This is a genomic window from Ectopseudomonas oleovorans (assembly GCF_029845265.1).
Lineage (GTDB): Bacteria > Pseudomonadota > Gammaproteobacteria > Pseudomonadales > Pseudomonadaceae > Aquipseudomonas > Aquipseudomonas oleovorans.
This window is the reverse complement of record NZ_JAOCLK010000013.1, coordinates 1-55,655: the sequence shown is the minus strand read 5'-3', so window position 1 is coordinate 55,655 and position 55,655 is coordinate 1. Positions and strand designations below refer to the sequence as shown.

Here is a 55,655-nt window from a genome sequence, read left to right as displayed (position 1 = left end):
CAACCGCCGTCGACATCCTGGCCGGCCGAATTGCGCACCTTGGTCAGCACGCCACGGCTGTGCAGATAACGCACCATCTCGACGATGCGCTTGCCTTCGGGACGCTGGTAGTCGTCGGCTTCCAGGCTGTTGTAGGGGATCAGGTTGAGCACGGCGAACTTGCCCTTGAACAGGCGCAGGATGTTGTCCATCTCTTCCTGGCTGTCGTTGATGCCCTTGAGCAGGGTCCACTGGTACTGGATCGGGTAGTCGATGGTGCGCGCGTAGGCTTCGCCCAGTTCCACCAGCTCTTCAGGATCGATGCGCGGCGCCTTGGGCAGCAGGCGTTGGCGCAGCTCGGCGTCAGTGGTATGCAGCGACAGCGCCAGGGCAGGGCGCACGCGTTGCTTGGGCAGACGCTCGAACACCCGCGGGTCACCAACGGTGGAGAACACCAGATTGCGCTGCCCGATGCCGCCCTCGGTGCCAAGCAGATCGATGGCCTCAAGCACGTTGTCGAGATTGTGCGCCGGCTCGCCCATGCCCATGAATACCACTTTCTTCACCGGACGAAAGCGCCGCCCCAGGGCGACCTGGGCGACCATCTCGGCGCTGCTGAGCTGGCGCAGCAGGCCGCTCTTGCCGGTCATGCAGAACACACAGGCAACGGCGCAGCCCACCTGGCTGGAGATGCACAGGCCATCACGTGGCAACAGTACGCTTTCCACCATCTGTTTGTCCGCCAGCTCCACCAACAGGCGAGCCGAGCCATCTGCGCCGGGATGCTCGGAGCGCAGCCGGGCCAGTGCGTCTAGTTCGCTGGCGATGGTCGGCAGTGCTTCACGTACCGTCAGGGGCAGGAAGTTCTCGGTCTTCTGATGCTTGGTGCCGGTGTCCAACGGCTTGCCCTGCAGCCAGGCACGGGTAATGCGCCCGATATGCTGGGGTTTGGCGCCAAGGTCGGCGAGGCGTTGGTTGAGTTCGGTGAGCTGCATGGGGCGCGCATGCTATCACTTGGCCGTGGCAGCGACCACGTCGAAGCGCAGTACGCCGATCATCTGCCCGGCTTCGGTGACGACCCGCACCTGCCAGCGGCCTTCGGGGGAGGCCGGGAAGTTGAGTTTGTGCGTCCAGGCGCGATAGCCCTCCTTGCGCCCGCCGTTGATGTCCAGCGCAATGCGGTCGACTTCCCGGCCGTTGTGCTGCCAGACGTGGTAGATGCGTTCGTTGAGGCCGCGTGGGGCGTTGATCGAGGTGTAGGCGTAAAGCCCATCATCGCGCAGCTGTTCCGGGCTGATCTGTTGCAGGCTATCGCCTGGCATGCGTTGTTCGCCATCGAAGCGATCGCTGATCGCCACCTCGGTCAGCCATAGCGTTGCCGGCGGCACCCAGGCCCGCGCTAGCCAGCCGGCGCTGGCCATCGCCAGAGGCAAGGCGGCCAGCAGCACAATGCGTCGCCAGCCGGTGAAGCCGATCAGGCCGGGCAGGCTCGGCAGCGCCAGCAGCGTGGCGATCAGCAGGGCAATGCGGTAGGTCTGCGGGGTGCTGAGGTGAAAGATGATCGGCAGCGCGGTCAGCATCACCGCGAACAGCGCCAGGCTGTGAAAGATCAACAGCAACCAGCGCCTGGGCGCCAGCCAGCGGTAGTAGATCGGGTCGGTGATAGAGGCCAGGGCGGCGAGCGCCAGCAGGCCGCTGAACAGTAACTGCCCACTGTTCCAGGTGGTGGTGATGAAGAAGAACGGCAAGACGAAGAACAGACTTTCCTGGTGGATCATCTGTGTGCCGTAGCGCAGCAGCGGCAACGGCAATTCGAAGCCGAAGCGCCGGGCAATGCGCTCGCGCAGCAGGTTCTCCAGAATCAGCCAGACCCAACTGACCAGCAATACCACGCCCAACACCTTGGCCAGGTGCGCCTGGCGGTCGACCAGGAGAAAACTGGCCACGCCCGAGCAGAAGCCGAACAGGGCGACCAGACCTGGGTAACGGCGCAGCAGGGCGATCAGCGTGGGGATGCGGTCGAGTACGACTTTCATGGCAGCGACAAATGGCAGTGTTGGGCGCGCATCCTAGGTAGCGCGAGCCTTGGCTGCAAGCGAGTCGTCAGCTGCGCTGGCGGTGCCGGGCCGCTTGCGGCACTATTGCGCCCCCGTTTCACCACCGAGTCCGAAAACGATGAAATTCATCCATCAACGCGAGCATCTGGAAGAGGGCGATCTGGTGGTCATCCAGTGCTCGCAGCCCTGCAACATCCGCCTGATGAACGATGCCAACTTTCGCGCATTCAGGAACCGTGGCCGGCACAGTTACCACGGCGGCGCCTTCATCAAGTTCCCGGCGAAGATCCGCGTGCCCTCCAGTGGTTTCTGGAACATCACGCTGGATACCGTCAGTCGTCGTGCGGTGAGCGTGACGCGCAAGCCGCAGATGGAGTACAGCATCAAGATCGTCCGTCGCCCGGGCGCCTGATGCTTGCCGCTGCAGGTGAAGAAAAAAGCTAAACGCTGACAGCCAGGCCGAGGTCACAACTGGTGAGCCTCGAAAAAGGAGAGTCAGCATGCTGAAGTTTCTGGGCGGTACCGTCGGTATCATTTTCATCATCGGCCTGATCGTGGTGGTGGGATTGCTCTCACTGATCTTCTAGCCAATGAATGGCCCCGCTGCGTGCAGCGGGGCTGATCGCATTCAGAGCCTCTTGCGCTGGTTGCCCTGGTGCTGCTCGCAGGTCATGAAGCCCTTGCTGTCGACCCGGCCGTTGACGTCGAAGTCCACGTAATAGGGCTGTTCCAGGCCGTCGACATTCAGCACATAGTTGTTGCAGGTGCCGCCTGTGACGCTGTTGCGCACGTCCGAAGAGGGTGGCCCACCGAGGGTGCGTACCTGTTCCTGAGTCATGCCGTGGTCGACCTGCTTGACCAGTGGCTCATTGCGGAAAGTCAGGTAATCGGCCGGGTTCTCGAAGGTCGAGCAACCGCTCACCGCGGCCGCTACGGCCAGTACTGCAAGGCTGTGCTTGTACATGTCATCGCTCCGTCGATTGAGCCGAAATGGCTCGACATGTTTTGGAGCCGCGCCCGTGCATGAGAGTTCGAGTTTTTCGATGATCGGCGCTAGTCGCGCCTCGTTCGTCGCTGCATGAATGAAAAGAGCCCGCGATTGCGGGCTCTTTCGCATCAGTCGTCGTAGCCCAGGTTAGGCATCAGCCAGCGTTCGCTGACGGCGATGTCCTGACCCTTGCGCTTGCTGTACTGCTCGATCTGATCCTTGTCCACCTTGCCCACGGCGAAGTACTGCGCCTCGGGGTGGGCGAAGTACCAGCCGGACACTGCTGCCGCCGGGAACATGGCGTAGTGCTCGGTGAGGAACACGCCGCTCTTGCCGGCCTTGTGGTAGTCAGCTTCGGGGTCGAGCAGCTTGAACAGTGTGGCTTTCTCGGTGTGATCCGGGCAGGCCGGGTAGCCCGGGGCAGGGCGGATGCCCTTGTACTGCTCGCGGATCAGCGCTTCGTTGTCCAGTTGCTCATCCCTGGCGTAACCCCAGTAGTCCTTGCGCACACGTTCGTGCAGCCACTCGGCACAGGCCTCGGCCAGGCGGTCGGCCAGAGCCTTGACCATGATCGAGTTGTAGTCGTCGCCCTTGGCCTCGTAGGCCTTGGCCAGCTCCTCGGCACCGATGCCAGCGGTGGTGATGAAGCCGCCTATGTAGTCGGTTACGCCGCTTTCCTTCGGCGCGACAAAGTCGGCCAGCGACAGGTTCGGCTTGCCGTCGGGCTTGATGGTCTGCTGGCGCAGGTGGTGCAGGGTGGCCAGGGGCTTGCCGTCGCTACCATAGACTTCGATGTCGTCATGGGCGACCTGGTTGGCCGGCCAGAAGCCGAATACCGCGCGGGCCTTGATCAGTTTCTCGTCAATCAGCTTTTTCAGCATCGCCTGGGCATCGGCGAACAACGCGGTGGCGGCTTCGCCGACCACTTCGTCGGTGAGGATGCGTGGGTACTTGCCAGCCAAGTCCCAGGAGATGAAGAAGGGCGTCCAGTCGATGTACTCGGCCAGGGTCGCCAGGTCGATGTCGTCCAGCACCTGGGCACCGGTGAAGCTCGGCTTGGGCGCGACGTAGCCGTTCCAGTCGAAGGCCGGCTTGTTGGCGATGGCGTCGGCATAGCCCAGGCGCTCGGTGCGCGAGGCGCGGGCCGAGGTACGCTCGCGCACCACCACGTATTCCTCGCGGGTCTTGCGCACGAAGTCGGCCTTCAGCTCCTTGGACAGCAGCTGGGTGGCCACGCCCACGGCGCGCGAGGCGTCGGTCACGTAGACCACCGCGTCGTTGCTGTACTGCGGGTCGATCTTCACCGCGGTGTGAGCCTTGGAGGTGGTGGCGCCGCCGATCATCAGTGGCAGGTTAAAGCCCTGGCGCTGCATTTCCTTGGCGACATGCACCATCTCGTCCAGCGACGGAGTGATCAGGCCGGACAGGCCGATGATGTCGCACTTCTCGGCGATCGCGGTCTGCAGGATCTTCTCCGTCGGCACCATCACGCCGAGGTCGACGATGTCGTAGCCGTTACAGCCCAGCACCACGCCGACGATGTTCTTGCCGATATCGTGTACGTCGCCCTTGACCGTGGCCATGAGGATCTTGCCCTTGGCTTCCGGTTTGTCGCCTTTCTCCGCTTCGATGAAGGGAATCAGGTGGGCAACGGCCTGCTTCATAACGCGGGCAGACTTGACCACCTGGGGCAGGAACATCTTGCCCGAGCCGAACAGGTCGCCGACCACATTCATGCCGCTCATCAGCGGGCCTTCGATGACCTCGATGGGGCGCGCGCATTGCTGGCGGCATTCTTCGGTATCTTCGACGATGAAGGCGGTGATGCCCTTGACCAGGGCATGCTCCAGGCGCTTGCCGACCGGTAGCGAACGCCATTCTTCGTTTTCCACTTCCTTGACCGCGCCGTCGCCTTTGTACTTGTCGGCGATGGCCAGCAGGGCTTCGGTGGCGTTGGGGTTGCGGTTGAGCACCACGTCTTCGACGGCGTTGCGCAGCTCTTTCGGGATCTCGTCGTAGATTTCCAGTTGGCCGGCGTTGACGATGCCCATGGTCAGGCCGTTCTGGATCGCGTAGTAGAGAAATACCGAGTGGATCGCCTCACGTACCGGGTTGTTGCCGCGGAACGAGAAGGACACGTTGGAGACGCCGCCTGAGCTCAGCGCATAGGGCAGGTTGTCGCGAATGAAGGCGCAGGCTTCGATGAAGTCCACGGCGTAGTTGTTGTGCTCCTCGATACCGGTGGCGACGGCGAAGATGTTCGGGTCGAAGATGATGTCTTCCGGCGGGAAGCCCACTTCGTTGACCAGAATGTCGTAGCTGCGCTGGCAGATTTCCTTCTTGCGCGCGGCGGTGTCGGCCTGGCCGACCTCGTCGAAGGCCATCACCACCACCGCGGCGCCGTAGCGCTTGCACAGTTTGGCGTGGTGCTTGAACTGCTCGACGCCTTCCTTCATCGAGATCGAGTTGACGATGCCCTTGCCCTGGATGCACTTCAGGCCGGCTTCGATCACTTCCCATTTCGAAGAGTCGATCATGATCGGCACGCGCGAGATGTCCGGCTCGCCGGCGATCAGGTTGAGGAACCTGACCATGGCGGCCTTGGAGTCGAGCATGCCTTCGTCCATGTTGATGTCGATCACCTGAGCGCCGGCTTCCACCTGCTGCAGGGCGACTTCCAGTGCCTCGGTGTAGTTCTCCTCGCGGATCAAGCGGGCGAACTTGGCCGAGCCGGTGATGTTGGTACGCTCGCCGACGTTAACGAACAGCGAGTTGCGGTCGATGGTGAAGGGCTCGAGGCCCGACAGGCGGCAGGCCTTGGGAATGTCCGGAATGGCGCGGGGTTGGTACTTGGCGACCGCCTCGGCAATCGCCTGTATATGCCCCGGCGTGGTACCGCAGCAACCGCCGATGATGTTGAGAAAGCCGCTGGCTGCGAACTCTTCGACCACCGCAGCCATCTCGGCAGGCGATTCGTCGTACTCGCCGAAGGCGTTGGGCAGGCCGGCGTTGGGGTGCGCAGAGACGTGGGTGTCTGCCTTGTTCGACAGTTCTTCCAGGTAAGGGCGCAGGTCTTTGGCGCCAAGGGCACAGTTCAGACCGACGGAGATGGGGTTGGCGTGGCGCACCGAGTTCCAGAACGCCTCGGTGGTCTGTCCGGACAGGGTACGGCCGGAGGCGTCGGTGATGGTGCCGGAAATCATGATCGGCAACTCGACGCCGTCTTCATCGAACACTTGCTGCACGGCGAAGATCGCCGCCTTGGCGTTGAGGGTGTCGAAGATGGTCTCGATCAGGATCAGGTCGGCGCCACCGGCGATCAGGCCGCGAGTGGCCTCGGTGTAGTTGTCTACCAGTTCATCGAAGGTAACGTTGCGGTAGCCGGGATCGTTAACGTCAGGGGAAATCGAGCAGGTGCGGCTGGTCGGGCCAAGCACGCCGGCGACGAAACGCGGGCGATCCGGGGTTTCCAGGGTCTTGGCGTCGGCCACTTCACGGGCTACCCGGGCACCGGCGACGTTCAGCTCATAGGCCAGGCCTTCCATGCCATAGTCGGCCTGGGATATTTGGGTGGCATTGAAGGTATTGGTTTCCAGAATGTCGGCGCCGGCATCCAGGTAGGCTTTCTCGATGGCAGCGATGATCTGCGGCTGGGTCAGCAGCAGCAGGTCGTTGTTGCCTTTGACGTCGCTCGGCCAGTCGGCGAAGCGCTCGCCGCGGTAGTCGGCCTCTTCCAGCTTGTAGCTCTGGATCATGGTGCCCATGCCGCCATCGAGGATCAGGATGCGCTCCTTCAGGGCTTGCTGGAGGGCTTGGAGGCGGGCGCTGCGATCGGACATGAGAACTACCTGAGCAAAGCAGAAACAAAGGTGGGCGATGATAGCAAAGCTGCAGGGTTCTGGAGCACTAGCGGGCTTTTCATGAATTTCATTCATGTTGCTGGAGGCGCCGTCTCGTTAGAATTGCCAGCATCGCACTCAAGGACGTGGTCATGCTCAAGCCCGCTGCTCTGTTTCTTCTTTTTTTCGCAGCTGGCCTGGCCCGTGCGGAAGCGATTTCCTATGTCGATGACGTCCAACCGATCCTCACCCACAAGTGCGTGGCCTGCCATACCTGCTATGACGCGCCGTGCCAGCTCAATCTGGGCAGTGGCGAAGGCATTGCGCGCGGCGCCAGCAAGCAACTGGTGTACGACGGTACGCGCAGCAAGGCGCAAGCGACCACTCGGCTTTATCTGGATGCACAGGGCGAGACGGCCTGGCGCCAGCGCGACTTTCATTCGGTGCTCGATGGCGGCAACGGCCAGGCTGCGCTGATCAAGCGCATGCTGGAGCTGGGTCGCAGCCAACCGCTCGAGCCCAATGCCAAGCTCCCTGACAACCTCGACATAGCCATCACCCGCAGCAACAGCTGCCCATTGCCGGGTGAATTCGCCGCCTATGCGCAGAAGAATCCCCATGGCGGCATGCCGTTCGCCGTGACGGGGCTGAACGATGACGAGTACGCCACCCTGGAACAGTGGCTGGCCCAGGGTGCGCCGGTCGCCGAACAGGCGCTCAAGCCCAGTGCAGTCGAGTTGCGCCAGGTGGAGCAGTGGGAAAATTTCATGAACGCGCCCGGTGTGCGGCAGGATCTGGTGTCGCGCTGGCTCTACGAGCACCTGTTCCTCGCGCATTTGCACTTCGAGGGCGGTGAGCCTGGGCACTTCTTCCAGATGGTCCGTTCGCGTACCCCCAGCGGCAAACCCATCGATCCTATCGCCACGCGCCGCCCCAACGACGATCCGGGCACCGAGTTCTACTACCGGCTATGGCCGATCCAGGGCGTGATCGTGCACAAGACGCATATCACCTATCCGTTGGATGACGCCAAGCTGGCGCGGGTCAAGGAGCTGTTCTTCGGCGAAGACTGGGCGCTGGACGCTGTGCCGGGTTACGGCGCACAACGTCGCGCCAACCCCTTCGAAACCTTCGCCGCGATTCCGGCGCGGGCGCGCTATCAGTTCATGCTGGATAACGCCGAGTACTTCGTGCGCACCTTTATCCGTGGTCCGGTGTGCCGCGGGCAGATCGCCACTGACGTGATTCGCGACAACTTCTGGGCCGTGTTCCAGGCGCCGGAGCACGATCTCTACATCACCGATGCCAATTACCAGCGCGAGGCCACGCCGCTGTTGGCCATGCCCGGCCAGTTCGACGATATCGGCGATCTGCTGGGCTTGTGGCGCAACTATCGCGACAAGCGCAACGACTACGAGAACCTGCGCAAGGACGCTTACGCCGACGCACCTCCTGCGGACTGGGCACATATCTGGAGCGGTAATGACAACGCGCTGCTGTCGATCTTCCGCCAGCACGACAGTGCCTCAGTGCGCAAAGGCCTGCTCGGCGAGATCCCGCAGACCCTCTGGTGGATGGATTACCCGCTGCTGGAGCGCACCTACTACCAACTGGTGGTCAACTTCGACGTGTTCGGCAACGTTTCGCACCAGGCGCAGACGCGCCTGTACTTCGACCTGATCCGCAATGGCGCCGAAGTGAACTTCCTGCGCCTGCTGCCGGCGCGATCACGCGAGGCTTACCTGGATGACTGGTATCAGAACAGCGGCAAGTTGAAGATGCTGCTGGACTACACCTCAATCGATCATCGTTCACCGAGCGCCATTGGCCTGACCGGTGACGATCCGAAGAAGCAGTTCGCCGAACAGCTGCTGCAGCGCTATGCCAAGCTCAACGCGCGTCCTGACCCGATCAACCGCTGCACGGGCGCGCAGTGTTATCGCGACGGTTTGCCCAGGGAGCTGCAAGATGTCGAGCAGACGTTGGCGCGCCTGGCCAGTCGTCCGGCGGGCGGCTTGCGGGTGATCGATCAACTGCCAGAAGCGACGATATTGCGGGTAGAGCTGAGCGATGGCTCGCGCGAGATCTACAGCCTGCTGCGCAACCGTGCGCACAGCAACGTGGCGTTCATGCTGGGAGAGGAGCTGCGCTATCAACCGCGCCTGGACACCCTGACCATCTACCCGGAAGTGCTGAGCAGCTATCCGAATTTCCTGTTCACGGTCAAAGCGGGGGAGGTGGATGCCTTCGTCAAGCAGATGGAAGGTGTCAGCGACGCAAAATCCTTCGAGCAAATAGTCGAGCGCTGGGGTGTACGGCGTAGCCACCCTGAATTCTGGCGCTATTTTCACGATCTCGCCGAGCATGTTCGCGAAACCCAGCCGTTGGAGACAGGCGTGCTGGATATGAACCGCTATCAGAACCTCTAAACGCACCGGAGCGCACGTGAAGTGCGCTCCAGATTGCTTGTTGCATGGCGGCTATGGCTGCGATCAATTCCTACTAATTTAGTTGGGCTTTAACCGGGCGGCGCTCTGGCGTACACTGCGCCCATGTTCGCGAGGAGTTGCCATGAGCGCCATCATCATTACCCAAGCTGCCGAAGATTACCTGGCCGAGCTGCTGAGCAAGCAGGATACTCCGGGTATCGGCATCCGAGTTTTCATCACCCAGCCAGGTACGCCTTACGCGGAAACCTGCATTGCCTACTGCAAGCCGGGTGAGCAGAAGCCTGAAGACACCGCCGTTGGCCTGGCCAGTTTCACCGCCTGGATCGATGGCGTCAGTGAGCCTTTCCTGGAAGACGCAGTCGTCGACTACGCCACCGATCGCATGGGCGGCCAGCTGACCATCAAGGCGCCGAACGCCAAGGTGCCGATGGTCAACGAAGACAGTCCGCTCAACGAACGCATCAACTACTACCTGCAGACCGAGATCAATCCCGGCCTGGCCAGCCATGGCGGCCAGGTGACGCTGATCGACGTGGTCGAAGAGGGCATTGCCGTGCTGCAGTTCGGCGGTGGTTGCCAGGGCTGTGGCCAAGCCGATTACACCCTCAAGGAAGGCATCGAGAAAACCCTGCTCGAGCGCATTCCAGAGCTCAAGGGGGTGCGTGACGTGACCGACCACAGCAATCGCGAGAACGCCTACTACTGATAGGCGTCTTGCACATGAAAAAGGGGCGACTGGAGTCGCCCCTTTTTCATTTCAGGCCTTGAGTACACGTTTGCTGGAGGCGGGGAAGCGTTCGAGCTTTTCGGCCGGGCGAATCGGCCGTTTTACCAGTTCGCCACCGCAGTTCGGGCAGCGTAGCGCCAGGATGGATTCGGCGCAGGAGCGGCAGAAGGTGCACTCGAAGGAGCAGATCAAGGCGTCAACACTGGACGCAGGCAGATCGCAGTCGCAGTTCTCGCAGTTGGGGCGCAGTTCAAGCATGGCGCGAGGCTCGGCAAAGTGGGTGATCGCAGCAGTCTGCAATCGCTGGCGGCCAAGCGCAACGGGCAAATCTGGGGGCGCGCAAGGCGCCCCGACGGGGTTTATTCCGGCATGCTCCAAGGTGCCAGGTCAAAACCCTGGCTGCGCAGCTCATCACGGGAGCGCTGCAGCGCGTCTTCCAGCTGTTGCGGGTCGCTGTAGGTGGCGCTGGACAGCTGGGTGCGGCCGAGCAGGCGGGTGTTGGTGCGGTCGATGACGCTGATGCTGACGACGCCGGTGCCGTCCTGCGGAGCCCAGGCCACGCACTGGAACGGGCGGAAGGCACGATCGGCAATCAGCAGGGCTTCGTTAAAACGCAGCGGTGTGTTCATGGGGTCGGTTTCTCCGAGTTGTTCCCAACAATCAATGGCGGCCAACAGGTTATTGATGTTGGCCTTTCAATCTTGTTGATGAACTCAGCAGACCCCTAAGTCACACATGGCTGAAAAAGGTTTTATTACCGGCGTAGTGTGCCTTGATAAAAACTTTTGGCGTCTCGCCGGCTACAACTTTCTACTGCGAAAGTTCCACCTCTGTTTCTTGCGTAACTGGCCGCCCTGCATACTGTTGGCAAGATGCCATCGCGTTGATCATGAAAACTCTGCAATAACCAGTAGGAACAATGCATATAGAGAAATGATCCATGAAGCGTCAAAGTTCTTGCTAGCTTTACGCTTGCGAGCGCCAAATTGTTGTTTTTATTGGAATTACAAAATAATGGCGCCAAGGATGGAGTATGTTGGAGGCTGTTTCCGTCGCATCCCGGCAATTACTGATGCTCGATCCTTTCGATGCATGCGAAGCGCTGCTTCAACCATTGCAGGCCGCTGGCTGGTCAGTGCGGCACTGCACGCCAGAAACGCTCAATGGCCATGCAGGTGATGCACTCCTGCTTCACCTCGATCAGCGACCGAGTCATGCATTGCTCAAACAGCTGCAACTGACGGGACTGGGTTGCATCGTGCTGGCGGATGCCGAGCGATTGAGGCAGATCGGCAGCGAAGAGCTGATCGGCGAATGGTGTTTCTCCGCGCTGACATTGCCGGGGGCAATGTCCCGCTTACTGGAAACCTTGCAACAGGCGCAGGCAGCCACTCGCTTGCGCAGATTGAAAAGCGGACGACAACTGCCGCAGTACTTGGGCAATTGCGGTGCAGCGCGCAGTCTGCGTCGGCAGCTCGATCGCCTGAGTAGTATCGAAGGGCCGCTACTTGTCAGCGGGGAACGTGGTAGCGGCAAACATCTTCTGGCCCGCTTGCTCCATCAGCGCTCATCCTTTGCTGCCCAGGCCATGCGCGCTATCGACTGCGCCGAGCCTCTTGATGAGGCCGCTCTCGCCGCATCGAGCGTTACCAGTGTACTGCTCGAAAACGCTTCCCTGCTTTCTGCGGCTGACCAGCAAAGGTTGCTGGACTACCTGCAGCGCCATCCTCAAGCACATCTATTGACCCTGGACCGAGGCGAGTTGGTGCAGGCACTGCAGCAGGGACGTTTCAGGCGGGATCTGTTTCATCAATTGGCGGCGCAACAGCTACAAACGCCGAATCTGCGCGAATATCCAGGCGACCTGTCGCTGCTGGCCGAGCATTTCGCCAAACAGCACGGGGCGATAATCGGGCGGCATCATCGGCGTTTCAGTGAAGAGGCGATCACCGCCATGATCAGCCATCCCTGGCCAGGCAATGTGCGTGAGCTGCGCAATCGCGTGGTACGCGCCCTGGTGTTGGCTCAAGGTCGGCAGATTCTTGCAGCCGATCTTGGTTTGCGCCCGGCACAAGCGAACATCGATGCTCCGGTCACGCTGGAGGACTACATACGGCGGGCCGAACGCCAGGCGCTCAACGACGTGCTGGGCCGCTACGCCAACAACATGAGCCAGGCCGCGCGCACGCTCGGGATTTCGCGGCCAACCTTCTATCGCTTGCTGCACAAGCATCGTCTGCGCTGAGACGCATGCTGTAACGCTCGAGAAACACTGCTAAGGTGCCCGTCGAACCTATCGACAAGGAGATTTTCATGCACCCGTTCGACGCCGCGAAGCCACCGAAACTGGCCGTGTTGCTGGGTTATGCCGGGCTGGTGCCATTCGTTGGTGGTGCATTGGGAATCTGGGTGATTCCCCTGGGCTGGCGACCTTTCGTATTGGACGCGCTGCTGGATTTTGCTGCGGTGATTCTGGCCTTTATGGGCGCCATTCACTGGGGTTTGGCGATGCGTGCGGAGGAAACCGATGAAAAGGCCAAGCTGCAACTGGGGCTGTCGGTGATTCCGCCCTTGCTGGGCTGGGCCGCATTGGCTGGTGGACTGCCGATTGGCTTGTCCCTGCCGATTTTCCTTTTTGCCTTTATCGGCCTGTACCTGGCAGACATGCACGCAGTACGCGTAGGGCTGGCGCCGCAATGGTATCCGGCCCTGCGTACGCCGTTGACCCTGGTGGTCTGCCTGAGCCTGTTAGTGGCCTGGGTCAGCGTGTTGATTCGCTAAGCCGAGCAGCGTCGCGACTTGCGCCAGCGCAGCCTGGCGCCGCTCATCCCAGCCACCTGACAGTTCGCAGAAACGCTGCCCGTTACCCTGCAGCCAATCCCGGCAGGCCTGATGAAAGGCCTGGCGCTCGACCAACTGAGGCTGGCAACGCTGGCCGTCTTCGACCCAGGGTACGCCTGCGGGGTCGAGTAACAGATGCTGGTCGTAGTGGCGCGCCAGCAACTCGGCCTCCAACCCGTGCGGACAATCGCCGAACAGGCATTGGCTCCAGAGCATGTTGCTCAGCAGGTGCGTGTCGAGAATCAGCAACTGCGGCCTGGTTGCTCGCGCGGCATCCTCCCAGGCCAATTGGCCGCGAGCGATCTCGGCGATGTCGGCGTAGCAGGTATCGCGCTGTTGTTCGTCGATGAAGTGGCGCACGTACTCGCCCACCACCACGCCACCGAAGCGCGCTTGTATTTGCGCTGCCAGCCAGCTCTTGCCGCTGGACTCGGGGCCGGTCAGCACCAGGACTTTCATGACGCGTGCTGCAACGCCGGGTCGCGGCGCCAGGTGAGCCAGCCACTGATGGCCAGGGCGGTGAAGGCCGCGTAGAGACCTGCAGTCAGGTACAGCTCGCTATACAGGAAGAAGGCCACGTAGCAGATATCGACCATTACCCAGAGCGCCCAGCATTGCAGGCGTTTCTGCGCCATCCACAGCTGCGCCACCAGGCTGAAGGCGGTCAGCGCCGAATCCAGCCAGGGCGAGCTGGCATCGGTGTAAGTGGCCATAAGGTAGCCGAGCAACCCGGCACCGAGCGCGCCGCTCAGCAATCCAGTCAGAACGGCGACCACACCCAGGCGGCTGACCTTACGTCCATCGTGGCGGTCGCCGCCACGGGTCCACAGCCACCAACCGTAGAGTTGCAGCGCAGCGAACAACAGTTGCAAGAGCAAGTTGGAATACAGCCGCCAGTCATAGAACAGCCAGGCGTAGAGCAGCACCATGATCAGGCCGATGGGCCAGCACCAGGGGTTCTGTCTGACCGTCAGCCAGACTGCGACGATGCCGAGCCCGGCAGCAACGAGTTCAAGCCAGGACATCTGGCGCCCTCAAATCAGGAAAGGGTGGCGATTGTACTGATGCAGGCGGCTCAGCACACCAGGCTGTCGGCTTGTCGATGGAGCATCAGCAGCTTGCGGGTAATGGTTTGCTGGATGTCGTCACGCTCGAAGCTCGACAGTCGCTCCAGGCGTGCCAGCTGCAGGCGATGCAGGTGGATATAGGGCATCTGCTGGTCGAACTCGCGCAGGTCGCCCTTCATCAGCACCGGCAGGAACAGATCACCGATTTTCTTCTGGTTGCTGATGATCTGCGCCAGGGCTGGTTTGAAGGGCATGGTCTTGGGCGCCGGCCCGCCATCCTTGATCTGGGTGCTGAGCAGGAGCCCAGGTTTGCCCAGAACCTTGCCCGGCAACACGCACAGGCCCGTCTTGCGGATGGCCTGGCTATCGATACCGTGCAGGGTGTCGTGGAATGCGTAGGGATTAGGCAGCACCACCATCTTGCGCCCGAGGTCGGTGGGGAAGTGCAGGCTGTAGTTGGTGTACAGCTGCCCCACCGACTCGGAATAGACGCACAAGCGGTTCTCGAACAGCTTGATGAAACGTTCGGCCAGCTCGCGGCGGGCCATGCTGTCCAGGTCCCAGATCAGGTCCTGATTCTGTGGTCGACTAAAATCGACCTCCTGATGCTGCATGCTGCTCATGGTCGATTCATACGCGGAATTGCCCAAGCAGACGACTGAGCTGGTCGGCCAGCTGTTTCAGGTGCTGGCTGGCCGCGCTCGACTGCTCGGCAGCCTCGGCGGTGTTGTGGGCCAGCGCTGCCGTCTGCGTGACGTTCTGATTGATGTCCTCCACCACGTGGGATTGCTGCAGGGTGGCGCTGGCGATCGAGGCATTGAGCCCGGTCAGGTTGCGGAGCGACTGGGCGATCTGGGCGAGGCTTTCGCCGGCCTGGCTGGCTTGTTCCACAGTCAGTTGGGAGGCGCGACTGCTTTCGTTGATCACCTTGACTGCGGCCTCGGAGTTGCCCTGAAGACGCTCGATCATGCCCTGAATTTCTGCGGTGGAGGTCTGCGTACGTTGCGCCAGCAACCTCACTTCGTCGGCAACCACAGCGAAACCGCGACCCTGCTCACCAGCGCGGGCAGCCTCGATGGCAGCGTTGAGGGCGAGCAGGTTGGTTTGCTCGGCGATGGAGCGGATCACCTCCAGCACGCTGCCGATCTGCGTGCTCTCGCTGGCCAGTGATTGGATCACCTCGACGGCCTTGTCGATGGTGCCCGACAACTGATCGATCTGGCGCAGGCTCGCTTCGATGTTCTGCTGGCCTTGTCTGGCCTGGTCCTCGGCGGTGTGCATCTCGCTGGAGGCGTGCTCGGCGTTCTTCGCCACGTCCTGCACACCGTAGGTCACCTCGTTGACGGCGGTCGCGACCAGCTCCATCTGCTGGGCCTGCTGCTGGCTATGGCGCTGAGCTTCGCTGGAAATATCGCCGAGATTGCCCGCGGCCTGATCCAGCGAGCCGGCCGACTCGAGCATCTGACGGATAACGTGCCGCAGCTTGTCGGTGAAGGCATTGAAGTGGGCGGCCAGTGCGGTGAGTTCATCGCGGCCATGAGTATCGAGATTACGGGTCAGGTCCCCTTCGCCGCTGGCGATGTTGGCCATGGCGTCGACCGCTGCCTGCAGCGGTTGCACGATACTGCGGGTAATGACGACCACCAGCCCCGTCAGCAGCACGGCGATCAGAAAGCCGATGGTGATGGCTTTCAGTGCCTGAGCCTTGAACTCTGCCTGTACATCATCGACATAGACACCGGAGCCAATGATCCAGCCCCAGGGCTGGAACAGCTCGACATAGGAAATCTTCGGTACCGGGTCACTGGCGCCTGGCTTCGGCCAGCGGTAATCGACCTGGCCGGCACCCTGGCTGCGGGTGATGGCGACCATCTCGTTGAACAGCGCCTTGCCGTCCGGGTCCTTGAAGCTGGACAGGCTCTGACCTTCGAGCTTGGGATTGGTCGGGTGCATGACCATCACCGGCGTCTGGTCATTGATCCAGAAATACTCCTGGCCGGCATAACGCAGCCCGCGTATGACCTCCATCGCCTGTTTCTGGGCCTGTTCACGGTCAAGGCTGCCGGCGCTTTCCAGATCATGGAAATACTTGAGGATGCCCGCCACGCTCTGCACCACATGCTCGGTTTTTTCCGATTTGGCGAGGTAAAGATCGCTGTGTATCTGGCGCAACATATAAGCGCCCTGGAGGATCAGCGTCAGGAGGGCAAGCGCCAGAATCAACCACAGGCGACGGCTGATGGGGAGACTGCGTAAATGGTTCATGGGCGAATACCGGATTGTTGTAATTGTCAGCGTCAGGGCAACCCCGAGCAGTACTGGCGATACTGTCGCATCGGAGCATTATTCACGCCAGTTGTCTGATAGCATTTCGGCCGCCAGGCGCAAAACCTGAGTGATTGGCGAGCCAGGCGCTGTTTCTGCCGGGACGCACGCGCAGGAACCTGCGTAGCGTGTTTATGTCCCACGGCGGGCTGTATTGCATATTCGAGTTTACGCGCGGCGAAGTCGTCGTGCTTTGGGGGAGTTGATGGATATCTGGATGGCCTTTCAGGCTCTGATTCTGGGCATTGTGGAAGGGCTGACCGAGTTCTTGCCGATTTCCAGCACCGGGCACCTGATCGTGGTCGGAGACTTGCTAGGTTTCAATGGCCAAACGGCAACCGCGTTTAAGATCATTATCCAGCTTGGCGCCATTCTGGCGGTGATCTGGGAGTTCCGGGCCAAGGTGCTCGGTGTGGTGGTCGGGCTGCCCAATGAGCCCAAGGCCCAGCGTTTCACCTTCAATCTGCTGTTGGCGTTCATTCCGGCCGTGATCTTCGGCCTGGCCTTCGCCGATCTCATCGAGCACTGGCTGTTCAACCCCATTACCGTGGCCATGGCGCTGATCATCGGCGGCATCATCATGCTCTGGGCAGAGAAACGCGATCATACCATCCAGGCCGAAACGGTCGACGACATGGACTGGAAGCTGGCCCTGAAGGTCGGTTTCGCCCAGTGCCTGGCGCTGATTCCAGGTACGTCGCGTTCGGGCGCTACCATCATCGGCGGCCTGGTCTTCGGGTTGTCGCGCAAGGCCGCGACCGAGTTTTCCTTCTTCCTTGCCATGCCGACTATGGTGGCGGCCACGGTCTATTCGCTGTTCAAGTACCGCGACATTCTGCAGATGAGCGACTTGCCAATCTTCGCCATTGGCTTCGTCAGCACCTTCATCGTGGCGATGATCACCGTGCGTGCCTTGCTCAAGTTCATCACCAACCACAGCTATGCGGTATTCGCTTGGTATCGCATTGCCTTCGGCCTGGTGATTCTGGCGACCTGGCAGTTGCACCTGATCGACTGGAGCACCGCTCAGCCGTGATGGACAACGAGCGCAAGGGACGCCTGAAAAGCTGGGATGATGCCAAGGGCTTTGGCTTCATCCAGCCGGCAAACGGCGGTGCTGACGTTTTCGCGCACATTTCCGTCATGCGCGGTGATCGCCGCCCGCAGCCAGGGGACGATGTGCTGTTCATCGAAGGGCGCGACGAGCGTGGTCGGCCACGTGCCGCGCACCTGCGTCTGGCCGGCGAACTGAGCCTCGACCGCCAGGCCATCCGGCGCAAGCCGAAAACGCCGGACAATGCTGCGTCGGCGCGGCCAAAACCCGCTGCCAAACCTGCACGCAGAGCGGCGACACAGTCGGGAGGCATCCACAGTCCAGGCAGCAAGATCGTCCTGTTTGCCTTGCTCTGCGTATTGCCAGTGCTCGCTGCCCTGCAGCTGTTCGGCAAGGGGCTCTGGTGGCTGGCGCCGCTGTACCTGTCGGCCAGCCTGCTGAGCTTCGTGCAGTACTGGCTGGACAAACGCAACGCCCAGATCGGTGCTCAGCGTACGCCGGAGAACACCCTGCATCTGGTCGAAATGCTTGGTGGCTGGCCAGGCGCGCTAATCGCTCAACAAGTCTTCCGTCACAAGACGCGCAAGGCCTCCTATCAGACGGTTTTCTGGCTGATCGTCGGCTTGCACCAGCTACTCTGGATCGACCTGCTGCTGTTCGATGGCGCCTACGTACTACACCACCTGCCCTCATTGGTGCGCTAGGGACAGCTTGCTGCGGAACTGGCATTGCAGTGTGCCAAGCAGCTATGTTGGCGTTCCAAGCCTGCCAGAGAGGGACCCCGCCTGCCTGGCGAGCACAACGTGGCCATGACAACAAGATTGAAAAGAACCGGCAAACCCGCTGCTACACCGCATCTGAGGCCCCGTATTCGGGTAGCGGGTCTGTGGCTGCTGTGTTGCCTGCTTGGGCCCGTGTACGCCTCTACCGAGGTACAGCTGACGCTGGGCGGGACGCCTGAGTCAGTTGCCTATATCCGACAAGTGCTCGAGCAGACCCTGGCTCTCGGAGGCCATGACGTCACGGTACGCGAGCGTGGCAACCCTCCCATGACGCGCCTGGAGGTCATGCTGCAGCGTGGGGATATCAGCGCCCTGATCCTTGGCCCGACACAGGTGCGTGAGCGCAGGTTCCTGCCGGTGCGGGTGGGCATGACCGACAACCTGGTCAACCAGCGCATTTTGTTCATCCCCAAGGGCAGCCAGGCCTTGTATGACAACGTGCACAGCCTGGAGGACTTTCGCCGCCTGCAGCAGGTGGCTGGCATGGGAGCGGCCTGGGCGGATAGGGCCATCTGGGAGGCCAATGATCTGCCGGTGGTGACCATCGAGGGCGACTGGAAACGGCTGTACCGGATGGTGGCCTCGACGACGCGCCTGATCGATTACCTGCCCCGCGGCGCCCATGAAATGGCGCATGAGTGGACGCAGCATGCCGATCTGGAGGTGGAGCGCCACCTGCTGTTCAGTTACCCACAGGATCATGTCCTCTACGTCTCGCCGGCATACCCTGAGCTGCACAGCCTGCTGCAGACGCTGCTGCCACAGGCGCAGCGCAGTGGGCTGATACGCCGCCTGGCCAGAGAACACTATCGCCAGATTTTCGAGCCACCGATCAGCCTGCAGCAGCGCCGCGTGATCCATCTGCAAATGGCTGCGCCCTTATAGCAGCAACCCCGGCTGCAGACGTTTTGGCAGTTTGCGAACCACCAGTTGGTGCGAGCGCGTCAGCAGTTGGCGCAGCTCGTCGTCGCCGAGCGGCAATTGCCGCGCATTCATGCTGATCCAGCGAGCGCGAGCCAGGTAAGGGGCAGGGCGGATGCCGGGGCGGTCGATATAGCCGAGAAACAGGTCGGCATCGACCTTGAAGGCCAGCCCCTCACCGAGTGAATCGATAATGGCGAACATCTTGTTGCCGGCCACGGAAAACACCCGATTGCCGCCCCATTTGAAATCTTCGCGGGCGCCAGGCAGGGCCAGGCAGAAAGTGATGATGTGTTGCGGCGTCATGGGGCGCTCCTTCACTCGTTCGCGCATATAAAGATCGTAAGCGGGCGCGTGACAGTGCACGATGGTGGCACATGGTCATCGCCTCGGTTTCGTCCGAGGTTTTCAGCCCTGAGCTCAGGCCCATTGATCCTCACAGAATGCCCTCAATGAAGCGTGTTTACATTCTTCGGCTCATCATCTGGATAGTGCTGTCGGTTGTCTGCCTGCCGGATACATGGGCGCTGGAGCGCAGGCTCGATATTGCCCAGCTCGTGCACGACCATCGCTGACGATCCTGGTCGGCAAGTTCGAGGATACGAGCCAAAGCCTGACGCTGGAGGCGCTGCGCTCGCCTGAGATGGCCGAGCGGTTTCAGTATGACGTCGTCGACAGTGCCTCCTTCGCCCTGTGCGCGCTGATGCTGTTCATGCGCCAGATGCTGCAGACCCGGCACACGCAGCCCTGGGCGGATCGTCTGTTGCTGGCGATGATTGCTCTTTACCTGATCACACCCGTGATCTATGCCCTGGTACTGCCGCAGGTCGCGCGCATGGCCATTATGTTCAACCTGCTCACGGCGTTGGCGATATTCGCCATCGCACTCGTCTGTACGCTGAAACGTCAGCGCAGCGCCTATTTTTTTCCTTGCAGCCTTTGGCCTGCTGATACTCGGTGGCGCCACCACCACGCTGCGTGCCATGGGCGTGCTGCCGACCAACGTATTCACCGTCGATGGCCTGCAGTTGGGCTCATCGCTGGAGATGCTCCTGCTGGCCTTTGCCCTGGCCGACCGCATCAACGTCATGGGTCAGGAAAAAATGCGCACCCAGGCGCAACTGCTGCAAACCCAGGCACAACTGGTAGAGACCCTGCAGCGCTCCGAGCGTGAACTGGAGCAGCGTGTGCAGGAACGCACGCAGGAACTGCAGCGGCTCAATCAACGCCTGGAAAATCTCAGCGTGACCGATGCATTGACGAATATCGGCAACCGCCGGCAGTTCGATGCCGAACTCACGCAACAATGGCGACAGGCACAACGCAATGCTACGCCGCTGGCGCTGGCCATCATGGATGTAGACTGGTTCAAGGCCTACAACGACCTCTACGGGCACCCGGCAGGCGATGCCTGTTTGCGTCAGATCGCGCAGACACTGGCGGCGACGCTGGCGCGCTCGACGGATTTCGTTGCCCGCTACGGAGGGGAGGAGTTCGTCTTCCTGGCGTCGGGCACCGAGTTGGGCGGCGCGCTGCAACGGGCCGAAAAACTGATCGCCGCCATGGCTACTCTGAAGCGGCTCGCCCTACGCTCGCGTCACCCTGAGCATCGGTGTGGCCGCAATGCAGGCCACTGCGGGAGGGGATCCGCAGCAGCTTCTGCAACGGGCCGATGCAGCCCTGTACCGGGCCAAACAAGGTGGACGTAACCGCGTCGAGTGCGACCAGAGCGCGTGAAAGGAATTTACGGCGTTGCATAAAAAAGCCCCGGACACGCCAGGCGCGACCAGGGCTAAAGGAAGCGGCGGAGCTGGGCCGCTCCCTGGAGAGAGGGTTCAGGCCTGCGGTTGCCAGCCGCCACCGAGCGCCTTGTAGATCGCGACGATACCGCCGTAGAGCTCGACCTCGGCCAAGGCCTGGGCATCTTCGGCGGCCAGGCGCTCACGTTCGGCGTCCAGCAGCACGAGGAAATCCACCGTGCCTTCGCGATAGCGAATCGCGGCCTGATCGGCTGCCGCACGGCTGGCTTCGGCCTGGCGCACCAGGGAAACCAGGCGCTGCTGGCGTTTGGCGTAGTCGCTGAAGGCGTTTGCAGACTCCTCCAGAGCCAGCAACACCTGTTGTTCGTACTGCGACAGCGCGCCATCGGCCTCGGCTTCGGCGCCGCGCAGGCGCGCCCGCACGCTGCCGAGATCGAAGGCCGCCCAGCTGATGCTCGGCGCAACGCCCCAGGCGCGCGCGGCCGACGAGCCCAGCTGCGAGCCACGTCCGGCGGTAAAGCCGAGAAAGCCGGAGAGGCTGACCCGCGGGAACAGGTCCGCGGTGGCGACACCGACTTCAGCGGTGGCCGCCGCCAACTGACGCTCGGCCGCCCGGATATCCGGGCGGCGGCGCAACAGTTCGCCCGGGTTGCCGATGGGTAACGCCTTGGCAATCACCGGTAGCGGTTTGGGCGACAGATCGATCTGCAATTGCTCCGGGCGTTGGCCGAGCAGGGTGGCAATACGGTTCTGCGCCCGTACCTGTTGCGCCTGCAGTTGCGGCAGGCTGGCTTCGGTTGCCGCGAGACGGGCATCGGCGCGCAACACATCGAGCTCGGTGCCGACCCCGGCATCGCGCAACTGCTCGGTGATGGCGCGCGAGTCCTGCTGGTTCTTCAGGTTCTCGCGGGCGATGCTTTCGCGCAGCTGTGCGCCACGCAGGGTGCCGTAGGCATCGACCAGCTCGGCGATCAGGCTGACCTGTAACTGGTAATAATCCGCTTCGACCAGCTCGATGCGTGCCTCGCTGGCTTCCAGTTGATGCTGGATACGGCCGAACAGATCCACCTCCCAGGCCGTGTCCAGGCCCAGGTCGTAGCGCTCCTGACGAACGCGCTCGTCCGTTGTCGGGGGCTGCTGAGCCTTGCCGAACTCGCCGCTGGCGCGGCTGGTGACGGTGGGCAGGCGGTCGTTGGCCACGTCATCACGAATCGCCCGCGCTGCACGCAGGCGGTTGAACGCCACGCGCAACTCGCGGTTGTCCGCAAGCGAGCGCTGCACCAGCTGGTTCAGCGTCGGGTCGTCGAACTGCTGCCACCAGGTGGCTTCGAACCGGCTGCGGTCGTACTCAGCCGCCTCCAGCGGCTTGAAGCGCGCGGGCTCGGTAGCAGGTGCCCGGTAGTCCGGGCCGACGGCGCAGGCCGATAGCGCCAGGGTCAGCAGAGCGGGGGCAAAGGCTTTCATGCATGCGACTCCTGCAGGCGGACGGCTTTGCGGGCTGCGCGTTTTTCCACGAAACCACGGATCAGGACATAGAACACCGGCGTCAGCAGCAGGCCGAAGAAGGTCACGCCGATCATCCCGGAGAACACCGCCACGCCCATGGCATGGCGCATCTCGGCTCCGGCACCGGAGGAGAGCACCAGCGGCACCACGCCCATGATGAAGGCGATGGAGGTCATCAGGATCGGACGCAGACGCAGGCGGCAGGCTTCCAGCACGGCAGCGACGCGATCCATGCCTTCTTCCTGTTTGTCCTTGGCGAACTCCACCAGCAGGATGGCGTTCTTGCAGGCCAGGCCCACCAGCACGATCAGGCCGATCTGGGTGAAGATGTTGTTGTCGATGCCGGCCATAATTACGCCGGTGATGGCGGCGAGCAGTACGGTCGGTACGATCAGGATCACCGCCAGCGGCAGACTCCAGCTTTCGTACTGAGCCGCCAGCACCAGGAACGCCAGCAGCACGCAGAGCGGGAAGATGAAGATCGCGGTATTGCCGGCGAGAATCTGCTGGTAGGTCAGATCGGTCCACTCGAAGGTCATGCCGATTGGCAGTTCTTCTTCCAGCAATTTGGCTATGGCCGCCTCGGCCTGGCCCGAGCTGTAGCCCGGCGCGGCGGCACCGTTGATCTCGGCAGTGAGGAAGCCGTTGTAGTGCATCACCCGATCCGGGCCTGCGCTGTCATCGACCTTGACGAAGGTCGACAGCGGCACCATCTCGCCACGGTTGTTGCGCACCTTGAGCTGGCCGATCTGCTCCGGCTCCAGGCGGAACTGCTGGTCAGCCTGGACGTTGACCTGGTAGGTACGGCCGAAGCGGTTGAAGTCGTTGGCATACAGCGAGCCCAGGTACACCTGCAAGGTGTCGAAGATGTCGCTGATGGCCACGCCATGGGTCTTGGCCTTCTCCCGGTCGATGGCGGCATCGACCTGCGGCACGTTGACCTGGTAGCTGGTGAACACCGACATCGGGCTCAGCTCCGGCAACTGCCGGGCCTTGTTGAGGATGTTCTGGGTCTGCGTATACAGCTCTTCGTAGCCCAGGTTGCCGCGATCCTGAATCTGCAGGCGGAAGCCGCCGATGGTGCCCAGCCCCTGTACCGGTGGCGGCGGGAAGATGGCGATGTAGGCGTCCTGAATATCGGCGAACTGCGCATTGAGTTCGGCGGCGATAGCCGTGGCGCTCAACGACGGATCGGTGCGTTCATCAAAAGGCTTGAGCGGGGTGAAAACGATGCCGCTGTTGGGGCTGTTGGTGAAGCCGTTGATCGACAGGCCAGGGAAAGCCACGGTGTTTTCCACCCCCGGATGCTGGCCGGCGATCTCGCTCATGCGCTTGATGACTGTTTCGGTGCGATCCAGCGTCGCGGCGTCCGGCAGTTGGGCGAAGGCCACCAGGTACTGCTTGTCCTGCTGCGGCACGAAGCCGGCCGGAGTGCTGGAGAAACCCAGGTAGCCGAGTACCAGCAGGCCACCATAAATCAGCATGGCGATGCTGCTACCACGCAGCACGCGACGCACGGTGCCGACGTAACGGTTGCTGGCGCGCTCGAACATGCGGTTGAACGGGGCGAACAGCCAACCACCGAATAGGTTGTCGAGCCCACGCGAGAAGGCATCTTTCGGCGCGTGGTGATCCTTGAGCAGGATGGCAGCGAGTGCTGGCGACAGGGTCAGCGAGTTGATTGCCGAGATCACCGTGGAAATGGCGATGGTCAGCGCGAACTGCTGGTAGAACTGCCCGGTAAGGCCGGAAATGAAGGCCGTCGGGATGAACACGGCGCACAGCACCAGGGCGGTGGCGACGATAGGGCCGGTCACCTCCTTCATCGCCTGCCGGGTAGCGTCTACCGGCGACTTGCCCAGGGCGATATTGCGTTCGACGTTCTCCACCACGACGATGGCATCGTCCACCACGATGCCGATGGCCAGCACCAGACCGAACAGTGACAGGGCGTTGAGCGAGAAGCCGAACAGGTGCATCACCGCGAAGGTGCCGATCAGCGAGACCGGCACGGCGGCCAGCGGGATGATCGAAGCGCGCCAGGTTTGCAGGAACAGGATCACCACCAGCACCACCAGCACGATGGCTTCGAGCAGGGTATGCACCACCGCTTCGATGGAACCACGCACGAAGATGGTCGGGTCGTAGACGATCTCGTAGTCCATGCCCTGCGGAAAGCTTTGTTTCAGCTCGGCCATGCGTTCGCGCACCGAGTCGGAAATATCGATGGCGTTGGAGCCGGGACGTTGGAACACCGGGATGGCGACCGCCGGCTGGTTGTCCAGCAACGAGCGCAGGGCGTACTGGTTGGAGCCCAGCTCGACGCGGGCAATGTCGCGCAGACGGGTAATCTCGCCGTTGTCACCGACGCGGATGATGATGTTCTCGAACTCTTCCTCGCTGACCAGGCGGCCTTGGGCGTTGATCGACAGCTGGAAGCTGTTGCCGGCATCGGAAGGCGGCGCGCCGAGGGCACCAGCGGCGACCTGGCGGTTCTGCTCACGAATGGCGGTGACCACATCGGTAGCGGTCAGGCCACGCGAGGCCACCTTGTTCGGATCCAGCCAGACGCGCAGCGAGTAGTTGCCCATGCCGAACAGCTGCACGTCGCCCACACCATCCAGGCGCGCCAGCTCGTCCTTGACGTTGAGCGCGGCGTAGTTGGACAGGTAGAGCATGTCGTAGCGCTGATCCGGTGAGGTCAGGTGCACCACCATGGTCAGGTCCGGGGAGGCCTTATCCACGGTCACACCGAGACGCTGCACCTCGGTAGGCAGGGTCGGCATGGTGCGGGTGACGCGGTTCTGTACCTGCACCTGGGCGTTGTCCAGATCGGTACCCAGAGCGAAGGTCACGGTCAGCGTCAGGCGGCCATCGATGGTCGATTGTGACGACATGTAGAGCATGCCCTCGACGCCGACGATGGCCTGTTCCAGCGGCGAGGCAACAGTTTCACCGATCACCTTGGGGTTGGCGCCGGGGAAATCGGCACGTACCACGACGGTGGGCGGCACCACTTCCGGGTATTCACTGATCGGCAGTTGGAACAGCGAGATGGCGCCGCCGATCAGGATCAGCAGCGACAGCACCGCGGCGAAGATCGGCCGCTGGATAAAGAATTGCGAGAAATTCATGGGGGTTCCTCAGGTCGCGCAGGCGTTATCAGCCGCGCGGCGCGCGAGCGTCGATGTGGTCGGCGGCGATACGCGGGGCCTGGCTTGCATCGACGGCCTGACGCAGGCGCGCCAGTTGCTCGAGAGTGCTGTCATCGGCCATGGCCACCGGTTGCGGATCGACGGTGGAGCCAGGCATGGCGCGCTGCAGACCGTTGACCACGATCTTCTCGCCCTTGCTCAGGCCGCTGCGGACGATGCGCAGACCTTCGAGCTTCGGCCCCAGCTCGATTGAGCGATAGGCCACGGCGTTGTCATCACCCAGCACCAGCACGTACTTCTTGCCCAGGTCGGTGCCGACGGCTTCGTCCTTGATCAGAGTGGCGGCGTAGGGCTTGCTGCCCACCAGCTTCAGGCGTGCATACAGGCCGGGGGTGAAGCGACCATCCTGGTTGTCGAACACGGCGCGGCCACGGATGGTGCCAGTGCGTGGGTTGACCTGGTTGTCGAGAAAGTCCAGCTGGCCCAGATGCGGGTGGTCGGCTTCATCGGACAGACCGAGGTATACCGGGCTGGCACCACGGGCGTCGGAGCCGGACTGACGGGCCAGCTCGACATACTTGAGGAAGGCGCGCTCATCGGCATCGAAGTAGGCGTAGACCTTGTCGGTGGAGACCACCGAGGTCAGCAGGCTCTCGCCGGCACCGACCAGGTTGCCTTCGGTGATTTCGGCGCGGCTTACGCGACCGTCGATGGGCGCAGTGATGCGGGTGAAACTGAGGTTGAGGCGGGCGTTTTCCAACTCGGCGGCGATTGCGGCGACCTGAGCCTGAGCTTCGGTGGCGGCGCTGGCGCGAGCATCGGCCAATTCTGCGGAGATGGCGTTGCTCTGGCGCAGGCGTTCGCCGCGGCGGGCTTCGTTGGCGGCACGGGCCTGGCTGGCGCGGGCCTGTTGCAGTTGGGCTTCGAGGCGTTTGACCTCGGCCTGGAACGGACGCGGGTCGATCTGGAACAGCAGATTGCCTTTCTTCACCAGCGTGCCTTCGTCGAAGGCGACCTTGTCGATGTAACCGGAGACGCGTGGGCGGATTTCGACGGACTGCGGTGCTTCGAGGCGCCCGGTGAACTCGTCCCATTCGTTGATCGGCTGCTCGATCACTTCGGCAACGCTGACCTTGGGTGCGGGCATTTGCGCCTGACTCTGCTCGGCCTGTTCGCAGCCGCTGAGTGCGAGGACGCCGGCGAGGGCCAGGGGGAATATCCAGATGTACTTGTGCTGCTGTTCCATGGGTGACTCCGCCAGTCGGATTTGTGGATTGGCGGAGTCTGCGACGAGACTTGGAGGGCTACGAATCGAATGCCATGAATTTGAACATCATCGGGAATGATAAAGACGGACTTATATCAATTTTGATCTATGAGGGTGCACCAAGGTTCCTGGAGACACTTGGATGGTGCGTTTCCAGATATTTATCAAAGGCTATCCGGGTCGCCGCAGAACATCTGAATACGCGAACGTAGCCAGCGCTCGGCCGGGTCATTGTCTTGGGCGCCGCGCCAGGCCATGTGCAGCTCGAAGGTCTGCGTTTCCAGCGGCAGATCCTCGGCGCGCAGGCCGCCGGCTGCGGTCAAGGCAGCGGCGGTGTAATCCGGCACGCTGGCGACGATATCGGTTTCCGCCAGCAGGGTGGCCAGACCGTTGAACTGCGGAACGGCCAGTACGATGTGGCGCTCACGCCCGACCTTGGCCAGTTCATCGTCGATGAAGCCGGTGAGGTCGCCGGCGAAGGACACCAGCGCATGCGGGCGCGCGCAATAATCATCAAGGCTGAGCGCACCGGGTACGGTGTCGGCACGCAGCAGTTTGGCCTTGCTGCGGCGTAGAATCTTGCGCTTGGCGTTGGCCGGAAGTTCCTCGGTGTAGGCGACGCCCACCGAGATTTCGCCTGAAGCCAACAGCCCCGGCATCATCAGATAGTTGGTACGGCGAATCACCAGCACCACGCCGGGGGCCTCAGCGCGCAGACGGCGGAGCAGGGCGGGCAGCAGGGCGAACTCGACGTCATCGGACAGGCCGATGCGAAATATCGCTTTACTGGTGGCAGGATCGAAGTCGGCGGCGCGGCTGACAGCGGTGGAGATCGAGTCCAGCGCCGGCGAGAGCAGGGCGAAGATCTCCTGCGCGCGCGGTGTCGGTTCCATGCTGCGCCCGGTACGCACGAACAGTGGGTCATCGAACAGGGTACGCAGACGAGCCAGCGCCGCACTGATGGCGGGCTGGCCGAGAAACAGCTTCTCCGCTGCTCGCGTCACGCTGCGCTCGTGCATCAAGGTCTCGAAGACAATCAACAGGTTCAGATCGAGGCGGCGCAGGTCGTTGCGGTTCATCCGGGTACCATTCGAGGGATACGGGCCTTGTCAGCGCGGCGCTGCAAATGAGAGCCTTTGCCCAGGCAATAGTACGGGCAGTGTGCAGCGGATTGAAAGCTGCTGAATCACTGATAGGCATGAAGACTATCGATAGAGTCTGATAGTGTCGCCGCCGCACAGCGGATAGAGTCCACAGTCATTGAAGTGTTAATCCGCGATCAAGCTCGAGGTAAGCGATGTCCCGCATGATCCGTTTTCATAAGTTCGGCGATGCCGATGTGCTCCAGTACGAAGAGGTTCCGACCCCTGTGCCCGGCCCTGGCGAAGTCTTGGTGCGTGTGCAGGCCGTCGGCCTGGGCTGGAAAGACGTGCTGTGGCGGCAGAACCTGGCGTCCGAACAGGCCAAGCTCCCGGCCGGCACTGGTTTTGAGCTGGCCGGCACTGTGGCCGCGCTGGGTGACGGCGTGAGCGACTTCGACGTCGGCACCGCCGTTGCCGGTTTCCCGGCGGGCACGCCGAATCGTTATCCGACCTGGGGCGATCTGGTGCTGATGCCCAGCCACGCCCTGACTCGTTATCCCGACGTGCTCAGCCCGGTCGAGGCCAGCGTGCATTACACCAGCCTGCTGTTCGGCTATCTGGCGCTGATCGACCTCGCGCATCTAAAGCCCGGCCAGCATGTACTGATCACAGAGGCCAGCCACTGCATGGCGCCGCAAACCGTGCAACTGGCCAAGGCACTGGGTGCCAAGGTCATCGCCTCCACCAGTTCCTCGGAGGATCGCGAGTTCCTGCGTGTCCTGGGTGCGGACAAGGTGATTGCGACCGAAGAGCAGGACCTGGTCCTGGAAGTCGAGCGCTACACCGAGGGCAAGGGCGTCGAGGTGATTCTCGACCAGTGTGCCGGCCCGCAGATGAAGCTACTGGGTGATATCGCTGCACCGCGCGGCAAGTTGATCCTGTACGGTATTAATGGCGGCAACGACACGGCATTTCCTGCCTGCGCAGCCTTCAAGAAGCACCTGCAGTTTTTCCGTCACTGCGTGCTGGATTTCACTGGCTGCCCGGAACTGGGGATCGAGCCGAACAATGATGCTGTGCAGCGCGCACTTACGCACATCAACCAGATGACGGCGGACCGTTTGCTGACGCCGGTGATCGACAAGGTGTTCGATTTCGAAGACTTCGTCGAAGCGCATCGCTACATGGAAACCTGCCCTAGTCGCGGGCGAGTGGCCCTGAAACTGGCCACGGATTAAAGTCCGTGGCCACCCGGTCGCTATATCCGGTAGGTCTAATCGTTCTTTCAAGGAAAGTGGCATGAGTATGGTCATCGGCGACGCGCTATCGCTGTTGTTGTTTCGTTTGCATAGCGGCCGCCTGCTGGGGATCAACCTGCTCAAGGTCAATGAGATCATTCCCTGTCCGGCCTTGACCAAACTGCCTAATCGTCACCCCAATGTTCGCGGCATCGCCACCTTACGCGGTGCCGCGATGACGGTGATCGACCTGGCGCGCGCCATCGGCGAGCGCGGTGCGGCTGACGAAGACGACGGCTGCCTGATCGTTACCGAGCTGAGTCGCTCGCGTCAGGGCCTGCATGTGAAAAGTGTCGAACGCATCGTGCAGTGCTCCACCCGCGACGTGCGTCCGCCACCTGCCGGGGCCGGTAACCGGGCCTTCATCACTGGCGTGACTCAGATCGATGGCGCCATCGTGCAGATTCTCGATATCGAGAAGGTGCTGCACGATATCGCCCCAGCACTGGAAGAGGCGCCAGTTGGGCAACTGCTCGATGGCCAGGACGCGCGCTTGTTACAAGGCCGCCGCGTGCTGTTGGTCGACGACTCGCAAGTTGCGCTGCAACAGACCCTTAACGTGCTGCGCCAACTGGGGCTCGACTGCACCGCAGTGCGCAGCGCCCAGGCTGCCCTGCAACAACTGCATGAATACCATCAGGCCGGCATGCCATTCGAGCTGCTGGTCTCGGACATCGAGATGCCGGAGATGGACGGCTACAGCCTGGTTCAGGAAATTCGTCGCAGCCCCGATATCGCCGATACCTACGTGCTACTACACACCTCGCTGGACAGCACCATGAATACCGAGAAAGCACGCTCGGTCGGTGCCAACGCGGTGCTGACCAAGTTCTCCTCGGTCGATCTCAGTCAGGCACTGCTCGATGCCTTCCGGCAAATGAGCGGGCAGCACTGAGCCCGCCCCTGCAACCCCTTGCCGCTTGACGGCAAGGGGTTGCCTTGCTTTCTTTCTAGTTGATTATAAAATTCAATACTTTCAATTAGTTAAGCGCGCCTCATGAATTGGCATGCGCTTTGAGTCAGTGCGCCTGGCAATTGCAGCTCAGTCAAGGAGCACGGCATGAGCACGATTGGAGGTATTGGCAGTTACGGTGGCATATCCCTGACGGGATTTCGCAACAAACAGAGTGAAGAGCAGGGCGAGCTGTCCCAGTTGGCGCGCAATGTCGAGAAGACCACACGCACGGCGAACGCCGAGTCCGAACGCGAGTTCCGCGCCAGGCAGGCGGCCGAAGAGGGCTTCGCGCGTCTGCGCGTCGCTCTGCAGAACGCGTCAGGCGGCAAGGTCGCGACATCCGTCAGTTCACCACTGGCCGACGAGGGCGGTAACGCCGCGCTGGAGGCCTTCAAGGCCTATATGGCGATGACCGGCCGAGAAGATGCGCGACAATATCCTCAAGGAAATAGGCATGACCGAAGAGGAGATCGAGGCGCTGCCACCTGAGCAGCAGAAGGCAGTCGAAGAAGAAATTGTCCAGCGCATGGATGAGCGAGCCAAGATGCAGGCCCAGTCAGAAGGCAATGGTCATTCTTATTAACCCGGCAATCAAATACACCAAGTCATGCTGCGTAGGCGATACGTGGATGCCGGAAATAAGAACGGATTCTTTCAGGGTGTAATTGCAATCGTCTCATGACCGAGCGAACACGCCTTTCCAGTTCGTCCTGATTACGCGCCGGCAAGCCCGTACGAACCTGATGTTTCAAATCACAATTCAGATACTCGTCAGGGTTCAACTCCGGGGCGTAGGCCGGCAAGAAGAACAGTTCGATTTCCTCGGCTTCGACGACCTGAGTAGCCAGCCCGAAGGAGTCCGGCTGTGCATCCACAAGACGTACCGATCCACCACGACCTTTGCCTGTTGCAACCACACCGCTGGCGATCAGCTCTGCGTGAACCTGCCAGTATTGCTCCTCAGTGATCGGCAGCCCGTCCTTGGAAAGCTGCTCTTCTATCTCACGGCGAAGAGCCCCATTGCCTTTTGTGGCTCCATCTGCAGGAAGCAACGAAAGGAAGGTGGCCTTGAGGTGTTGGGCCAGATCGGTCATGCGAAGGACTCCACATCCTTGGTGGTTGGATGAGTGCAGCTATACGCCTGTCATCATTCCTTCGCCGTTCCGTCATATCGCTGCCACCGCGATTGGTTGCAATCGCCGCATCGGCCAGGAGGATGCTGCGATGCAGATATGCGTGATTGGAGCGGGATACGTAGGTTTGGTGACGGCCACCTGTTTTGCCGAGATGGGCAATCAGGTGGTCTGCGTCGAGCGAGATCCGCAGCGCGTCGCGATGCTTTCGCGAGGCGAGGTGCCGATCTATGAACCTGGTCTGGAGGCGATGCTCAAAACGCAGTTGGCCGGTGGGCAGCTAAGTTTCACTTCGCAGCTGAAGTCCGGTATCCGGCGCGCCGAGGTGATTTTCATTGCGGTGGGCACGCCCAGTGGCGAGGACGGTTCGGCCGATCTGAGCCATGTGCTGGCGGTTGCCGACGAACTGGGTGAACGGCTCGATCATGCGTGCTTGGTCGTGGACAAGTCCACGGTGCCGGTGGGCACCGCTGAGCGTGTGGCGCAGCGCATCAACGCTGGTCTGGCGCGTCGGGAACAGCGGGCGCGAGTGACCGTGGCGAGCAATCCGGAGTTTCTCAAGGAAGGTTCTGCGGTCGAGGATTTCATGCGCCCTGATCGGGTGATCGTCGGCTGCGACGACGAGCGTGGGCGCGAGCTGCTGCGCCTGCTGTATGCGCCATTTCTGCGCAATCACGACCGCCTGCTGTGCATGGGCGTGCGCGCTGCCGAGTTCAGCAAGTACGCGGCCAACGCCTTTCTGGCGACCAAGATTTCCTTTATCAACGAGATGGCGGGCATCTGCGCGCGCCTTGGTGTGGATATCGAGGAGGTACGTCGCGGCATCGGTAGCGACCGGCGCATCGGCACGCACTTCATCTATGCCGGCTGTGGCTACGGCGGTTCGTGCTTTCCCAAGGATGTGAAAGCGCTGATCCGCACGGCGGAGCACGAGGGCATCGAGCCGGGCATCCTGCGTGCGGTCGAGGCACGCAATGCACTGCAGAAGACGCTGCTGTTCCAGGCTTTGCGTGAGCATTTCAATGGCCACTTGCAGAGGCGAGTCGTCGCGCTCTGGGGGCTGGCCTTCAAGCCCGGTACTGACGATCTGCGTGAAGCGCCCAGTCTGGTGCTGCTCGACGCACTGCTGACCGCTGGCGCCAAGGTGCAGGCCTGCGACCCTGCTGCCACGGCAGCTGTTGCCGCACGCTATGCGGCGGCGGTGGAGGCGGGGCAACTGGTGCTGAGCGAATCCCCCTATGCTGTCGCCCAGGGTGCCGATGCGTTGGTGCTGGTGACGGAATGGAAGCAGTTCCGTCAGCCGGACTTCCCGCGTATTCGCGGTGCGATGCGCATGCCGGTGCTGTTCGACGGGCGCAACATCTATGACGCCGATCAGCTGGCGGAGCTGGGTTTTCTTTATCGCGGCATCGGTCGACCTGCAAGCGGCAGTTGTAAGGCTAGCGCGGCTTGATAGACTGAGCGCGCATTCCAACCATCCCCACTAGGGAGTCCCATGATCAAGAAATGCCTGTTCCCCGCTGCCGGTTACGGCACGCGCTTCCTGCCTGCTACCAAGGCAATGCCCAAGGAAATGTTGCCGGTGGTGAACAAGCCACTGATTCAATATGGGGTTGAAGAGGCACTCGAGGCTGGCCTCAACCAGATTTCCATCGTCACCGGGCGCGGCAAGCGCGCGCTGGAAGACCACTTCGATGTGAGCTACGAGCTCGAACACCAGATCAAGGGCACCGACAAGGAGAAGTACCTGGTTGGCATCCGTCGTCTGATCGACGAGTGCAGCTTCTCCTACACCCGTCAGGTCGAAATGAAAGGCCTGGGCCACGCCATCCTCTGCGGTCAGCCGCTGATCGGTGACGAGCCGTTCGCTGTGGTACTGGCTGACGACCTGTGCCTGAACCTGGAAGGCGATAGCGTGCTGGCGCAGATGGTCAAGCTGTACAACCAGTTCCGCTGCTCCATCGTGGCGATTCAGGAAGTGCCGAAGGACGAGACGTCCAAGTATGGCGTGATCGCCGGTGAGATGATCCGCGATGACATCTACCGTGTCAGCAACATGGTGGAGAAGCCCAAGCCCGAGGACGCGCCGTCGAACCTGGCGATCATCGGCCGCTACATCCTCACCCCGGACATCTTCGATCTGATTCGCAGCACGCCGCCGGGCAAGGGTGGCGAAATCCAAATCACCGATGCGCTGATGCGCCAGGCCCAGCAGGGCTGTGTGATGGCATACAAGTTCAAGGGCCAGCGTTTCGACTGCGGTAGCGCCGAGGGTTACATCGACGCGACCAATTTCTGCTTCGAGAACCTGTACAAGACCGGCAAGGCGTTCTGATACGCCTGCTTATCAGAGCAGCCTTTCGTAGGAGCTCCGCCCCGGGGCGAAGCTTTGCGATGCCTCGTCGTTCCGGTTCGCGGCGGGGCGCCGCTCCTACAGACTCGGTGCATTGATGCTCAAACTGACGCCACCCTTGGGTGGCGTTTTGCATTTCAGGGGATGGGCATTTCCTCGGAGCCAGGCCCGAGCGGCTGGCCGTAGCTGAACTCGACGTAGTTACCGGCTGGGTCGCGTAGGCCGCAGTAGTAGCCGACCGGGTAGGGTTCGTCCCGCGGTGGCCAGATCAGGCACCCCGCTTGTTCGGCCATGGCGGCGATGCGATCGACCTCTGCGCGGCTGCCCAGGGCGAAGCCGAAGTGGCTGTAGTCATTGGCGGCCAGGTTCCTGTCCTGGCCGCCGGGCATGATCACGAAGATGAACTGGTGCTCCTTGCCGGGCTCGGCCATCCAGACGATGCGTGTGCCCTTGCCGGGGCGCTCGTGGATCACCTGCATGCCACAGAAACGCTGATAGAAGGCAATGCAGGCGTCGAGATCGGGGACGTGCAGGGCCAGGTGAGTCAGGGTAGGGCGCATGGTGTTCTCCTCTGCCTAACAGCTTAGCGCGGGCCTTTACGGTATGCTCCTCGTCTGCCAAGGAGATACCTCATGAGTTACGACTTCGACCTGTTCGTTATCGGCGCCGGTTCCGGCGGCGTGCGTGCGGCGCGCTTCGCCGCAGGTTTCGGTGCGCGCGTTGCGGTCGCCGAGAGCCGCTACCTGGGCGGCACCTGCGTCAACGTCGGCTGCGTACCGAAAAAACTGCTGGTGTACGGCGCGCATTTCGCCGAGGACTTCGAGCAGGCCTCGGGTTTCGGTTGGTCGCTGGGCGAAGCGAATTTCGACTGGCCGACATTGATCGCCAACAAGAACCGCGAGATCGAACGCCTCAATGGCATCTACCGCAATCTGTTGACCAACAGCGGCGTCAGTCTGTTCGAGGGGCATGCGCGCATCGTCGATGCCCATACCGTCGAAGTAAACGGCCAGCGGCACAGCACTGAACGCATCCTGATCGCCACTGGCGGCTGGCCGCAGATTCCCGATATTCCCGGTCGCGAACACGCCATCAGTTCCAACGAAGCCTTCTTCCTCAAACAACTGCCCAAGCGCGTACTGGTTGTGGGCGGCGGTTATATCGCCGTGGAGTTCGCCTCGATTTTCTACGGTCTGGGTGCGCAGACTTCGTTGCTCTATCGCGGTGATTTGTTCCTGCGAGGTTTCGATGGTGCAGTACGCGAGCACCTGCGCGATGAGTTGAGCAAGAAGGGCCTGGATCTGCAGTTCAACGCCGACATCGCCAGCATCGAGCGCAAGACCGATGGCAGCCTCGCCGCGACGCTCAAGGATGGCCGCGTACTGGAGGCCGATTGCGTGTTCTACGCCACCGGCCGCCGGCCGATGCTGGACAACCTCGGCCTGGAAAACGTCAAGGTCAAGCTGGACAAGCGCGGCTATATCGAAGTCGATGACCTGTTCCAGACCTCCACGCCGTCGATTCTCGCCCTTGGCGACGTGATCGGCCGCGTGCAGCTGACTCCGGTTGCACTGGCCGAAGGCATGGCCGTGGCGCGTCGGTTGTTCAAGCCCGAGGAATACCGGCCGCTGGATTACAGCATGATCCCTACCGCCGTGTTCAGTCTGCCGAACATCGGCACCGTTGGCCTGAGTGAAGAACAGGCCATTGAAGCCGGGCACAAGGTGAAGATCTTCGAAAGCCGTTTCCGCCCGATGAAGCTGACGCTGACCGAGAACCCGGAGCGCACGCTGATGAAACTGGTGGTCGATGCCGACAGCGACCGTGTGCTCGGCTGCCACATGGTCGGCCCGGAGGCCGGCGAGATCGTCCAGGGCCTGGCTGTTGCGCTGAAAGCCGGTGCGACCAAGCAGATCTTCGATGAGACCATCGGTGTGCACCCGAGCGCCGCCGAGGAGTTCGTCACCCTGCGTACGCCGGTCAGCCGCTGAGGACTGCATGGAAAAGCTTTTCTATGTCGCCGACCTGTTCGGCGTGGCGGTATTTGCCATCACCGGTGCGCTGATGGCGGGGCGCAAGTCCATGGACCTGTTCGGCGTGCTGGTGATGGCCATCGTCACCGCGCTGGGCGGCGGCACGCTGCGCGACTTGATTCTGGACAACCATCCGGTCAGCTGGATTCGCGATGACACCTACATCCTAGTCGCTTCCCTGGCGGCGCTGGGCACGGTGGCTTGGGTACGCATGACCCGGCCGATTCACGAGAAAGGTCTGTTGATCGCCGACGCCTTCGGCCTGGCCGTGTTCACTGTGTATGGCACCGAGCTGGCGCTGCAACACGGTACGCCGATCAGCACCGCGGTGATCATGGGCGTGATGACCGGCGTGGTCGGTGGGGTGATTCGCGATGTGCTGTGCAACGAGATTCCGCTGATCTTCCAGAAGGAAATCTATGCCACGGCCTGTATCGCCGGCGCGCTGACCTTTATCGGCCTGCGCATGCTCGGCACCCCGCACTGGCTGGATACCGCTGCCGCCATGCTGGTGGTGCTGCTGGCGCGCCTGGCCGCGATCCATTGGCACCTGGCGCTGCCACGTTTCCATCTGCTGGATAAGCCCTGATAGGGAGCGAATCCGCCCTCGTTCGCTCGCAGCGTGACGGGCAGGCCACGAGCACTTATTTGCGCCGTGGCCTGGGCGTGATGCCGGTCAGTTGTTCGCGGGCACAGCCCCAGGCGCTGTGCAGGGTATGTCGCAACGCCACTGCGTCGAGGGCCATGATACGTACGCTGACCCCGCAATCGTTGGGCAGTGCGCTCACGCCAAGGTAGCTGTCGGGCAGGGGAGGCAGCGCATCGCGCAGGTGCTGTTTGAGGGTGTCCACCGGCAGGCCGTGCCCCAGCAGCATGAAGGTCGCCAGCGCCTGCATCCCCTCGCTGACGCCGGGTAGTCGACGGCGCATGTCCTCGCCGCTCAGGGCCAGCCTGTCTCCCGCCAGTAGCTGGCCGCTGGGGCTGCGCACCGCCAGATCGGCGCGGTAGGCGGCGAATGTCTCGCTGCTTCCTTGGGGTGCATGCAGGCAGAACGCGTCACACAGCATCACCCGGGCCTCCGGATGCAGGATCACCTTTACCTGGCTGTGCAGTTTGGCGTGGGGGAACAGGATCGTCGTCATCGGCAGGTATTCGAGCAGGGCAGCGTTTCCGGCTTCCAGGCTGATCACCTGCCGTGCCGGCTGCTCGAGCATGCTATGCGCGATGGTGGCGGCGCCGGTACTGACGTGGGCCTGGCTGTTAGGTTCTGCGTGCAATCGCACGTGCAGGTGCTCCCCGGCGAAGATTCCCCCCGAACAGGATTGCAGGTACACCGCCGCCATGCCGGGCGGGTCGTCGGGCAGTTTGAGCGTGCGCCCCAGATGAAAAGGGTAGCCTACCTGCTGCGCCGAAATGTAGCTGTTGCCAGCCGCGCTCTGGCTGAAGGTGATCCGCGCCTGAGGCTCAACGGCTTCGGTCAAGGGTCGAAACAGCGCCTGAGGAGCGTTCATGAGCGATCGAACAGCACGGCGCGGCTGATGGCCTCCACGACCGCATCGACGCCTTCGCCCGTGGCGCAGTTGGTGAACAGCACCGGCTTTGCGCCGCGTGCTTCGGCGGATTCACGGCGCATGCGCGGCAAGTCGACCCCGACGTAGGGCGCCAGGTCGTACTTGTTGACGACGAGCAGGTCGCAACTCAACACCCCGGGGCCTCGCTTGCGCGGAATGTCGTCGCCCCCTGCAACGTCGATGACGAAAATCCAGTAATCCACCAGATCCAGGGAGAAGGTCGAGGCCAGGTTATCGCCTCCCGACTCGATCAGAAGCAGGTCGAGGCCCTCGAAACGCGCTTCGAGCTCGTCCGCCATCTGCAGGTTCAGTGTCGGGTCTTCGCGGATGGCCGTGTGCGGGCATGCGCCGGTTTCCACGGCGCGCACTCGCTCCGGGTCGATCAGCCCGCTGCGCCTGACCCGCTCGGCATCCTCGCGAGTCGCCAGGTCATTGGTGATCACCGCCAGTTCGGTGCCTCGGGCGATGAAGCGCGGAATCAGTTGTTCAAGCAGGCGGGTCTTGCCCGAGCCGACCGGCCCGCCTATCCCTACACGTGCGGCACCGGGGTGGGGAACCGGCCCGGCGGCCGGATGTGCAGTGAGTGGGGTGTTCATCATCGGGTTCCTCGTACCAGTAGGGTTCAGCGCAGCATGTAGCGCTGGGCCAGCGGGACTTCGCTGACCGGCTCGCAGGTCAGGCGTTTGCCATCGGCGTATACGTCGAATGTCTGCGGATCGACCCGAATCTCGGGGCAGGCGTCGTTGTGCATCATGTCGGACTTGCGCAGGGTGCGGGTGCCGATGGCGGGCAGCAGGGCCTTTTTGAGGCCGAGCCTGGCGGCCGTGTCGGACTCGACGGCCAGGCGGTTGACGAAGTTCACCGACAGCGCCTGCGGGGCCTCCCCGAATGCGCCCCACTGCGGGCGCATGACCAAGGGTTCGCAGGTGTAGAGCGATGCAGCCGAATCCCCCATCACGCCGTGCACGATGAAGCCGCCCTTGATCACCAGCTCCGGCTTGACGCCGAAGAACGCCGGGCGCCATAGCACCAGGTCGGCGAGCTTGCCCGGCTCCAGCGAGCCGATGTAGCGGTCGATGCCGAACACCCGCGCCGCGTTGATGGTGTACTTGGCGATGTAGCGCTTGATCCGTTCGTTGTCGCCCAGGGCGGTGATTTCTTCCGGCAGGCGGCCGCGCTGGTCTTTCATCTTCGAGGCCAGTTGCCAGGTGCGGCAGATGACTTCGTTGATCCGCCCCATGCCCTGGCTGTCCGAACCGAGAATCGAGATCGCCCCGGTGTCATGCAGGATGTCTTCGGCTGCGATGGTCTGCGGGCGCACCCGGGATTCGGCGAACGCCACGTCTTCCGGCAGGTCCGGGTTGAGGTGATGGCAGACCATGATCATGTCCAGATGCTCGTCGAACGTATTCAGGGTGTAGGGGTTGGTCGGGTTGGTGGAGGAGGGGATGCAGTTGGCCTTGCCGGCCACGCTGATGATGTCCGGCGCATGCCCGCCCCCCGCGCCCTCGGTGTGGTACATGTGAATGGTGCGATCACCGATGGCCGCCAGAGTGTCTTCCAGAAACCCCGATTCGTTGAGGGTGTCGGTGTGCAACTGCACCTGGAAGTCGTATTCGTCGGCGACCTTCAGGCAGGTGTCGATCACCGCCGGCATGGCGCCCCAGTCTTCGTGGATCTTCAGGCCCAGGCAGCCACCGCGCAGTTGCCCGAGCAGGGATTCGGGCTTGCTGGAATTGCCGCGCCCGAGAAAACCGAAATTGATCGGCCAGGCCTCGGAGGCCTGCAGCATCTTGCCCACGTTCCACTCGCCGCCGCAGTCGATGCCCACCGTGATCGGCCCCAGCGAGCCGCCGATCAAGGTGGTCAGCCCTGCCGCCAGTGCGTGCTCGCAGAGCTGCGCCGAGTCGAAATGCACGTGCACGTCGATGCCGCCGGGGGTGACGATCAAGCCCTCGGCATCGCGCACGGTGGTCGCCACGCCACAGATCAGGTGCGGATGCACACCGTCCATGACCTGTGGGTTGCCGGCCTTGCCGATGGCGACGATCTTGCCGTCCTTGATGCCGATGTCGCCTTTGACGATGCCGAGCACCGGGTCGATGATCAGCGCATTGCAGATCAGCATGTCCAGGGCGCCGTCGTCGCTGTCGTGCCCCGGCATCAGCCCCATGCCATCGCGCAGGGTCTTGCCGCCGCCGTGCAGGCATTCGTCGCCAGGCACCGCATGGTCGAACTCGACCTCGGCCAGCAGCGAGGTGTCGCCCAGGCGCACGGCATCGCCGACGGTGGGGCCGAACATGGCGGCGTATTCTTTGCGGGTCATCGTGGCCATGCTCAGGCTCCCTTGAACTGTTGAGCGCGGGCGCGCTGCAGGGCAGCAGCCTTGCAGGCGGGGTCGTGCAGATTGCCGTTGGTCAGGCCGCTGAAACCGTGGATGTCACCGCTGCCGCCGAACTGCACCAGTCGCACCTCGCGCAGCTCGCCAGGCTCGAAGCGCACGGCCGTGCCGGCCGGGATGTCCAGGTGCATGCCGAAGGCGATTTCCCGAGGGAAATCCAGCGCCTTGTTGACCTCGAAGAAGTGATAGTGGCTGCCGACCTGCACCGGGCGGTCGCCGGTGTTGAGGGCGCGCAGGGTAGCGGTGGGGCGGCCGCTGCTCAGTTGAATGTCGCCCTCTGGCGAGATGATTTCCCCTGGCGTCGGCAGGCTCGCCAGCGCCAGTCGGCCGGGGCGGATCGGCTGGTGCACGGTGACCAGCTTGGTGCCGTCGGGAAAGGTGCCTTCCACCTGCAGCACCGGCAGCAGGTCGGCGACACCTGGCAGCACGTCGTCGGTGCTGAGGATGGTCGAGCCGAAGCCGATCAGCTCGGCGACGCTACGACCTTCGCGCGCGCCTTCGAGTATCTCGTCGGCGATCAGCGCGCTGGCTTCCGGAAAATTCAGGCGCAGGCCCTTGGCGCGGCGTTTGCGCGATAGTTCGGCGGCGCTGTAGAGCGTCAGCCGTTCGAGTTCTGTCGGGGTCAGCAACATATTTAAGCTTCCTGTGTCGAGCCATCGCCTCAAGGACACCTCAAAAAACTACCTGCGTTGCCATCACTGCGTTAAAAACAGGCTCGTGCGCGAGTCCGATCAAAATGCTCATTTACAGCTCGTAAAGTCGAGCGCGACTCCGACCGTTTTTCGCCTGTTTTTGCCCTGTGCTGGCTACCTCGCTTACGTTTTTAGAGGTGCCCTCAATTGGCAAAAAGTCGGAGTTCCTGGGTTTCGTGGCGCATCACGGCAATCTCGGCCATGGGGGTGAAGCCGCAGGCGTCTTCAAGGTCGGGTACGGGCCGGGCGAGGATGTCCAGCAGCAGCGGCTGGATGGCGGTCAGCACCCGTTGCGCATCGAGGTGGCCCATCACGCCCAGGCGAACGGCCGCGCTGACCAGCCCGGTGCACAGCCCATGAGCGGCGGCGAGCTGGCAGTGCTCGTGATCCATGCCCAGGCGTTGCCAGAGCCACCCTTGCACCACGGCCAGATGCCCCGGCGCGTCGCCCGCCAGTACGCAGCGCTGATAGGCCTCGGCACCCGGGGTGCCCATGGCCAGGTGCACACCCAGCAGCGACTGCCCTACCCGGCGCGAGCCCTGGCGCAGTTCCTCGGCCAGGGTCAAGGCCTCGACCTGTGCGTCCAGGGCGCATAGGCCCTGAATGTCGGACGCGGCATGCCAGGCCGCGGACAGGAAAGTCCGGTCGAAACCGGCCCAGCGGTGCCGCAACTGGCCTTCGACGAACCCGCTGACCTCGGCGCTGCGATCGCGCTGCACGCCACGTTGGCGACGAGGGTGCGACATTCCGGCGCCCAGGCGGCCATCGGCAACCAGGGTCTCCAGCCCCCATGACCAGGCCACCGCGCCCCCGGGGAAAAAGCTGTCGGCCTGTTGCAGGGCCAACAGACTGCTGTGCAAGGCATTCATGAACGCGACACTCGGCCGTCTGCCAGCATCGGTGCCAGGCGTTCGAGGTAATCGGCTTCCGGGCCGTGCAGCGGGATCTGTAGCTGGTCGTCGGCGAAACGCACTTTCCAGTGCATGTTGCCGGCGAAATACCCCAGCTCCAGCGCTGCAGCGGCGTCCCGGGGGCGCAGCGAGAGGTATTGCTGATCCTGCATCTGCACGACGATGGCTCGCTCGGCGTCGAGCATCAGCACCGAGCCATTGCGCAACTGCTGATGGCGCTCCAGGCGAATGGCGCAGTCGGTACCATGGTCGCTGGCCAGGCGCAGGCGATGGCGCTGGATGTCGCTGGCCGAAAGGCTCAGGGTTTCGACCCGGCCGTTGTGGCTGAGGTCATGCAGCCGTTCGGTAAGGGCTGGGTCGCTGGCCTGGCCGACGATGCGTTCGAGTATCAACATGGCGTGGTCTCCCGTGCCGAATTCAGATGGTCAGGTAGCGCAGGATGCGCTCGCGATCGAGGGTTTCATGCACCTCGCTGTGCACGAACTCGCCCTTCTCGAGGATCAAGTAACGGTCGGCCACGGCCATGGCGAACGACAGCACCTGCTCGGAGACGATCAAGGAAAACCCGCGTTCTTTTTTCAGCAGGTTCAGGGCGCGGGCAATGTCCTTGATGATCGACGGCTGGATGCCTTCGGTGGGTTCGTCGAGGATCAGCACCTTGGGGTTGGAGACCAGTGCCCGGGCGATGGCGAGCTGTTGCTGCTGGCCTCCGGACAGGTTGCCGCCCTTGCGTCGGCGCATCTCGAATAGCACCGGGAAATACTCGTAGATGTAGTTGGGGATCGGCGCGGCCGGTGCGGCCTGCATGCCGCTCAGAATGTTCTCTTCGACGCTCAGGTACGGAAAGATCATCCGCCCCTGGGGCACGAAACCGACACCTGCCGCGACCCGGTCGTAACTCTTGCGCCCGGTCAGTTCCTCGCCCGCCAGCCTGATGCTGCCACTGCGCGCGGGCAGCATGCCCACCAGGCTCTTGAGCAGGGTGGTCTTGCCCATACCGTTGCGGCCCATGATCGCCAGGGATTCGGTGGGCGCCAGAGTCAGCTCCAGATTGCGCAGCACGTGGCTGTCGCCGTAATACACGTTGAGGTTGTTGACGGTCAGCATGCTCAGTGCCCCAGGTAGACATCGATGACGCGAGGATCGTTTTGCACCTGGTCCATCGAGCCGTAGGCCAGGGTCTTGCCCTGGTGCAGAACGGTGACCTTGTCGGCCACCGATTTCACGAACTCCATGTCGTGCTCGATGATGACCATGGCGCGGCCCTTGGCGATCTGTTTGAGCAGGCCGGCGGTCTTCTCCCGCTCGCCGGCGCTCATGCCGGCCACCGGCTCATCCAGCAACAGCAGTTCGGGGCGCTGCATCAGCAGCATGCCGATTTCCAGCCATTGCTTCTGGCCGTGGGACAGCAACCCGGCCTTGCGGCTCAACTGGTCGTGCAGAAAGATCATCTCGGCGGTGCGTTCGATTTCGGCCTGCAGGGCCTTGTCCTGGCGGGCGAACAGGCAGTTGAAGATGCCGCGCTTGTCCGGCGAGGAGATGTCCAGGTTCTCGCGCACGGTCAGGTCTTCGTACACCGAAGGGTTCTGGAACTTGCGACCGACCCCGGCACGGGTGATCTGGTACTCGATCATGTTGGCCAGTTGCAGGTCCCTGAAGCGGATGCTTCCGGCGCTGGGGCGGGTCTTGCCGCAGATCATGTCCAGCAGGGTGGTCTTGCCGGCCCCGTTGGGACCGATCACCACGTGCACCTGGTTTTCCTCGACGTAGAAGTTGAGGTTGTCCACGGCCTTAAAACCATCGAAGGACACGGTCAGGTCTTCGACGCTCAGCAATATCGCACTCATGGCCGCTGCTCCTTGTTGCTAAAGCGCTGCAACAGCCCGGCCAGCCCCGTCGGCAGGAACAGCACAACGCCCATGAACAGGAAGCCGATGAAGTACTGCCAGAAGTTGACGAAGTTCTCCGACAGGTAGATTTTCGCCACGCCGATCAGCAGCGTGCCGTACACCGCGCCGACCAGTGATAGACGCCCGCCCAGTGCTGCGTAGATGACGATTTCGGTGGAGGGGATGATGCCCACCAGAGAGGGGGAGGCGAGGCCGACCTGGAGCGTGAACATCACCCCACCCAGGGCCGAAACCAGTGCGGCAACGGCAAAGATGAAGGCCTTGAACAACGCCGTGTTGTAGCCGGAGAAACGCACGCGGTCTTCCCGGTCACGGATGGCCACCACCACCTTGCCCAGGCGGCTGCGCAGAATGAGCCCGAACAGCGCCACGCAGCCGAGCAGCAGCAGAGTGGTGATCAGGTACAGGATCCAGGGGGTCTGGGGTGTCTGCAGGCTCAGGCCGAACGCGGTCTTGAAATCGGTCAGGCCGTTGACGCCCCCGGTATAGCCTTGCTGGCCGATGATCAGGATCGACATGATCGCGGCCAGGGACAGCGTGATGATGGAGAAATACACGCCATCAACGCGCTTCTTGAAGTAGGCGTAGCTGAACGCGAATGCCAGCAGCGGGGGGATGATCAGGATCGCCAAGAGGGTGAAAGTCGCTGACTCGAACGGCTTCCACCACCAGGGCAACGCCTCGACGCTGTTCCAGATCATGAAGTCCGGCAGGGCCGATCCGTAGAAGGCAGCCAGGGCACTGGCTGCTTCATCGTTGGCAGTCGCTTCCAGCTTGAGATACATGGCCATCATGTAACTACCCAGGCCAAAGAAGATGCCCTGGCCGAGGCTGAGGATGCCGCCGTAGCCCCAGATCAGCACCATGCCCAGCGCGCAGAACGCCAGGCTCAGGTACTTGCCGGCCTGCCCGAGGCGAAAGTCCCCCAGGCTCAACGGCAGGACGATCAGTAGCAGGATCGACAGCCAGATCAGGGCATGTCGCTCGAGCAGGGGTAACCAGCCCGCGCTGAGCCAGCGCGGAACACGGGAGGGGGCCTGAGGCCGGGCCAGTGGCTTTTCCGTCATGTCGTTCATCTCAACGTCTCACTTTCGCGGCAAACAGGCCGTTGGGGCGGAAGAACAGCAACACGATCACCACCATCAGGGTGATCGCCTTGGCCATGGAACCGGTGGTCAGATACTCCAGCGATATCTGCGTCTGGCCGATGGCGAAGGCGGAGAGAAAGGTTCCGAGCAGGCTTTCGACGCCGCCGAAGACGACGACGATGAAGGTGTCCACCAGGTACTGCTGGCCGCTCATCGGTCCCGTCGAGGCGAGCATGGTGAACGAGCTGCCGGCGATCCCGGCCAGGCCACAGCCCAGGGCGAATGTCACGGCGTCGACGCGAGCGGTGTTGATGCCCGCCGCACCGGCCATGGCACGGTTCTGGGTCACCGCGCGGATACGCAGCCCCCAACGACTGCGGTACAGGAAGAGGAACACCGCACCGGCAATGACGAACGTCAGGGCGATGATGAAGATGCGGTTGAGGGGCAGTTCCAGGGTCTCGCTGATCTTCCAGACGCCTTGCAGCCATTCCACCGTCGGCACGCTGACTTCCTTGGGGCCGAACACCTGGCGAAACACCTGTTGCAGCACCAGCGACAGGCCCCAGGTGGCCAGCAGGGTGTCCAGCGGGCGGTTGTACATGAAGCGGATGAAGCAGCGCTCCAGCAGAAGGCCGAAGGCAAAGGTCACCACGAAGGCGGCACCGATGCCGATGATGAAATACCAGCCCATGAGCTCGGGGAAATGGCGCTGGAACACCAGTGAGGTAACGTAGGTCATGTACGCCCCCAGCGCCATCAGCTCGCCGTGGGCCATGTTGATGACCCCCATCAGGCCGAAGACGATGGTTAGCCCCAGCGCCATCAGCACCAGTACCGAGAACAGTGAGAAGCCACTGAACACCTGCATGATCAGAATATCGAGAGTCATTGCGTCACTACCTGTCGCTGCACATGGGCGAACCCGTTTCAGGAACGCGGGACGACGGCCGCCGGCGCGAGGCGGGTCGCGCCGGGCCTAGCTTCACAGTTTCGGGAAGGGGTTGGGTTCTATCGGCGCGGACTCGTAGATCACGTCGACCTGGCCCTGGGCGTTGATGGCGCCGATGCGCGCGCGTTTCCACAGGTGATGGTTGTCCTTGTGCACCTTGACCTCACCTTCAGGCGCATCGAGCGTCAATTCCGAAGACGCCGCGATCACTGCTGGAACGTCGAAGCTGCCGGCTTTCTCCACGGCTTTCTTCCACAGGTACACCGCGGTGTAGGCGGCAGCCATCGGGTCGCCCACCACGCGTTTGTCGCCGTAGCGTGCCTTGAATGCGGCGACGAATTTTTCGTTGACCGGGTTCTCCAGACTCTGGAAGTAGCTCATGCAGGTCAGAAATCCCGTAAGGTTTTCGGCGCCGATGCCGGTGACCTCATCCTCGGTAACGGCCAGCGCCATCAGCGTCTGGTTGCTACTGTCGATGCCTGCGGCCTTGAGCTGTTTGTAGAACGCGACGTTGGAACCGCCGACGACGGTCGACAGGACGATGTCGGGCTTGGCGGCCTTGATCTTGTTGATGACCGAAGAGAATTCGATGCTGCCCAGGGGCAGGTAGTCCTCGCCGACGATCGAGCCGCCATGCTTGCTCACCGATGCACGGGCGAGCTTGTTGGTGGTGCGTGGCCAGATGTAGTCGGAGCCGATCAGGTAGACGCTTTTGCCCTTGTTGGCCATCAGCCAGCCAACCGCGGCCAGGGTTTGCTGCGAGGCTTCGGCGCCGGTGTAGATGATGGCCGGGGACTTCTCCAGCCCCTCGTAGAATGTCGGGTAGTACAGCAGGCCCTTGTTACGCTCGAAGACCGGCAGCATGGCCTTGCGCGAGGCTGAGGTGTGGCCACCGAACGTGACCACCACACGATCGCTTTCCAGCAGCTTGCGTGCCTTTTCCGCGAAGGTCGGCCAATCGCTTGCACCGTCTTCGACGATCGTCTCGATGGTCTTGCCCAGCACGCCGCCGCTGGCATTGATTTCATCGATGGCGAGTTTTTCCGCATCCACCACCGAGGCTTCGCTCATGGCCATGGTGCCGGTGAGCGAATGGATGATTCCCACCTTGACGGTTTCTGCTGCCTGCGCCTGGCTGACCAAGGCAAGTGGCAACAGGCTGAAGGCCCCTAGAAACAGAGCGCGCTTGATCAAACGGTACGTGTCGTTGTGCATTTCATTTTCCCCCTGGAATGAAAAAAGCCCGACGTCCCGGTCAAACGAATAACCGGGAGGTCAGGCTTCTTGTGCCGAATCTGGCGGGACAACTGTGTCCGATCCAGTCGTACGCTGCTGTCTCCCTACTTGCCAAGTGGGCGTAGGGCAGGCAGTCAGCGTGATGTCTCGAGAGGGTGATTGCAAAGGGGGTGCCAATTACCCGAGATGGCCTGATCAGGGCTACCTCGTTATTCCCTACATTAATTGCACGACGAACCGGTCTTGCGCTGTTGTGGTGCAAGTGCTGCGCCTTTGCACCAAGATCGTCAGCGCTTCATGCGGCTCATGCTGCCGATAAACCACCGCTCCCGTGGCCGGGTTCGACGAGCCGGCCGATGAAAAGGGCAATGGCCCACAATCTGCATACAGGTGCATTACCCTCGCAGGGTTTCTTGTCACACGCCCATTTCCGGCAGGTGTGGAAGGCCCCTCGCATGACCGGCCTCGACAGCGCAGTCGCGCCGGTTTCAGGCACAGACAGCCTGATTGCAGCCGTGAACCTCACGGTCAGCGCTCACCGACTTTTTGCATGATGACTCTTTGCCGAGGGCTCGCCTCCTGACGGATACTGGCGCTTGGCCTCACGTTGAACAAGGTTGATTAGGCATGGCGATCCGCATAGGCGGTCTGTTTTCCGATACTGGTGTCACGGCGGCCGCCGAGCGCTCGACAATGCGCGGCGCGCAATTCGCGATCGAGCAGATCAATGCAACCGGTGGCGTAGGGGGGCAGCCTCTTGAGCTGATCACCCGCAACCCCGATTCGACCCCGGCGCTGTATGCCATGCATATCGAGTCGTTGATCCGCGAGGAGAACCTGCGCTTCTTCTTCGGCTGCTACACCTCCGCCGCCCGCAAGGCCGCACTTCCGATCGTCGAGCGCCATGACGCACTGCTGATGTACCCGGTGTACTACGAAGGCTTCGAGTATTCGCGCAACATCATCTACACCGGCGCGACCCCCAATCACAACACCGTGCCGCTGGGTAATTACATGCTCGATCACTTCGGCAACCGGGTATTGATGATCGGCTCCGAGTACGTTTACCCCTATGAGACCAACCGGCTGATGAGCGACCTGCTATACGAACGGGGAGGCACCAAGCTGGGCGAATATTACCTGCCGCTGAAGAACGCCCGGCCCGAGGACTTCGCCAAGCTCATGGTCAAGGTCAGGGAACTGCAGCCGTCCTTCATCTTCTCCACCGTCGTCGGCGAATCCATGGCGCACCTGTATCAGGCCTATGCCGATGCCGGTTTCGATCCGGCCAGCATGCCGATCGCCAGCCTCACCGCCAGCGAGACCGACATCAAGCAGATGGGCGTTCATCTGGGGGCCGGGCACATATCGGCGGCGACCTACTTTCAGTCGGTCGACAGCGCGATCAACCGTCAGTGCATCGCCGAGTATCGTGCCCTGTTCGGCCAGGAGCAGGTCACCGACCGGTGCTGGGAAGCCGCCTACTTCCAGACCCACCTGTTGGCCAAAGCAATACTCATCGCAGGCAGTACCGAGGTCGATGACCTGCTGCAAGCGATGCGCGGCCTGGAATTCGAGGCACCTCAGGGGCGCGTGCGGGTCGATGCGCACAATCATCACACCTACCTGTTCTCGCGCATCGGGCGGGCCAACGCCGAGGGACAGTTCGACATCCTCTATGAAAGCCAGAGCGCGCTCAAACCCGACCCATACGCCATTGCGCCGCGCTTGAATGACGGGTACTCCGGGAGGCCGCTATGACCTTGCGCGCGGCCAAGAAACGGCAACGCAGTGACAGCAGCGCAGGGATCAAGGATGTGCGCGATATCTGCGTGCTGGTGGTGCATCCGGATGATGAGGATGGTCGTAACCTGATTGCGCAACTGCAGCGCATCGGCTGTCAGGTACGGGTGCAATGGCCCATTCCCGAGCGACTCAATACCGAGGTCGACGTGATCGTGCTGGCGGTATCCCCGGAAAGCCTGTCGACCAAGACACCCTGGCTGCTGCATGCCAGCACGCCACCGATCATCCCGGTGATCGCCTATGAAAACCCGATCATCGTCGAGGCGTTGCTGCAGCTCAATGCCTGCTCGGTGATCCCGTCGCCTGTTCGCTCGTTCGGCCTGCTCACGGCCTTGGCGCTGACCTTGAACCAATCGCGCAAGGCGCGTGAGCGTGAAAAGCACGTCAAGCGGCTGGAGGGGCGGATGGCCGTGATACGCACCGTGCAGCAGGCCAAGATCATCCTGATCGAAACCAAGGGCATGTCGGAAATCGACGCCTACAACGCCTTGCGCGATCAGGCCATGGCCAAACGCGTACCGGTGGAAAAGATCGCCGAGGCGTTGGTCAAGGCCCACGAGCTGTTTCAACAAGCGTGATCCCGAGCGTCCGGCCCGGTGGGCCGGACCCTCTTTCTGCGCGCTGGTCGCCATACGCCCTGATTCGGCAGGTATGGGGCCCCGCGCAGTGGCCGGCCTGGACAACGGGGTCCTCCGGAGCGAGCCGTACCTGCGCAAGCGCGCAACTGGCTCGAGTCAATGGTTGCCTGCCTGAGCGCGGCAGCCTTCAACTCATACCTGGAGAACTCCCCATGTCCGTGAAACGCCCGAGCAAGGCTGATTTTCTGATTGCAGCGCAAGACCATGGTTACCACCTGAGCGACGCACAGATGGCGTCGTTTCTCTCCCTGGCCGATGAAACCCTGAGTTCTTACGAAGCCATCGACGCGCTTTATGCGGCGACGGTGGCGCAGCAACCTCCGCAGCGCGACCATAGCAAGGTGGCCGATGCCGATAATCGGCACGGCGCCTGGTACGTGAAAACCCATATTGCGGGCGCCGCTCAAGGCCCGCTGGCTGGCAAGACCGTGGTGATCAAGGACAACGTTTCCGTGGCCGGCGTGCCAATGGCCAACGGCTCGCTCAGCCTGGACGGCTACATTCCCTCAGAGGATGCAACTGTGGTCAGACGCCTGCTCGCTGCGGGCGCGACGGTGGTCGGCAAGTCGGTTTGCGAGGATCTGTGCTTCTCCGGCGCCAGCTTCACCGCCGCCAGTGGACCGGTGAGAAACCCTTGGGATCCGAGCCGCAATGCCGGTGGTTCCTCCAGCGGCAGTGCCGTGCTGGTGGCGCTCGAGGAGGTCGACATGGCGATTGGCGGAGATCAGGGCGGATCGATCCGCATGCCCTCGGCCTGGAGCGGCATCGTCGGCCACAAGCCAACCTACGGCCTGGTGCCTTACACCGGGGCTTTCCCCATCGAAAGAACCATCGATCACGTCGGCCCGATGGCCAACAACGTGCATGACGTGGCGCTGATGCTTGATGTCATAGCGGGAGCCGACGGTCTCGACTCCCGCCAGAAGAACCCACCGGCCGTCGCCTGTATGGCCACCCTGGATCAGGGCGTGGCCGGGCTGCGCGTCGGCGTGCTGCGTGAAGGTTTCGCGATTCCCGGCGTGTCCCAGGCCCAGGTGGATGCTCAGGTCAGAGCAGCGGTTGCCCAGTTGCAAAGCCTTGGCGCGACGGTAGGCGAAGCCAGCGCACCCTGGCACTCGGGCGTGGCGCTGGACATGTGGAACGTCATCGCCACCGACGGAGCGGCGTATCAGATGCTGCAAGGCAACGGCTACGGCATGAACGTGGAAGGCTTTTACGACCCGGACATCATGAGCTACTTCGGTGCCAAGCGCCGTGAGCACGCCGATGCCTTGTCCAGCAGCGTTCGGGCCGTGGCCTTGACCGGCCACTACAGCCTGAACAACCTGCACGGCGCCTACTACGCCAAGGCGCGCATGCTGGTGCCGGAACTCACTCGCCAATACGACGAGGCGTTCAAGGATTTCGATGTGCTGGTGATGCCGACCATGCCCTTCGTGGCGACCCCGCTGACCGCCGCGGATGCGCCGATCGAGGAGTACGTGCATAGCGCGCTGAACATGCTCACCAATACCGCACCGTTCGACCTCACCGGCCACCCGGCGACCTCGATTCCCACCGGCCTGGCGGATGGGCTGCCGGTGGCCATGATGATCGTCGCGCCACGTTTCAAGGACGCCCTGGCCCTGCGCGTGGCGCACGCCTATGAGCAAGCCCGTGGCCCATTCCCCAAACCGCCGCGTCGTTGAAGCCTTGCGCCGATGATCCGAGCGTCAGTCCTTTTCTCAGCATCCAGGAGTGTTTTCATGCAACCCACTCGATCGATACGACTTTCTCTGGGCGCAGCCTTGTGCCTGCTGCCGCTGTTCGCCTTTGCCCATCCGGGGCATGGTGAATCGGGCCTGCTGGCGGGTGTGGGCCACCCCCTGGGCGGAATGGACCACCTGCTGGCAATGTTCGCGGTCGGTCTCTGGGCCGCACAACAAAGCGGCAGGGCGTGCTGGCTGCTGCCCGTCATCTTCGTCGGCGGCATGTTGTTCGGTGGCCTGCTGGGGTTCGATGGGATCGCCATTGCCTACCTGGAAACCGGCATCGCGGCCTCGGTGCTCGCCTTGGGGTTGTTGGTCGCTGCAGCGGCGCGCCCACCGGTAGCGCTTGCCCTGGGCATCACCGGCCTCTTCGGGCTGGCTCACGGCATGGCCCATGGTCTCGAATTGCCGGAGATGAGCAGCCCGGCGGCGTATGCGATCGGTTTCGTGATCGCGACCTCGACTCTTCATGCTGCCGGCTATGCGCTGGCCCGCTGGTTTCCGATCAAGGCGGCCGTGCTGACCCGAGTGCTCGGGTTGGCTTCAGCGGGAGCGGGGGGTGTGTTATTGGCAGGTTGACCTAGGGGACTGGCCCGTAAGCGTGTGTGAACCAGGCCAACCCTGGTTATCCAGGGTTGGCTGCTTGCTGAACGTTGGTCAAGAGGTACTAATTCCGCACGACATCCGCAGAGGCAGTGAAAGGTGGGATCGAGCACTCGACAAACCATCACTGACCGTTCAGTGTTTCCTGGCCCATATTGAGCCGCGCTAGTAGGGAATGTTAGGCGAGCCGTGCGTGTCCTCAGTTGTCGAAGGCCGCTGGTAGTGCTGGCCGCCCGTCTGACGGCAATCCACTGGCACCTGGGGTTGCCGCGTTTTCATCTTCTGGACAGGCATTGAGCATGATCGAGAGACTGGACCATCTGGTACTGACGGTGGCGGATATCGACGCCACCGTCGATTTCTATGAGCGCGTACTGGGCATGCGCCACGAGCGTTTCGGCGCCGGGCGCAGTGCTCTGCTATTCGGTCAGCAGAAATTCAATCTGCATCAGGCCGGGCGTGAGTTCGAGCCCAAGGCGATCAAGCCGACACCAGGCGCCATCGATCTGTGCCTGATCACCCTGTGGCCACTGGAGCGAGTCATGGCCCATCTGGCCGAGCAGGGCGTGACGGTGGAAGAGGGGCCGGTGGCGCGCACCGGCGCCATTGGCCCTATCGAGTCGGTGTACTTTCGCGACCCGGACGGCAATCTGATCGAAGTGAGCCGTTATCCCGCATAGGGAGGGCTTCTTGCTTGCAGCGGCGCCTCGGCATCCACGTGCTGAGGTCGAGGTGCCGAACGTTGCAAAACGTGCAGCAGCGAAACGGCGCCTGCTGAAATATCTTGAACCGTAAAGGTTCTAAACGGGTCAGGTTCTATTACCGAGTCACTCAATTGGTATAGAACTCATGATCAAGAAATGTTTGTTTCCCGCAGCCGGTTACGGCACCCGTTTTCTTCCCGCTACCAAGTCGATGCCCAAGGAAATGCTCCCGGTGGTCGACACCCCGTTGATCCAGTATGGCGTCGAAGAAGCACTGCAAGCCGGGCTGCATGAAATTGCCATCGTCACCGGCCGTGGCAAGCGTTCGCTGGAAGACCACTTCGACATCAGCTACGAGCTGGAACACGAGATTTCCAACACCGGCAAGGAAAAATCCTTAAGTGGTGTACGCCACCTGATCGATCAATGCACCTTCTCCTACACCCGCTAGGTGGAGATGAAGGGCCTGGGCCACGCCATTCTGACCGGTCGCCCGTTGATCGGCGACGAGGCGTTCGCCGTGGTGCTGGCCGATGACCTGTGCCTGAACCTGGAAGGCGACGGCGTGCTGGCCCAGATGGTCAAACTCTACGAACAGTTCCGCTGCTCCATCGTCGCCACTCAGGAAGTACCGATGGATGAGGTTTCGCGCTACGGCGTGATCGCCGGCGAAGCGCTGCGCGACGACATCTTCCGCATCGAGCGAATGGTGGAGAAAACCAACCCCGAAGATGCGCCGTCGAACCTGGCGATCATCGGCCGCTACATCCTCACGCCGGATATCTTCGAACTGATCGAGCAGACCGAACCGGGCAAGAGCGGTGAGATCCAGATCACCGACGCGCTGATGAAGCAGGCCCAGCAGGGCTGTGTGCTGGCCTACAAGTTCAAGGGTCGCCGCTTCGATTGCGGTTCGGCCGAAGGCTACGTGCAGGCCACCAACTTCTGCTTCGAGAATCGCCACAAGACTCATCCGGTGATGACTGCGAGCCCGCAGCTGAAGGCCGTCTGAACACCAGCGAAAGGAGGAGTGAAGGATGAACGACAAGACCCTGCCGCCTCAGCATCAGCAGCGGCAACCTGGTGTCGAACACACCATGCACCCTGAGCCGATCTACCTTGCCGATGATTACCGCGCCGCCGGCAAACTGACCGGCAAGGTGGCGATAATCACAGGCGGCGACAGCGGTATTGGTCGCGCTGTCGCCGTGCACTACGCCCTGGAAGGCGCCAAGGTTGCATTGGTTTACCTGAACGAGGATGAAGATGCGCAGCAAACCCTCGACGAGGTGAAACATCACGGCGGCGAAGCTATCGCCCTTGCTGGTGACGTGGGCGACAGCGGCTTCTGCCAGTGCGTGGTCGACGCGGTGATCGCCAAGTGGGGACGTATCGACATCCTCATCAACAACGCCGGCGAACAGCATCCCGAGCATAACCTTGAGGCCCTCGACCAGGCGCAGTGGGAGCAAACCTTCCGCACCAATATCTTCGCCATGTTCCACCTGACCAAGGTCGCGCTGGAGCATCTGCAGCCGGGCTCGAGCATCATCAATACCAGTTCGGTGACGGCCTACAAGGGCAACCCGATGCTGCTCGACTATTCCTCGACCAAGGGCGCGATCACCTCGTTCACCCGCTCGCTGTCGATCAACCTGGCGCCACGTGGCATTCGCGTCAATGGCGTTGCACCCGGGCCGATCTGGACGCCGCTGATCCCGTCCACCTTCAGCGCCGAGAAGGTCTCCGAGTTCGGCGCCGACACGCCGCTGGGGCGCCCCGGACAACCTGCAGAGGTTGCCCCGGCATTCGTTTATCTGGCCAGCATCGATGCCTCTTACGTCACCGGGCAGATGCTGCATGTCAACGGCGGCAGCGTGGTCAACGGCTGATGAAAAAAGCCTGAACGACTCGTGGCAGAGCCTGCCTAAATTTTATGTAGAGGCAATAACGCCTCGCGGGCCACCACAGTTCCGTCAGCAGCTGCAGGAGCACAGCAGCCGCAGTGTTGAGTTCGAAAGAGTCATACTACGCACGCAGCTGTAGCGGCAACTGCAGGAGAGGGCGGTTCAGCCCGTTGTGCAGGCTGTCGAAGAGAAAAGTGCGCAGACGGTTCGGCGTTACTCGCGTTATGGCTTAAAGTAACCGGTCGCGAAAGAACCGTCATGGCCATAGCCATGAAGGGCTTTCATTCTTTACAAATAAGTGTGTGGTGAAGATGAACAAGCCTTTCATTTCGCTGTGCCCTGAAATTACTCGGGCACATGCGCTGACGCTGATGGAGTGGTTGCAGGATGAGCGCGTCACCTGCTATCTGAGCGACTCGCGTCATGTTTCCCGTTCCATCGCGGAAGTCATCGATCGGACGCAGTTGCCGATCCTGACCCATCTGTTCAACCGGGGCGGTCGTTTCTTTATGGCCTATAACCGGCATGACGAGCCGGTGGGCTTTGTCCGTCTGATCAAGACGGGCCTGGAGTGCGAGATCGTCCTGGCCATCGGAGACAGCGACAAATGGGGCCGAAATCTCGGCGCCCGCACGATCCGCGAAGGCATGAAACTGGCCTTTCTCGACATGCGCGCCGAGAAGCTTATCGCCAAGATCCACCCGGACAACGTGCGCTCGCTGAAAGCTTTTGTGCGCAGCGGTTTTATGCTCGAGAACGAAACGCCGACATTGAAATCGTTTTCCATGACGGCGGGGAGTTATCGCCAGCTCCTGCGCGAAAGTGCCGGTACCGACGTTACAGGAATCCAAATCACTGAAATCGACAAGGCCAGGCTCGAGAACCTAATCGCACTCGAGGAGGGGCCGGCCATTGTCGAGCTCGAACATGAGCTCGAGCGTGCCGTTGTCGTCAAGCCAGAGGAAGTGGCACGCAATGTCGTCACGATGAACTCCAAGGCCTTGCTGCAACTGGACGACGAAGAGATCGAAGTGGCCTTGGTCTATCCCGAAGACGCCGACAGCTGCGCCGGCAAATATTCGGTGTGTTCCGATATCGGCGCGGCCATTCTCGGCTACCAGGAGGGAGACGCCATCGACTGGCGGATTTCCGATCGGACTCTCCGGATCGAGATCAGTAAAGTGCTTTATCAACCGGAAGCTGCGGGCGATTACCACCTGTAATCGCTCCTTTGGCTCATCGTTACTTCATCAGGCATACATTTTTTGATGCCTGATGAGGGCGGGCCATCTGTTCTGAAGGCCTTAGGGAATTAGACCTGAGAAGCGATTGACCTGGGATCGTTGAAAGCGGATCTCCTGTGGCGCTTGTTGAAAAAAGAGAGCAAGGTTTTCATAAATAAATCAATAGCATAGGCGTTAAATAGTTTAAAAAGTAGACTGCGCTGGCGAAAACTCCGCTCATAGTCTACTTTTTGATCATGTTTGCGTAGTGTTATGGGAATTATCTATGACCGACCAGCTAACTCCTGGAGAACTCGTAGTCGCGAAAGGAAAGCTCGCAAAAGTTCAGCAAATATTCAGCCCTAAGAACATCAGGGTAATCGTTAGCGCATCTGGCGAAGCGTTAATGGTTTCTATGCGCGACATCGAAAGAATTGATTTAAATGCAGGGATAACGCCCGATAATAATGACACCGTATGGGATATAAATAACTATACGGAAGATGCGCTATTGCTGGCTGCTGCGCGTTTCAATGTAATTAAGCAGTGGAAAGCAGGTGAAGTAACTACCAGTCAGGCTTGCTTGCTGCTTAATTCATCGCGAAGCTATTTTTTTAAAATGGCTAGGAGCTATGACGAAAGCATCGGCCCGCTATCATTGGTTCTCCAGAGGCGGGGAGTTAAGAAAGGTAT

General features: G+C 61.9%; 51 protein-coding genes and 5 pseudogenes (1 of these 56 running past the window's edge). 28 read left to right on the top strand and 28 right to left on the bottom strand.

The genetic code is table 11. From position 1 onward, the window contains the following. On the bottom strand, positions 1-974 hold the 5' portion of the coding sequence (locus tag N5J71_RS09185) for an RNA methyltransferase (RefSeq protein WP_003460216.1). The gene continues 67 nt to the left of window position 1, outside the view; only the first 974 of its 1,041 coding nucleotides appear in the window; the start codon lies at positions 972-974; the stop codon falls past the left edge of the window. Positions 975-989: 15 nt separating this feature from the next. Continuing rightward, complete coding sequence (locus N5J71_RS09180; protein ID WP_003460215.1) at positions 990-2,015, bottom strand: DUF5924 family protein; 1,026 nt, start codon at positions 2,013-2,015, stop codon at positions 990-992. 139 nt (positions 2,016-2,154) lie between these two features. Between N5J71_RS09180 and N5J71_RS09175 the strand changes: the two genes are divergently transcribed. Next, a complete protein-coding gene (locus tag N5J71_RS09175) occupies positions 2,155-2,448 on the top strand; it encodes a DUF1883 domain-containing protein (protein ID WP_003460213.1) in 294 nt (97 codons plus the stop codon). 88 nt (positions 2,449-2,536) lie between these two features. Beyond that, positions 2,537-2,623, top strand: a complete 87-nt coding sequence (locus N5J71_RS22640; protein WP_442873392.1) for a small membrane protein YohP — start codon at positions 2,537-2,539, stop codon at positions 2,621-2,623. A 41-nt stretch (positions 2,624-2,664) separates the two neighbouring features. On the opposite strand, the gene osmE is transcribed toward N5J71_RS22640, so the two are convergent. Both osmE and metH read right to left on the bottom strand, forming a co-directional pair. After that, positions 2,665-3,000 (bottom strand): osmotically-inducible lipoprotein OsmE, encoded by a 336-nt coding sequence (gene osmE, locus N5J71_RS09170; protein ID WP_003460211.1) that lies wholly within the window; start codon positions 2,998-3,000, stop codon positions 2,665-2,667. A 152-nt stretch (positions 3,001-3,152) separates the two neighbouring features. Beyond that, positions 3,153-6,863 (bottom strand): methionine synthase, encoded by a 3,711-nt coding sequence (metH, locus tag N5J71_RS09165; protein ID WP_003460210.1) that lies wholly within the window; start codon positions 6,861-6,863, stop codon positions 3,153-3,155. 152 nt (positions 6,864-7,015) lie between these two features. On the opposite strand from metH, the gene N5J71_RS09160 reads away from it, so the two are divergent. Both N5J71_RS09160 and nfuA read left to right on the top strand, forming a co-directional pair. Beyond that, on the top strand, positions 7,016-9,292 hold the full coding sequence (locus N5J71_RS09160; RefSeq protein ID WP_003460207.1) for a fatty acid cis/trans isomerase: 2,277 nt from the start codon (positions 7,016-7,018) through the stop codon (positions 9,290-9,292). A gap of 142 nt (positions 9,293-9,434) precedes the next feature. Continuing rightward, positions 9,435-10,019, top strand: coding sequence for a Fe-S biogenesis protein NfuA (gene nfuA / locus N5J71_RS09155; protein WP_003460205.1), 585 nt, complete (start codon positions 9,435-9,437; stop codon positions 10,017-10,019). Positions 10,020-10,070: 51 nt separating this feature from the next. On the opposite strand, the gene N5J71_RS09150 is transcribed toward nfuA, so the two are convergent. Further along, the gene (locus tag N5J71_RS09150) at positions 10,071-10,298 is read right to left on the bottom strand and encodes a DUF1272 domain-containing protein (protein WP_003460203.1); all 228 of its coding nucleotides are present in this window, start codon (positions 10,296-10,298) and stop codon (positions 10,071-10,073) included. A gap of 101 nt (positions 10,299-10,399) precedes the next feature. Continuing rightward, entirely contained in the window at positions 10,400-10,669 is a 270-nt protein-coding gene (locus tag N5J71_RS09145; protein WP_003460201.1) for a hypothetical protein, read from the bottom strand. 404 nt (positions 10,670-11,073) lie between these two features. Here N5J71_RS09145 and N5J71_RS09140 point away from each other — a divergent pair, with 404 nt between their 5' ends. Further along, entirely contained in the window at positions 11,074-12,285 is a 1,212-nt protein-coding gene (locus N5J71_RS09140) for a sigma-54-dependent transcriptional regulator (RefSeq protein WP_003460199.1), read from the top strand. Positions 12,286-12,353: 68 nt separating this feature from the next. Then, a complete protein-coding gene (locus N5J71_RS09135) occupies positions 12,354-12,821 on the top strand; it encodes a DUF3429 domain-containing protein (RefSeq protein WP_003460198.1) in 468 nt (155 codons plus the stop codon). Here the strand turns inward: N5J71_RS09135 and N5J71_RS09130 are convergent. From N5J71_RS09130 to N5J71_RS09115, 4 genes are read right to left on the bottom strand one after another with little or no spacing between them, the layout of a single operon-like run. After that, entirely contained in the window at positions 12,789-13,340 is a 552-nt protein-coding gene (locus tag N5J71_RS09130) for an AAA family ATPase (protein ID WP_003460195.1), read from the bottom strand. The two genes, N5J71_RS09135 and N5J71_RS09130, sit on opposite strands and share 33 nt — an antisense overlap. Further along, positions 13,337-13,906 carry a nicotinamide riboside transporter PnuC gene (pnuC, locus tag N5J71_RS09125; RefSeq protein ID WP_003460193.1) on the bottom strand — a complete coding sequence of 190 codons (570 nt, stop codon included), beginning with the start codon at positions 13,904-13,906 and terminating at the stop codon, positions 13,337-13,339. Before pnuC ends, N5J71_RS09130 begins: the two co-directional genes overlap by 4 nt. 50 nt (positions 13,907-13,956) lie before the next feature. Further along, positions 13,957-14,571 carry a hypothetical protein gene (locus tag N5J71_RS09120; protein WP_074858751.1) on the bottom strand — a complete coding sequence of 205 codons (615 nt, stop codon included), beginning with the start codon at positions 14,569-14,571 and terminating at the stop codon, positions 13,957-13,959. 7 nt (positions 14,572-14,578) lie between these two features. Further along, entirely contained in the window at positions 14,579-16,213 is a 1,635-nt protein-coding gene (locus tag N5J71_RS09115; RefSeq protein WP_003460190.1) for a methyl-accepting chemotaxis protein, read from the bottom strand. Between the two features lie 265 nt (positions 16,214-16,478). On the opposite strand from N5J71_RS09115, the gene N5J71_RS09110 reads away from it, so the two are divergent. The 3 genes from N5J71_RS09110 (at position 16,479) to N5J71_RS09100 (ending at position 18,994) form a co-directional block, all read left to right on the top strand. Next, positions 16,479-17,309, top strand: coding sequence for an undecaprenyl-diphosphate phosphatase (locus N5J71_RS09110; protein WP_003460188.1), 831 nt, complete (start codon positions 16,479-16,481; stop codon positions 17,307-17,309). Then, positions 17,306-18,031, top strand: coding sequence for a DUF1294 domain-containing protein (locus N5J71_RS09105; RefSeq protein ID WP_003460187.1), 726 nt, complete (start codon positions 17,306-17,308; stop codon positions 18,029-18,031). Before N5J71_RS09110 ends, N5J71_RS09105 begins: the two co-directional genes overlap by 4 nt. A gap of 210 nt (positions 18,032-18,241) precedes the next feature. Continuing rightward, complete coding sequence (locus N5J71_RS09100) at positions 18,242-18,994, top strand: hypothetical protein (RefSeq protein WP_242444914.1); 753 nt, start codon at positions 18,242-18,244, stop codon at positions 18,992-18,994. Here the strand turns inward: N5J71_RS09100 and N5J71_RS09095 are convergent. Beyond that, on the bottom strand, positions 18,989-19,336 hold the full coding sequence (locus N5J71_RS09095; protein ID WP_003460185.1) for an MmcQ/YjbR family DNA-binding protein: 348 nt from the start codon (positions 19,334-19,336) through the stop codon (positions 18,989-18,991). The two genes, N5J71_RS09100 and N5J71_RS09095, sit on opposite strands and share 6 nt — an antisense overlap. A gap of 214 nt (positions 19,337-19,550) precedes the next feature. Between N5J71_RS09095 and N5J71_RS22405 the strand changes: the two are divergent. Both N5J71_RS22405 and N5J71_RS09085 read left to right on the top strand, forming a co-directional pair. Further along, a pseudogene (locus N5J71_RS22405) lies at positions 19,551-19,898 on the top strand (hypothetical protein); the annotation flags it as partial. A 115-nt stretch (positions 19,899-20,013) separates the two neighbouring features. Beyond that, positions 20,014-20,736, top strand: a pseudogene (locus N5J71_RS09085) (GGDEF domain-containing protein); the annotation flags it as partial. 129 nt (positions 20,737-20,865) lie between these two features. Here N5J71_RS09085 and N5J71_RS09075 read toward each other — a convergent pair. The 4 genes from N5J71_RS09075 to N5J71_RS09060 all read right to left on the bottom strand — a co-directional run bounded on the left by N5J71_RS09075 (position 20,866) and on the right by N5J71_RS09060 (position 27,797). Then, positions 20,866-22,254: an efflux transporter outer membrane subunit gene (locus N5J71_RS09075; RefSeq protein ID WP_279916744.1), complete on the bottom strand. Its 1,389-nt coding sequence runs from the start codon at positions 22,252-22,254 to the stop codon at positions 20,866-20,868. Beyond that, the gene (locus N5J71_RS09070; RefSeq protein WP_279916742.1) at positions 22,251-25,430 is read right to left on the bottom strand and encodes an efflux RND transporter permease subunit; all 3,180 of its coding nucleotides are present in this window, start codon (positions 25,428-25,430) and stop codon (positions 22,251-22,253) included. Before N5J71_RS09070 ends, N5J71_RS09075 begins: the two co-directional genes overlap by 4 nt. Positions 25,431-25,458: 28 nt before the next feature. Further along, a complete protein-coding gene (gene mexE, locus N5J71_RS09065) occupies positions 25,459-26,697 on the bottom strand; it encodes a multidrug efflux RND transporter periplasmic adaptor subunit MexE (protein WP_279916741.1) in 1,239 nt (412 codons plus the stop codon). A gap of 185 nt (positions 26,698-26,882) precedes the next feature. After that, a complete protein-coding gene (locus N5J71_RS09060; RefSeq protein WP_143507429.1) occupies positions 26,883-27,797 on the bottom strand; it encodes a LysR family transcriptional regulator in 915 nt (304 codons plus the stop codon). A gap of 218 nt (positions 27,798-28,015) precedes the next feature. Here N5J71_RS09060 and N5J71_RS09055 point away from each other — a divergent pair, with 218 nt between their 5' ends. The 4 genes from N5J71_RS09055 to N5J71_RS09040 all read left to right on the top strand — a co-directional run bounded on the left by N5J71_RS09055 (position 28,016) and on the right by N5J71_RS09040 (position 30,636). Next, positions 28,016-29,038 (top strand): zinc-dependent alcohol dehydrogenase family protein, encoded by a 1,023-nt coding sequence (locus N5J71_RS09055; protein ID WP_116618685.1) that lies wholly within the window; start codon positions 28,016-28,018, stop codon positions 29,036-29,038. A 61-nt stretch (positions 29,039-29,099) separates the two neighbouring features. Next, positions 29,100-29,993 (top strand): chemotaxis protein CheV, encoded by an 894-nt coding sequence (locus N5J71_RS09050; protein WP_099524109.1) that lies wholly within the window; start codon positions 29,100-29,102, stop codon positions 29,991-29,993. 165 nt (positions 29,994-30,158) lie between these two features. Further along, complete coding sequence (locus N5J71_RS09045; protein WP_003460174.1) at positions 30,159-30,542, top strand: hypothetical protein; 384 nt, start codon at positions 30,159-30,161, stop codon at positions 30,540-30,542. After that, positions 30,508-30,636 carry a hypothetical protein gene (locus N5J71_RS09040; protein WP_255311608.1) on the top strand — a complete coding sequence of 43 codons (129 nt, stop codon included), beginning with the start codon at positions 30,508-30,510 and terminating at the stop codon, positions 30,634-30,636. The genes N5J71_RS09045 and N5J71_RS09040 overlap by 35 nt, the downstream gene beginning before the upstream one ends. A gap of 22 nt (positions 30,637-30,658) precedes the next feature. Here the strand turns inward: N5J71_RS09040 and N5J71_RS22635 are convergent, their stop codons facing one another. Further along, complete coding sequence (locus N5J71_RS22635) at positions 30,659-31,147, bottom strand: transposase (RefSeq protein WP_279916737.1); 489 nt, start codon at positions 31,145-31,147, stop codon at positions 30,659-30,661. Positions 31,148-31,277: 130 nt separating this feature from the next. On the opposite strand from N5J71_RS22635, the gene N5J71_RS09030 reads away from it, so the two are divergent. Next, positions 31,278-32,639 carry a UDP-glucose dehydrogenase family protein gene (locus tag N5J71_RS09030; protein ID WP_279916735.1) on the top strand — a complete coding sequence of 454 codons (1,362 nt, stop codon included), beginning with the start codon at positions 31,278-31,280 and terminating at the stop codon, positions 32,637-32,639. A 42-nt stretch (positions 32,640-32,681) separates the two neighbouring features. Beyond that, positions 32,682-33,521, top strand: coding sequence for a UTP--glucose-1-phosphate uridylyltransferase GalU (gene galU, locus N5J71_RS09025; protein ID WP_003460169.1), 840 nt, complete (start codon positions 32,682-32,684; stop codon positions 33,519-33,521). Between the two features lie 155 nt (positions 33,522-33,676). On the opposite strand, the gene N5J71_RS09020 is transcribed toward galU (N5J71_RS09025), so the two are convergent. Continuing rightward, positions 33,677-34,099 (bottom strand): VOC family protein, encoded by a 423-nt coding sequence (locus N5J71_RS09020; RefSeq protein WP_003460167.1) that lies wholly within the window; start codon positions 34,097-34,099, stop codon positions 33,677-33,679. 72 nt (positions 34,100-34,171) lie between these two features. On the opposite strand from N5J71_RS09020, the gene gorA reads away from it, so the two are divergent. After that, the gene (gene gorA, locus N5J71_RS09015; protein WP_003460160.1) at positions 34,172-35,530 is read left to right on the top strand and encodes a glutathione-disulfide reductase; all 1,359 of its coding nucleotides are present in this window, start codon (positions 34,172-34,174) and stop codon (positions 35,528-35,530) included. Positions 35,531-35,537: 7 nt separating this feature from the next. Beyond that, on the top strand, positions 35,538-36,161 hold the full coding sequence (locus tag N5J71_RS09010; RefSeq protein ID WP_059309759.1) for a trimeric intracellular cation channel family protein: 624 nt from the start codon (positions 35,538-35,540) through the stop codon (positions 36,159-36,161). Between the two features lie 55 nt (positions 36,162-36,216). Here N5J71_RS09010 and N5J71_RS09005 read toward each other — a convergent pair whose 3' ends face one another. The 11 genes from N5J71_RS09005 to urtA form a co-directional block, all read right to left on the bottom strand. Beyond that, entirely contained in the window at positions 36,217-37,083 is an 867-nt protein-coding gene (locus N5J71_RS09005) for an urease accessory protein UreD (protein ID WP_279916732.1), read from the bottom strand. Next, a complete protein-coding gene (gene ureG / locus N5J71_RS09000; protein ID WP_059309761.1) occupies positions 37,080-37,739 on the bottom strand; it encodes an urease accessory protein UreG in 660 nt (219 codons plus the stop codon). Before ureG ends, N5J71_RS09005 begins: the two co-directional genes overlap by 4 nt. Positions 37,740-37,765: 26 nt before the next feature. Further along, positions 37,766-39,478, bottom strand: a complete 1,713-nt coding sequence (gene ureC / locus N5J71_RS08995) for an urease subunit alpha (RefSeq protein WP_124164538.1) — start codon at positions 39,476-39,478, stop codon at positions 37,766-37,768. Positions 39,479-39,480: 2 nt separating this feature from the next. After that, complete coding sequence (locus tag N5J71_RS08990) at positions 39,481-40,176, bottom strand: urease subunit beta (protein WP_059309763.1); 696 nt, start codon at positions 40,174-40,176, stop codon at positions 39,481-39,483. A gap of 203 nt (positions 40,177-40,379) precedes the next feature. Next, entirely contained in the window at positions 40,380-41,105 is a 726-nt protein-coding gene (locus tag N5J71_RS08985; protein WP_059309764.1) for an urease accessory protein UreF, read from the bottom strand. Continuing rightward, entirely contained in the window at positions 41,102-41,542 is a 441-nt protein-coding gene (ureE, locus tag N5J71_RS08980; protein ID WP_279916729.1) for an urease accessory protein UreE, read from the bottom strand. The genes N5J71_RS08985 and ureE overlap by 4 nt, the downstream gene beginning before the upstream one ends. A gap of 22 nt (positions 41,543-41,564) precedes the next feature. Then, entirely contained in the window at positions 41,565-42,254 is a 690-nt protein-coding gene (gene urtE / locus N5J71_RS08975) for an urea ABC transporter ATP-binding subunit UrtE (protein ID WP_059309766.1), read from the bottom strand. A 2-nt stretch (positions 42,255-42,256) separates the two neighbouring features. After that, complete coding sequence (gene urtD, locus N5J71_RS08970) at positions 42,257-42,994, bottom strand: urea ABC transporter ATP-binding protein UrtD (RefSeq protein WP_059309767.1); 738 nt, start codon at positions 42,992-42,994, stop codon at positions 42,257-42,259. Then, entirely contained in the window at positions 42,991-44,133 is a 1,143-nt protein-coding gene (gene urtC, locus N5J71_RS08965) for an urea ABC transporter permease subunit UrtC (RefSeq protein WP_279916727.1), read from the bottom strand. Before urtC ends, urtD begins: the two co-directional genes overlap by 4 nt. A gap of 1 nt (position 44,134) precedes the next feature. Then, positions 44,135-45,037, bottom strand: a complete 903-nt coding sequence (gene urtB, locus N5J71_RS08960; protein ID WP_279916726.1) for an urea ABC transporter permease subunit UrtB — start codon at positions 45,035-45,037, stop codon at positions 44,135-44,137. Positions 45,038-45,130: 93 nt separating this feature from the next. Next, positions 45,131-46,312, bottom strand: coding sequence for an urea ABC transporter substrate-binding protein (gene urtA / locus N5J71_RS08955; RefSeq protein WP_279916725.1), 1,182 nt, complete (start codon positions 46,310-46,312; stop codon positions 45,131-45,133). Between the two features lie 648 nt (positions 46,313-46,960). On the opposite strand from urtA, the gene N5J71_RS08950 reads away from it, so the two are divergent. The 9 genes and pseudogenes from N5J71_RS08950 to N5J71_RS08910 all read left to right on the top strand — a co-directional run. Continuing rightward, complete coding sequence (locus N5J71_RS08950) at positions 46,961-48,094, top strand: transporter substrate-binding domain-containing protein (protein ID WP_059309771.1); 1,134 nt, start codon at positions 46,961-46,963, stop codon at positions 48,092-48,094. Beyond that, positions 48,091-48,717: an ANTAR domain-containing response regulator gene (locus tag N5J71_RS08945; RefSeq protein ID WP_059309772.1), complete on the top strand. Its 627-nt coding sequence runs from the start codon at positions 48,091-48,093 to the stop codon at positions 48,715-48,717. Before N5J71_RS08950 ends, N5J71_RS08945 begins: the two co-directional genes overlap by 4 nt. A gap of 212 nt (positions 48,718-48,929) precedes the next feature. Further along, positions 48,930-50,465: an amidase gene (locus tag N5J71_RS08940; protein ID WP_059309773.1), complete on the top strand. Its 1,536-nt coding sequence runs from the start codon at positions 48,930-48,932 to the stop codon at positions 50,463-50,465. A gap of 57 nt (positions 50,466-50,522) precedes the next feature. Next, positions 50,523-51,104, top strand: a complete 582-nt coding sequence (locus N5J71_RS08935; protein WP_279916723.1) for a HupE/UreJ family protein — start codon at positions 50,523-50,525, stop codon at positions 51,102-51,104. Between the two features lie 323 nt (positions 51,105-51,427). Then, a complete protein-coding gene (locus N5J71_RS08930) occupies positions 51,428-51,808 on the top strand; it encodes a VOC family protein (RefSeq protein ID WP_064496016.1) in 381 nt (126 codons plus the stop codon). 169 nt (positions 51,809-51,977) lie between these two features. Next, positions 51,978-52,844: pseudogene (galU, locus tag N5J71_RS08925) on the top strand (UTP--glucose-1-phosphate uridylyltransferase GalU). A 25-nt stretch (positions 52,845-52,869) separates the two neighbouring features. Further along, positions 52,870-53,724, top strand: a complete 855-nt coding sequence (locus N5J71_RS08920; protein ID WP_108233908.1) for an SDR family oxidoreductase — start codon at positions 52,870-52,872, stop codon at positions 53,722-53,724. A 273-nt stretch (positions 53,725-53,997) separates the two neighbouring features. Next, a pseudogene (locus tag N5J71_RS08915) lies at positions 53,998-54,962 on the top strand (bifunctional GNAT family N-acetyltransferase/nucleoside diphosphate kinase regulator). A 286-nt stretch (positions 54,963-55,248) separates the two neighbouring features. Then, a pseudogene (locus N5J71_RS08910) lies at positions 55,249-55,655 on the top strand (Mu transposase C-terminal domain-containing protein); the annotation flags it as partial.

Excerpts from the sequence above, each read along its gene's own strand:
- N5J71_RS09180 (WP_003460215.1), bottom strand. The coding sequence starts at position 2,015 with ATGAAAGTCGTACTCGACCGCATCCCCACGCTGATCGCCCTGCTGCGC.
- N5J71_RS09175 (WP_003460213.1), top strand. The coding sequence starts at position 2,155 with ATGAAATTCATCCATCAACGCGAGCATCTGGAAGAGGGCGATCTGGTG.
- N5J71_RS22640 (WP_442873392.1), top strand. The coding sequence starts at position 2,537 with ATGCTGAAGTTTCTGGGCGGTACCGTCGGTATCATTTTCATCATCGGC.
- osmE (WP_003460211.1), bottom strand. The coding sequence starts at position 3,000 with ATGTACAAGCACAGCCTTGCAGTACTGGCCGTAGCGGCCGCGGTGAGC.
- metH (WP_003460210.1), bottom strand. The coding sequence starts at position 6,863 with ATGTCCGATCGCAGCGCCCGCCTCCAAGCCCTCCAGCAAGCCCTGAAG.
- N5J71_RS09160 (WP_003460207.1), top strand. The coding sequence starts at position 7,016 with ATGCTCAAGCCCGCTGCTCTGTTTCTTCTTTTTTTCGCAGCTGGCCTG.
- nfuA (WP_003460205.1), top strand. The coding sequence starts at position 9,435 with ATGAGCGCCATCATCATTACCCAAGCTGCCGAAGATTACCTGGCCGAG.
- N5J71_RS09150 (WP_003460203.1), bottom strand. The coding sequence starts at position 10,298 with ATGCTTGAACTGCGCCCCAACTGCGAGAACTGCGACTGCGATCTGCCT.
- N5J71_RS09145 (WP_003460201.1), bottom strand. The coding sequence starts at position 10,669 with ATGAACACACCGCTGCGTTTTAACGAAGCCCTGCTGATTGCCGATCGT.
- N5J71_RS09140 (WP_003460199.1), top strand. The coding sequence starts at position 11,074 with ATGTTGGAGGCTGTTTCCGTCGCATCCCGGCAATTACTGATGCTCGAT.
- N5J71_RS09135 (WP_003460198.1), top strand. The coding sequence starts at position 12,354 with ATGCACCCGTTCGACGCCGCGAAGCCACCGAAACTGGCCGTGTTGCTG.
- N5J71_RS09130 (WP_003460195.1), bottom strand. The coding sequence starts at position 13,340 with ATGAAAGTCCTGGTGCTGACCGGCCCCGAGTCCAGCGGCAAGAGCTGG.
- pnuC (WP_003460193.1), bottom strand. The coding sequence starts at position 13,906 with ATGTCCTGGCTTGAACTCGTTGCTGCCGGGCTCGGCATCGTCGCAGTC.
- N5J71_RS09120 (WP_074858751.1), bottom strand. The coding sequence starts at position 14,571 with ATGAGCAGCATGCAGCATCAGGAGGTCGATTTTAGTCGACCACAGAAT.
- N5J71_RS09115 (WP_003460190.1), bottom strand. The coding sequence starts at position 16,213 with ATGAACCATTTACGCAGTCTCCCCATCAGCCGTCGCCTGTGGTTGATT.
- N5J71_RS09110 (WP_003460188.1), top strand. The coding sequence starts at position 16,479 with ATGGATATCTGGATGGCCTTTCAGGCTCTGATTCTGGGCATTGTGGAA.
- N5J71_RS09095 (WP_003460185.1), bottom strand. The coding sequence starts at position 19,336 with ATGACGCCGCAACACATCATCACTTTCTGCCTGGCCCTGCCTGGCGCC.
- N5J71_RS09075 (WP_279916744.1), bottom strand. The coding sequence starts at position 22,254 with ATGAAAGCCTTTGCCCCCGCTCTGCTGACCCTGGCGCTATCGGCCTGC.
- N5J71_RS09070 (WP_279916742.1), bottom strand. The coding sequence starts at position 25,430 with ATGAATTTCTCGCAATTCTTTATCCAGCGGCCGATCTTCGCCGCGGTG.
- mexE (WP_279916741.1), bottom strand. The coding sequence starts at position 26,697 with ATGGAACAGCAGCACAAGTACATCTGGATATTCCCCCTGGCCCTCGCC.
- N5J71_RS09060 (WP_143507429.1), bottom strand. The coding sequence starts at position 27,797 with ATGAACCGCAACGACCTGCGCCGCCTCGATCTGAACCTGTTGATTGTC.
- N5J71_RS09055 (WP_116618685.1), top strand. The coding sequence starts at position 28,016 with ATGTCCCGCATGATCCGTTTTCATAAGTTCGGCGATGCCGATGTGCTC.
- N5J71_RS09050 (WP_099524109.1), top strand. The coding sequence starts at position 29,100 with ATGAGTATGGTCATCGGCGACGCGCTATCGCTGTTGTTGTTTCGTTTG.
- N5J71_RS09045 (WP_003460174.1), top strand. The coding sequence starts at position 30,159 with ATGAGCACGATTGGAGGTATTGGCAGTTACGGTGGCATATCCCTGACG.
- N5J71_RS09040 (WP_255311608.1), top strand. The coding sequence starts at position 30,508 with ATGACCGAAGAGGAGATCGAGGCGCTGCCACCTGAGCAGCAGAAGGCA.
- N5J71_RS22635 (WP_279916737.1), bottom strand. The coding sequence starts at position 31,147 with ATGACCGATCTGGCCCAACACCTCAAGGCCACCTTCCTTTCGTTGCTT.
- N5J71_RS09030 (WP_279916735.1), top strand. The coding sequence starts at position 31,278 with ATGCAGATATGCGTGATTGGAGCGGGATACGTAGGTTTGGTGACGGCC.
- galU (WP_003460169.1), top strand. The coding sequence starts at position 32,682 with ATGATCAAGAAATGCCTGTTCCCCGCTGCCGGTTACGGCACGCGCTTC.
- N5J71_RS09020 (WP_003460167.1), bottom strand. The coding sequence starts at position 34,099 with ATGCGCCCTACCCTGACTCACCTGGCCCTGCACGTCCCCGATCTCGAC.
- gorA (WP_003460160.1), top strand. The coding sequence starts at position 34,172 with ATGAGTTACGACTTCGACCTGTTCGTTATCGGCGCCGGTTCCGGCGGC.
- N5J71_RS09010 (WP_059309759.1), top strand. The coding sequence starts at position 35,538 with ATGGAAAAGCTTTTCTATGTCGCCGACCTGTTCGGCGTGGCGGTATTT.
- N5J71_RS09005 (WP_279916732.1), bottom strand. The coding sequence starts at position 37,083 with ATGAACGCTCCTCAGGCGCTGTTTCGACCCTTGACCGAAGCCGTTGAG.
- ureG (WP_059309761.1), bottom strand. The coding sequence starts at position 37,739 with ATGAACACCCCACTCACTGCACATCCGGCCGCCGGGCCGGTTCCCCAC.
- ureC (WP_124164538.1), bottom strand. The coding sequence starts at position 39,478 with ATGGCCACGATGACCCGCAAAGAATACGCCGCCATGTTCGGCCCCACC.
- N5J71_RS08990 (WP_059309763.1), bottom strand. The coding sequence starts at position 40,176 with ATGTTGCTGACCCCGACAGAACTCGAACGGCTGACGCTCTACAGCGCC.
- N5J71_RS08985 (WP_059309764.1), bottom strand. The coding sequence starts at position 41,105 with ATGAATGCCTTGCACAGCAGTCTGTTGGCCCTGCAACAGGCCGACAGC.
- ureE (WP_279916729.1), bottom strand. The coding sequence starts at position 41,542 with ATGTTGATACTCGAACGCATCGTCGGCCAGGCCAGCGACCCAGCCCTT.
- urtE (WP_059309766.1), bottom strand. The coding sequence starts at position 42,254 with ATGCTGACCGTCAACAACCTCAACGTGTATTACGGCGACAGCCACGTG.
- urtD (WP_059309767.1), bottom strand. The coding sequence starts at position 42,994 with ATGAGTGCGATATTGCTGAGCGTCGAAGACCTGACCGTGTCCTTCGAT.
- urtC (WP_279916727.1), bottom strand. The coding sequence starts at position 44,133 with ATGAACGACATGACGGAAAAGCCACTGGCCCGGCCTCAGGCCCCCTCC.
- urtB (WP_279916726.1), bottom strand. The coding sequence starts at position 45,037 with ATGACTCTCGATATTCTGATCATGCAGGTGTTCAGTGGCTTCTCACTG.
- urtA (WP_279916725.1), bottom strand. The coding sequence starts at position 46,312 with ATGCACAACGACACGTACCGTTTGATCAAGCGCGCTCTGTTTCTAGGG.
- N5J71_RS08950 (WP_059309771.1), top strand. The coding sequence starts at position 46,961 with ATGGCGATCCGCATAGGCGGTCTGTTTTCCGATACTGGTGTCACGGCG.
- N5J71_RS08945 (WP_059309772.1), top strand. The coding sequence starts at position 48,091 with ATGACCTTGCGCGCGGCCAAGAAACGGCAACGCAGTGACAGCAGCGCA.
- N5J71_RS08940 (WP_059309773.1), top strand. The coding sequence starts at position 48,930 with ATGTCCGTGAAACGCCCGAGCAAGGCTGATTTTCTGATTGCAGCGCAA.
- N5J71_RS08935 (WP_279916723.1), top strand. The coding sequence starts at position 50,523 with ATGCAACCCACTCGATCGATACGACTTTCTCTGGGCGCAGCCTTGTGC.
- N5J71_RS08930 (WP_064496016.1), top strand. The coding sequence starts at position 51,428 with ATGATCGAGAGACTGGACCATCTGGTACTGACGGTGGCGGATATCGAC.
- N5J71_RS08920 (WP_108233908.1), top strand. The coding sequence starts at position 52,870 with ATGAACGACAAGACCCTGCCGCCTCAGCATCAGCAGCGGCAACCTGGT.